This window comes from Rufibacter sp. DG15C (assembly GCF_001577755.1).
Classification (GTDB): domain Bacteria; phylum Bacteroidota; class Bacteroidia; order Cytophagales; family Hymenobacteraceae; genus Nibribacter.
Genome location: NZ_CP010776.1, coordinates 1,956,686 through 2,014,356, shown reverse-complemented (window position 1 = coordinate 2,014,356; position 57,671 = coordinate 1,956,686). Strand labels below are relative to the sequence as shown.

Annotated in this window: 39 protein-coding genes (1 of these 39 cut by a window edge); 20 read left to right on the top strand and 19 right to left on the bottom strand. The window is 47.7% G+C overall.

Annotation, left to right across the window (positions count from 1 at the left end):
* On the bottom strand, window positions 1–1,567 hold the 5' portion of the coding sequence (locus TH61_RS08530; RefSeq protein WP_066508284.1) for a type I restriction-modification system subunit M. 11 nt of this gene lie to the left of the window's left edge; 1,567 of the gene's 1,578 nt are visible here — the first part of the coding sequence; its start codon is at window positions 1,565–1,567; its stop codon lies off the left edge, out of view.
* A gap of 372 nt (window positions 1,568–1,939) precedes the next feature.
* Between TH61_RS08530 and TH61_RS18345 the strand changes: the two genes are divergently transcribed.
* The 3 genes from TH61_RS18345 (at window position 1,940) to TH61_RS08515 (ending at window position 7,056) form a co-directional block, all read left to right on the top strand.
* On the top strand, window positions 1,940–4,552 hold the full coding sequence (locus TH61_RS18345; RefSeq protein ID WP_066508282.1) for an McrB family protein: 2,613 nt from the start codon (window positions 1,940–1,942) through the stop codon (window positions 4,550–4,552).
* 2 nt (window positions 4,553–4,554) lie between these two features.
* Window positions 4,555–5,835: an McrC family protein gene (locus tag TH61_RS08520; protein WP_066508280.1), complete on the top strand. Its 1,281-nt coding sequence runs from the start codon at window positions 4,555–4,557 to the stop codon at window positions 5,833–5,835.
* A gap of 93 nt (window positions 5,836–5,928) precedes the next feature.
* Window positions 5,929–7,056, top strand: coding sequence for a hypothetical protein (locus TH61_RS08515; RefSeq protein WP_066508278.1), 1,128 nt, complete (start codon window positions 5,929–5,931; stop codon window positions 7,054–7,056).
* A gap of 126 nt (window positions 7,057–7,182) precedes the next feature.
* Here the strand turns inward: TH61_RS08515 and TH61_RS08510 are convergent, their stop codons facing one another.
* The 5 genes from TH61_RS08510 to TH61_RS08490 all read right to left on the bottom strand — a co-directional run bounded on the left by TH61_RS08510 (window position 7,183) and on the right by TH61_RS08490 (window position 11,434).
* Window positions 7,183–8,514, bottom strand: a complete 1,332-nt coding sequence (locus tag TH61_RS08510) for a hypothetical protein (RefSeq protein ID WP_066508276.1) — start codon at window positions 8,512–8,514, stop codon at window positions 7,183–7,185.
* A 4-nt stretch (window positions 8,515–8,518) separates the two neighbouring features.
* Window positions 8,519–8,863, bottom strand: coding sequence for a hypothetical protein (locus TH61_RS08505; protein WP_066508274.1), 345 nt, complete (start codon window positions 8,861–8,863; stop codon window positions 8,519–8,521).
* Window positions 8,863–9,216 carry a helix-turn-helix domain-containing protein gene (locus TH61_RS08500; protein ID WP_066508272.1) on the bottom strand — a complete coding sequence of 118 codons (354 nt, stop codon included), beginning with the start codon at window positions 9,214–9,216 and terminating at the stop codon, window positions 8,863–8,865. The genes TH61_RS08505 and TH61_RS08500 overlap by 1 nt, the downstream gene beginning before the upstream one ends.
* 72 nt (window positions 9,217–9,288) lie before the next feature.
* A complete protein-coding gene (locus TH61_RS08495; RefSeq protein WP_157600662.1) occupies window positions 9,289–10,197 on the bottom strand; it encodes a hypothetical protein in 909 nt (302 codons plus the stop codon).
* 28 nt (window positions 10,198–10,225) lie between these two features.
* Complete coding sequence (locus tag TH61_RS08490; protein WP_071887816.1) at window positions 10,226–11,434, bottom strand: site-specific integrase; 1,209 nt, start codon at window positions 11,432–11,434, stop codon at window positions 10,226–10,228.
* A gap of 431 nt (window positions 11,435–11,865) precedes the next feature.
* On the opposite strand from TH61_RS08490, the gene TH61_RS08485 reads away from it, so the two are divergent.
* A complete protein-coding gene (locus tag TH61_RS08485) occupies window positions 11,866–12,906 on the top strand; it encodes a low specificity L-threonine aldolase (protein ID WP_066508263.1) in 1,041 nt (346 codons plus the stop codon).
* A 177-nt stretch (window positions 12,907–13,083) separates the two neighbouring features.
* Window positions 13,084–13,332, top strand: a complete 249-nt coding sequence (locus tag TH61_RS08480) for a hypothetical protein (RefSeq protein WP_157600661.1) — start codon at window positions 13,084–13,086, stop codon at window positions 13,330–13,332.
* 252 nt (window positions 13,333–13,584) lie between these two features.
* On the opposite strand, the gene TH61_RS08475 is transcribed toward TH61_RS08480, so the two are convergent.
* Window positions 13,585–17,097 carry a DNA methyltransferase gene (locus TH61_RS08475; RefSeq protein ID WP_231862328.1) on the bottom strand — a complete coding sequence of 1,171 codons (3,513 nt, stop codon included), beginning with the start codon at window positions 17,095–17,097 and terminating at the stop codon, window positions 13,585–13,587.
* A 795-nt stretch (window positions 17,098–17,892) separates the two neighbouring features.
* Here TH61_RS08475 and TH61_RS08470 point away from each other — a divergent pair.
* The 4 genes from TH61_RS08470 (at window position 17,893) to TH61_RS08455 (ending at window position 27,950) form a co-directional block, all read left to right on the top strand.
* Window positions 17,893–23,652, top strand: a complete 5,760-nt coding sequence (locus TH61_RS08470; RefSeq protein ID WP_066508259.1) for an ice-binding family protein — start codon at window positions 17,893–17,895, stop codon at window positions 23,650–23,652.
* 25 nt (window positions 23,653–23,677) lie between these two features.
* Window positions 23,678–24,622: a type IX secretion system membrane protein PorP/SprF gene (locus tag TH61_RS08465; RefSeq protein ID WP_066508258.1), complete on the top strand. Its 945-nt coding sequence runs from the start codon at window positions 23,678–23,680 to the stop codon at window positions 24,620–24,622.
* An 89-nt stretch (window positions 24,623–24,711) separates the two neighbouring features.
* The gene (locus tag TH61_RS08460) at window positions 24,712–26,670 is read left to right on the top strand and encodes an OmpA family protein (RefSeq protein ID WP_071887939.1); all 1,959 of its coding nucleotides are present in this window, start codon (window positions 24,712–24,714) and stop codon (window positions 26,668–26,670) included.
* A gap of 587 nt (window positions 26,671–27,257) precedes the next feature.
* Complete coding sequence (locus tag TH61_RS08455) at window positions 27,258–27,950, top strand: LuxR family transcriptional regulator (protein ID WP_066508254.1); 693 nt, start codon at window positions 27,258–27,260, stop codon at window positions 27,948–27,950.
* 56 nt (window positions 27,951–28,006) lie between these two features.
* Here TH61_RS08455 and TH61_RS08450 read toward each other — a convergent pair whose 3' ends face one another.
* From TH61_RS08450 to TH61_RS08440, 3 genes are all read right to left on the bottom strand, one after another.
* Window positions 28,007–29,062 carry an aldose epimerase family protein gene (locus tag TH61_RS08450; RefSeq protein ID WP_066512699.1) on the bottom strand — a complete coding sequence of 352 codons (1,056 nt, stop codon included), beginning with the start codon at window positions 29,060–29,062 and terminating at the stop codon, window positions 28,007–28,009.
* 112 nt (window positions 29,063–29,174) lie between these two features.
* Window positions 29,175–31,778, bottom strand: a complete 2,604-nt coding sequence (locus TH61_RS08445; protein WP_197464122.1) for a membrane or secreted protein — start codon at window positions 31,776–31,778, stop codon at window positions 29,175–29,177.
* Window positions 31,779–31,894: 116 nt separating this feature from the next.
* Window positions 31,895–33,088 (bottom strand): glycosyl hydrolase 53 family protein, encoded by a 1,194-nt coding sequence (locus tag TH61_RS08440; protein WP_066508248.1) that lies wholly within the window; start codon window positions 33,086–33,088, stop codon window positions 31,895–31,897.
* Between the two features lie 405 nt (window positions 33,089–33,493).
* Here TH61_RS08440 and TH61_RS08435 point away from each other — a divergent pair, with 405 nt between their 5' ends.
* The 4 genes from TH61_RS08435 to TH61_RS08420 all read left to right on the top strand — a co-directional run bounded on the left by TH61_RS08435 (window position 33,494) and on the right by TH61_RS08420 (window position 38,615).
* Window positions 33,494–34,534 (top strand): LacI family DNA-binding transcriptional regulator, encoded by a 1,041-nt coding sequence (locus TH61_RS08435; protein ID WP_066508247.1) that lies wholly within the window; start codon window positions 33,494–33,496, stop codon window positions 34,532–34,534.
* A 54-nt stretch (window positions 34,535–34,588) separates the two neighbouring features.
* On the top strand, window positions 34,589–36,226 hold the full coding sequence (locus tag TH61_RS08430; RefSeq protein ID WP_066508246.1) for a sodium/sugar symporter: 1,638 nt from the start codon (window positions 34,589–34,591) through the stop codon (window positions 36,224–36,226).
* Window positions 36,227–36,364: 138 nt separating this feature from the next.
* Entirely contained in the window at window positions 36,365–37,525 is a 1,161-nt protein-coding gene (locus TH61_RS08425; RefSeq protein WP_066508245.1) for a galactokinase, read from the top strand.
* Window positions 37,526–37,589: 64 nt separating this feature from the next.
* The gene (locus tag TH61_RS08420) at window positions 37,590–38,615 is read left to right on the top strand and encodes a UDP-glucose--hexose-1-phosphate uridylyltransferase (protein ID WP_066508244.1); all 1,026 of its coding nucleotides are present in this window, start codon (window positions 37,590–37,592) and stop codon (window positions 38,613–38,615) included.
* Window positions 38,616–38,817: 202 nt separating this feature from the next.
* Here TH61_RS08420 and TH61_RS08415 read toward each other — a convergent pair whose 3' ends face one another.
* Entirely contained in the window at window positions 38,818–40,347 is a 1,530-nt protein-coding gene (locus tag TH61_RS08415; protein ID WP_066508243.1) for a SulP family inorganic anion transporter, read from the bottom strand.
* A gap of 401 nt (window positions 40,348–40,748) precedes the next feature.
* On the opposite strand from TH61_RS08415, the gene TH61_RS08410 reads away from it, so the two are divergent.
* The gene (locus TH61_RS08410; RefSeq protein WP_066508242.1) at window positions 40,749–42,119 is read left to right on the top strand and encodes an MBL fold metallo-hydrolase RNA specificity domain-containing protein; all 1,371 of its coding nucleotides are present in this window, start codon (window positions 40,749–40,751) and stop codon (window positions 42,117–42,119) included.
* A 96-nt stretch (window positions 42,120–42,215) separates the two neighbouring features.
* Here TH61_RS08410 and TH61_RS08405 read toward each other — a convergent pair whose 3' ends face one another.
* Complete coding sequence (locus TH61_RS08405) at window positions 42,216–42,626, bottom strand: hypothetical protein (RefSeq protein WP_066508240.1); 411 nt, start codon at window positions 42,624–42,626, stop codon at window positions 42,216–42,218.
* A gap of 254 nt (window positions 42,627–42,880) precedes the next feature.
* On the opposite strand from TH61_RS08405, the gene chrA reads away from it, so the two are divergent.
* On the top strand, window positions 42,881–44,227 hold the full coding sequence (gene chrA, locus TH61_RS08400) for a chromate efflux transporter (RefSeq protein WP_066508239.1): 1,347 nt from the start codon (window positions 42,881–42,883) through the stop codon (window positions 44,225–44,227).
* 4 nt (window positions 44,228–44,231) lie between these two features.
* On the opposite strand, the gene TH61_RS08395 is transcribed toward chrA, so the two are convergent.
* Window positions 44,232–44,627, bottom strand: a complete 396-nt coding sequence (locus TH61_RS08395) for a hypothetical protein (protein WP_066508238.1) — start codon at window positions 44,625–44,627, stop codon at window positions 44,232–44,234.
* 297 nt (window positions 44,628–44,924) lie between these two features.
* Between TH61_RS08395 and TH61_RS18235 the strand changes: the two genes are divergently transcribed.
* Complete coding sequence (locus TH61_RS18235) at window positions 44,925–45,095, top strand: hypothetical protein (protein WP_197464121.1); 171 nt, start codon at window positions 44,925–44,927, stop codon at window positions 45,093–45,095.
* Window positions 45,096–45,197: 102 nt separating this feature from the next.
* On the opposite strand, the gene TH61_RS08385 is transcribed toward TH61_RS18235, so the two are convergent.
* From TH61_RS08385 to TH61_RS08365, 5 genes are all read right to left on the bottom strand, one after another.
* On the bottom strand, window positions 45,198–48,533 hold the full coding sequence (locus TH61_RS08385; RefSeq protein ID WP_066508234.1) for a YDG domain-containing protein: 3,336 nt from the start codon (window positions 48,531–48,533) through the stop codon (window positions 45,198–45,200).
* A gap of 979 nt (window positions 48,534–49,512) precedes the next feature.
* A complete protein-coding gene (locus tag TH61_RS08380) occupies window positions 49,513–50,121 on the bottom strand; it encodes a sterol desaturase family protein (protein WP_066508232.1) in 609 nt (202 codons plus the stop codon).
* A 55-nt stretch (window positions 50,122–50,176) separates the two neighbouring features.
* Window positions 50,177–50,746, bottom strand: a complete 570-nt coding sequence (locus TH61_RS08375) for a shikimate kinase (RefSeq protein ID WP_066508230.1) — start codon at window positions 50,744–50,746, stop codon at window positions 50,177–50,179.
* Window positions 50,747–50,822: 76 nt separating this feature from the next.
* Complete coding sequence (locus TH61_RS08370; RefSeq protein ID WP_197464120.1) at window positions 50,823–51,935, bottom strand: BT_3928 family protein; 1,113 nt, start codon at window positions 51,933–51,935, stop codon at window positions 50,823–50,825.
* Window positions 51,913–52,482 carry a DUF1599 domain-containing protein gene (locus TH61_RS08365; RefSeq protein WP_066508228.1) on the bottom strand — a complete coding sequence of 190 codons (570 nt, stop codon included), beginning with the start codon at window positions 52,480–52,482 and terminating at the stop codon, window positions 51,913–51,915. The genes TH61_RS08370 and TH61_RS08365 overlap by 23 nt, the downstream gene beginning before the upstream one ends.
* A gap of 118 nt (window positions 52,483–52,600) precedes the next feature.
* On the opposite strand from TH61_RS08365, the gene folP reads away from it, so the two are divergent.
* From folP to TH61_RS08345, 4 genes are all read left to right on the top strand, one after another.
* Entirely contained in the window at window positions 52,601–53,380 is a 780-nt protein-coding gene (gene folP / locus TH61_RS08360; RefSeq protein WP_231862327.1) for a dihydropteroate synthase, read from the top strand.
* Window positions 53,377–54,207 carry a diadenylate cyclase CdaA gene (gene cdaA / locus TH61_RS08355; RefSeq protein ID WP_066508225.1) on the top strand — a complete coding sequence of 277 codons (831 nt, stop codon included), beginning with the start codon at window positions 53,377–53,379 and terminating at the stop codon, window positions 54,205–54,207. Before folP ends, cdaA begins: the two co-directional genes overlap by 4 nt.
* Before the next feature lie 223 nt (window positions 54,208–54,430).
* Window positions 54,431–55,345, top strand: coding sequence for a serine hydrolase (locus TH61_RS08350; protein WP_066508224.1), 915 nt, complete (start codon window positions 54,431–54,433; stop codon window positions 55,343–55,345).
* Between the two features lie 132 nt (window positions 55,346–55,477).
* The gene (locus TH61_RS08345) at window positions 55,478–56,152 is read left to right on the top strand and encodes a PolC-type DNA polymerase III (RefSeq protein WP_066508223.1); all 675 of its coding nucleotides are present in this window, start codon (window positions 55,478–55,480) and stop codon (window positions 56,150–56,152) included.
* Between the two features lie 170 nt (window positions 56,153–56,322).
* Here the strand turns inward: TH61_RS08345 and TH61_RS08340 are convergent, their stop codons facing one another.
* Window positions 56,323–57,222, bottom strand: coding sequence for an NYN domain-containing protein (locus TH61_RS08340; RefSeq protein WP_066508220.1), 900 nt, complete (start codon window positions 57,220–57,222; stop codon window positions 56,323–56,325).
* Between the last annotated feature and the right edge of the window lie 449 nt (window positions 57,223–57,671).

The following is a 57,671-nucleotide window of genomic DNA, read 5'->3' as shown; positions in this document are numbered from 1 at the left end:
TAGGTATCCCTAATTCATCACAAAAAGCATCTATGGTATTGTCTGCTTCCTGCATTTCTATTTCCAAAGCGGCTAGTGCAGTAGCTATTTCTTTCAAATCTATTGCCTTTACCTCGGCAAAGGTGTCCACGTAACGCGGGATGTTCAGGTTAAAATCATTCTCTTTCACCTCGCTTAAAGGAGCCAAATAGCTGTACTTATCTTCTGCGCAACGCTCACGGTACGTATAGGTAATCTTTTCAATATCCTCTATCCGTAAATAGTTTTGTGTTTTCTCCTTGCCATAATGCTGGCTGGCTTCAATGAAAAGAATATTATCCGCCTGCTCTCTGCATTTTTTAAATACCAGTATACAAGTAGGAATACCAGTGCCATAAAAGATACCTGCAGGCAAACCAATCACGGCATCTAAGTAGTTGCGGTCTGCAATGAGGTACTGGCGGATGTGCGCTTCGGCCCCGCCCCTGAACAGCACACCATGCGGTAGTACCACTGCCATAGTTCCGTTTTCGGCAAGGTGGTGCACCATGTGTTGCACAAAGGCAAAATCGGCTTTAGAAGAGGGAGCCAACTTGCCGTACTGGCTGAAGCGGTCGTCAGACATGTGCAAAGGGTTGGCACTCCACTGCGCCGAGAAAGGCGGGTTGGCCACAATGGCCTCAAACTCCTGCCCCAGGTGCTGCGGGTGCTCCAGCGTATCGTCCTGCCGGATGTCAAACTTTTGGAAGTGTACATCATGCAGAATCATGTTCATGCGGGCCAGGTTGTAGGTGGTGCGGTTCAGCTCCTGTCCGTAGAACTTGGAAACCTCCTGCACTTCTTTGGCCACGCGCAGCAAGAGCGAGCCCGAGCCGCAGGTAGGGTCATACACAGATTTTAGCTTGGTCTTGCCCGTAGTCACCAGCTTGGCCAGCACCTTAGACACTTCCTGCGGGGTGTAAAATTCCCCGGCCTTCTTGCCCGCCCCACTCGCGAACTGCCCAATTAGGTACTCATAGGCATCGCCCAGCACATCGGCCTCAGTGTCTTGCAGCTTGAAGTCAATCTTGTCCAGGTGGCCCAGCACTTTGGCAATAAGGTCGTTCTTAGCGGCTTCGGTCCGGCCCAGCTTGGTAGAGGTCAGGTCCAAATCCTCGAAAAGCTTATTAAAATCGTCCTCACTCTCGGTGCCCATTGTGCTCTGCTCAATGTGCTTAAGCACCTGCGTGAGTTCGTCCAGGATGAAGTTGCTGGCGCCTTCCTCTTTGTTTTCTGAGTTGCCTTTCTTCGCCATCTCACTGAACAGCTCAGACGGCTTCAGGAAGTAGCCCAGGCTATGCACCGCCTCTTCCTTGATGGCCTCCAGGTACTCCTGCCCTTCTTCGGTGGCCTCGTCTATGTCAAGGTAGGTAAGGCCGTCCTCGGTCAGAATTTTATTTGCGTACAGCTCCATCTTCTCAGACAGGTACTTGTAGAAGATAAAGCCTAATATATAATCCCGGAACTCATCGGCGTCCATTTTGCCGCGCAGGGTGTTGGCGATGTTCCAGAGTTGTTGTTCTAGTTGTTTCTTGTTGTTGTCAGACATGCGGGTGATGGGTAATGAAAGGTCCTGTAGTACTTGATACCAGATAAACCTTACAAGTTAGTGGAACTAGGTGAAATTTGCCCTCCTTCTTTCGGCTTTCGGCTTCTATAGAATCATAACAACTTGCACAGCCACTCATATTCAGGCTTTTACCAATTGCCTGGTTGTGCAAGGCTCTTATTCTTATAGGAGAAGCTCTGCACATTTCTTGTTTTTGCCTCAAATCCCTAAAAACAGGCCAAAAACGCCACTTATGAAATGATTGGGCTTATCAATAAAGGCATAAGGCAGTTTTGGTTTTATTTATTTAAGTTTAGTTGCATTAGCACTTATAGAATTCATTAGCCTCCTTTAAAATCAATCACCAATTTCATGTCAGATTCTATCAAATCATTAATAGCTAACTACAAAGAGTACCTTCAAGAAACCCAGTTATCTGAGGAGATTTATAAATGGCGATTAATCCAAGAATTTAAAGGAAGGCCCAATATTGATGCGCCCAACTTTACAGAGGAAATCAAGAGCATTAAATACTCTAACTTAATGTATGGCTTGGCTAATGGTGTAATGGTTCACTTGGCCAAGGACAGACCAGAGCCCTACCGGGATTGTTTCAGAACCTTTTTTGATGAAAGCCTACCCCTGGCAGACAGAATAAAGTTTTTCACCACTGAGACGCTTAAGCTCTATCGTGAACTAATCCCAAATGAGAAAATACCCCACCACCATGATGAGCGGACCATGGCCACCTTGCTTGCCTATCGTAACCCAGACAAGTATGCCTTATACAAGGATTCTGTCTATCAAAAGTATTGCAAACTACTAGGCATAAAACCTAAAGCAACAGGTGAGAAATACATCCATTATCTAGAGCTGGTAAACACATTTATAAATGAATACATTGAGCCAGATAGGGAACTGATTGAATCAGTAGAGGCTCTATTGCCTTCTGATGCATACCCAGACACGCAACATAAAATATTAGCTCAGGATATTTTATACAGAATGCTTGAAAAAAGCACTGAAGAAGCAGAAAGGGAGTTTAGCAGGCAACTAAAGAAGAATAGCCCGGCTGACCTAAATATCTATTTCCAGACGCTAGACAACCTAATAGAAGACCTGGCTATTGAAGACAATACAAATCTGGTATTTAGTGCAAAGTCTGGGCAATTGAGCTTTCATATAGGAAGAAGGTACTGCCTAAACCTAAGCAATGGCAAGTTTTCCTTTATAGCACCTGAAAATTACTCAGTGGCGGGGGAAGAGGTTTCCTCGTTTAACGGAGCTGGAAACCCTGCTTGGATAAAGTACACTTCTGCCACTGTTGTCCAACAGCATTACGAGGCTATCAAAGAAGCAGTCCAAAATGAGCTACAGCGCAACGACCACCTTCAGCCCAAAGAATATGACAATCCAATCTTCAGAAGGGTTGTGTTTGACAAGTCTTACAGAGCCAACTTCTTCAATGTAACTCCCGAAGAAACAACGATTATAGAAGAGAATCAGAAAGCAATTCTTACACATCAAACTTATCCGCTAAATCAGATTTTGTTTGGTCCACCCGGCACCGGTAAAACATACCACACAATCAATAAGGCGTTAGAAATTTGTGGTGTACCAGTGGAAGGAAAAACTAGAAGAGAACTTAAAGACGAATTTGATGAACGCGCATCTTCAGGTCAAATAGTTTTTACCACCTTTCACCAAAGCATGAGTTATGAAGACTTTATGGAAGGGATAAAGCCTGTCACGCCAGAGAAAGAAGGTGACCCGGTAATATATAAAGTGGAGGAGGGAATTTTTAAAAAGGTATGCACAGAAGCTACCTTCACTTTAGCCAGGGAAAACAAAACCATTGAAACAGAAAGCGTCCTTGACTTTTCATTGGCCTATGACAACTTCATTCAAAAGATTGAAGAAAGGTTAGCAACTGAAGAAGCTGTAGAGTTATCTATAAAGAATGGAGGAGAAGTTGTAGTTGAGAGTATATCCCCACAAGGGAACATAAGTATTAAGCACAAAGGAGGTACACGTAGCTATATAGTTTCAAAGGCTAGGTTATCTAAACTCCAACAATCAATAAGTAATCTAGATGAAGTAACTAACATTAATGTTCATTTCAGATCAATAATTGGAGGAAATAATGCCTCAGCTTATTGGGCAGTTCTTAATGCAATTAGGAAAGAAAAACAGCAACAGTATGTCAAGAAAGAGGAAAGAACATTTACCTGGGATGAGAAAAAAGAAGTAGTACAATCGCTTAAAAAGCAGGATTTTAATATTAATAACAGTAAGCCTCACATCCTTATTATTGATGAAATCAACCGCGGTAACGTTTCCCAAATATTTGGAGAGCTTATCACCCTCATTGAAGAAGACAAACGCCTTGGCCGGGAGGAGGCCTTAGAGGTAACCCTGCCTTACAGTAAGGAGAAATTTGGGGTGCCAGCAAACCTCTACATCCTTGGCACAATGAACACCGCAGATCGTAGCGTTGAAGCTTTAGACACTGCCTTACGCCGGCGGTTTAGCTTTGAGGAGATGCCCCCCCGTCCAGAACTTATTAAAACTGAAGGCAGGTTAAGTGCAGAAGGCGGCGTTTTAGCTGGCATTGACTTAGAAGTACTCCTCAGCACCATTAATAAGCGCATAGAAAAACTACTGAATAAAGACCATCTTATTGGGCACAGCTACTTTATGGGAGTGGCTGAAATAGCAGGTCTTAAAGCAGTTTTTCAGAATAAGATTAACCCTTTGCTACAGGAATACTTCTTCGGGGACTTTGGTAAAATTGGCCTAGTGCTGGGTAAAGAGTTCTTTGAGAAAGAAGGACTGCAGAATCAGAACACAGATACTCTATTCGCTGATTTTGAAGATTATGAAAGCAGCGATTTCAGTACCCGCCCAATCTACAGGCTGAACAATGTTTGCGGACTATCAGATGATGATTTCATTACAGCCATCAACACTTTACTAAGAAAGTAGGAATGGCTGTCATACCCCCTATCACTGTCTTTGAGTATGAAAGTTTGCGACTGGGTAAGGGTCGTACACCTTTGACTTCCTCTCAACTTAAGGCCCTTCAAATCTTCTATGGAGAGCAGGGAGTACCTTATTATTCGCTCATTCACCAAGGGGTTAAGTTCAATGAGTATGTAGGGGTGATTCAGGTTGGGGATACAACCATTGAAATCTTACCTAAAGCTGATAAGAAGCAGGGAGAAAGCCCTAGCACACAAGAGCTTTGGCGGAGTATGCTTTTAGACATGCTTAAGGCTGTGGGCATGTTTGAAGTATCTGCCCCTACTAGCTCCTCCCTGAATTTGAAAAGCAATTCCATTCTTGATCTCTATTTTGAGCTCTTCCTGAAGGAAACTGAATATCTCCTTCACCGAGGCTTGATTAAGAAATATAGGAAAGTAGAAGGCAACACCACCGCCCTGAAAGGCAATCTCAAATTTGGCAAACACCTACAGCAGAACCTTACACACCAAGAACGGTTTTATGTCCAGTACACCACCTATGATGTAGTACACCAGTGGCATTCTATTCTTTACAAGACAATAAAGTTACTAGAGCAGATTAACACCAATTCCAATCTGCACAGCAGAATTGGGGCATTGCTATTGAACTTTCCTGAGATGCCAGAGGCAAATGTAACGGAGGCCACGTTCAATAAATTAGTCTATAACCGTAAGACCGAGCCTTATCGAAAAGCCATAGAAATTGCCCGCCTGCTTTTACTGAACTACCACCCAGATGTGGCCAGAGGAAAAAACCACGTTCTGGCGCTCCTCTTTGACATGAACCTGCTTTGGGAGACCTTTATTTTTGTTACTCTTAAAAAGCATTTTTATAAAAATCAGCCTGCTTTTACAGCTACAGCCCAAACAACTAAATACTTCTGGAAGCCTCAAAAAGGAAACAGGTCTTCAATGAGGGCAGATATTCTAATTAAGCGAGACGGGAAGAGCTATGCAGTTTTGGATACCAAATGGAAAAACCTGAACGGCTACAACCCATCACCCGATGACCTTAGGCAGTTGTACGTGTACAATGAATACTATACTGCTAATAAGGTAGGTTTAGTGTACCCAGGAGAAAAGTCAAGCAGTTTAAACGGTTGGTATTTGCATCCAGAGGAAGGGAATGCAACTAACAAGGAGTGTTCTGTTATTACTTTATGCACGGCAAATTCCCTTAAAGAATGGCAGAGTGCAATAGGCCAGGAACTGACGAATTGGTTACTACGTCCACAAACCACATAACATTCTGCCTCATTCTTGTTTGAAAAAACGCGCCTTAAGTATACAAGGGCTCAAGACAAGACTGGTAACTTACTGTTTTGCTAAAGCTACGACATGGAAAATCAGCTATCTCACATACTTAGTAGAGAAGAACTCTATCACATGGTATGGCAAGAACCCGCCACGCAACTTGCCCTACGTTACGGAATCGCTTACCAAGATTTTAAGAAGATTTGTGATTCGTTAGCTATTCCCCTGCCTGGGTCTGGACATTGGTCAAAAGTACGCGCAGGCAAAGAAAGTCCTATGATAGCTTTACCAACTGACTACACCGGGCCCAGCGAGACCATAATACAACCTGTTCTTAAAAAACAAAAGGCATCCTTAATAAGCTCCATCCAAAAGGAAGCCGAGGCTGATCACAAGTCCGCGTTAAAAGTCCCGACTAGACTTACCGATCCAGACAAGCTAATAATAGCGGCAAAAGCGCAATTCGAAAAGAAGGATACTTATCTGCGTGACGGCCTATTGAGTATCTATGGTGAATATTTAAACATCAGAATATCACCTGCAAACGTAAATAGGGCCTTGCGCTTTATGGATGCCCTGGTGAAAAGCCTGAAACTTAGAGGCCATCAAATCAGAATCACACATTACTCTACGCTTGCAGTTGTTGAAGGAGAAGAGTTTGAGATTAGCCTGCGAGAAAAGCTTACTAGAATAGCAGAAAAAACAACTAGATGGGGCAGTCATAGTTATGTGCCAAGTGGCATATTAATCTTTAAAATAGGACCTAACTATAGGTCTAAAGAATGGAGAGATGGCAAACAACTGCTTGAGGATTATCTTTCTGAAATTATTGGGACCCTACAACTTAAGGGCCAAAAAGAGAAAGAAGCTAGAATACAAATGCAAATTGAAGAGAAGGAAAGGCAGGAGAGAGATAGGATTCAAAGAGAGCATGAACAGCTACAGGAAAGAGAACTAATCCGCTTCAAAAATCTTTTGCAACAGGCTCAACAATGGCACCAGGCTAAAATTTTAAGAGAGTTTATTGCTGACAGAGCCTCACTCGCCAGGATCAACGGAAATACTCTAGCAGACTTAACTGAATGGATTGAATGGGCAAATCAAAAGGCAGATTGGTATGACCCTACAACGCCCAACAGGGATGATCTCCTTAATGATATTGACAAGGCCACTCTTACTTTACAAAAGAAGTCTACTTATTATGGATGGTAATTCAATGTAAACTTGCCTTACTGGGTTTTGTTAGCGTTTCAAATAATCTACAAAAGCACCCAAACACAAACAAACCACTATATATGGCAATGTTCGTGTTTGGGTGCTTTTTCTTTAAGAATAAAATCAACCAGCTTCTCCAACTACTAACAATTCATAAGTGGTTGCAATACCTGGTCTACTGTTTATTCTTAAATAACATGGTAAACCCTCACAGCTGTAAATTACAAGATCCTTTTCAGCAATTTCTTTAAGTCTCGTTTTGACCGTGTTGGCATGAGTGGAATACTTTTCTGTCAGTTCTGAGATAAGATCTTGCTGTAGCTTTGGCTTCATTAGGTAATTACCAAGACAATCTGTAAGCAAACTTACATCAAGCTTTTTCCTTCTATCCTCTATCATTTCATTCACCATCTCTGGACTTGCAGGAGCTAATGCATGTGTAGTTGCGTCAAAATACAAGTAGGTTGGATCCGGCTTCTTACCATTCCTTAGCTTTAGTAACTTCACCGCAATGACATCGCTATCCCTGTTGTTCGCGCCCTTCTCAAACCCAATCTGCATAATCGTGGAGGCTTTATTAGCCGCCTCAGTGCCAATGTGCCCTCGCGCTTTATCTGTGCCAGGGTTCTCATGTATAATGAGCAAAAGCGTAATATCATGGTCGTTAATCAGCTGATTTAAGAAATCAAACAATTCCAACGACTCTGAGGAATTGTTAAAATCTTTAATACAATCAGTAACCACGTCTAACAACACAAATTTGTGGCGGTCACATTGAATCATCAGTTGCTCAATAAACTCCTTTATTGCCGGTAGTCTTTCATTCCTATTATAATGAATAAGGCTAAAGGGAATTAGGTAATCGTATGGTTGATACTGATCCCGTCCAGCCAAATTCCTAACCTGCTGAATGGCTAATGGAAATTGTTCGCTGGTGTTTCGTTCAGTGTCTACATAAGCAACTGAAAATTGCTTAAACTCATCTTTTGCAAGTCCGCAAAAGTCAGTATCACAATTGTTGCTTCTTATGAGCAGACTGCAAATCAATTCAGCAAGCCTGCTCTTGTGTGAGCCAAACTTACCTTGTATTATATTGATTGTCCTCTGCCAAATCAGCCCTTCTCCATTAAGCTTAACGATTGGAGGTGTTCTAACTATCCTTCTGGATGAGTTTAGGTTTATAAGGTCGATTAGAGGCTTAAACTTCTTAACCCAGATATCCCCAAGATTGGAATGTGATAAGTTATCTGAAGGTAAAAGGTGTTGACTCAGTGTTGACCTGTCTATGATCTCATGTTGATTTAACGTTGACTCGTCGTTGTCTTCCCGTTGCCCTTGTCGTTGACTAGGCGTTGACTTCGCGTTGACTTGACGTTGCTCTACCGTTGCAACAGCTTGTTGCGGGTATAGGTTAGGATTCTTGTTTGGATGTAAAACTGGTTTATAATCAAGCATATTACTAGAGATTAATATAGCCGTAATTGTCACCATTGAGGATTTCTAGCTTTATATGCACTCCATCAATGCTATTATCTGCTAATAATAGGTCAAGCTCTTTCTCAACTATTAACCATTTTTCTAAAAACCTCAGTCTTGCGACTGCCTGCATTTCTTGGTAAAGCAAGTTATATGAATCAGCAAGTGATTGAAGAAAGTCATTCCTTCTTTCTAGATGTATTTTGCTAGGATTTGCTCTGTTGGCATACTCTACAAGTACACCACGTTCTTTGTTGATGATCGTTGCAAGCCGTTGCAACGCAGGTGTTGTTGCTTTTGTACAGTTGCTATTGGATAGGAGTATCATTATTTTATTCCTCCCTTCTTTTTCTTAGTACTGTATACGTCAGCCTCTATTTCAGAAATAGTCTTCTTTTTGCTATCGGTTAACCATAGCTCCAGATCAGATTGTTTAAACACCAGCCGCTTGCCTCTCTTATAATGAGGAATAAGTCTACCGCTTGTATAGCTGTATAACGTTGACTTTGGAATTTTTAGGAATTTAGCTGCTTGGGAGACATCAAAGTAGTGCTCCTCTGTATTTGATGTAGGTGCTAATAAACCGGCATCTCCTAATACCTCTAGAAGCGACTGTTTTACTATGCCTCCTAAAGCAATATTTAGGAGGTCTGACAATGTTGGGTTATTCATTTGGATCATTTATAAAGTTCTGATCCAAATGTAGAGTAGTGATACACCGGAGGGCCCCCTACTAGGGGGCCCAACTTTTTTCTACTTATTATTCATTTTTTGTAATTGATTGATTTTCTGAGCAATAAACTCACTTATATTTCTTTGTTCTAAAGCTTCAAACAATGGCTCTATAGCTTGGTAATCAATTAAATTTTGCTTTGGTGTTTTGTGAGGTTCGTAATTACTATTTGTAATCTGGCTTACTTTCTTACCAGTCTCGCCTTCACTAGAATTTGTTAAAGCCCCGATAAACGCTGTCAGACTCTTTTTATCTTGACTTCTATTTATTTTAGTGAATTTATCAAGCAAGGATATGGCTAGTGCTTGTTGCATTGTTGTGTACTGTTTCTTGCTGTTTGGGCTAGAGAGGAGGTTGCCATTGCTCTCAATACCTTTAGTATTTTCAAGAATAGGGTTTTCAGATCCAGAATCCTTTTGAGCTAATATTTGATCTCCTAACCATTTTCTTGCTTCTATTAAGCACCCATGGTAGTACTTCCAGGTCCACACATTCATCATTAAAAGCTGGAGCTCCTCCGCATGTGCGTCAGCGCCCATACCAACTATAGTCTCCAGATGTTTAATACCTTGCTCCCTAGACATCCCAAGAAAAGTTTTATAAGCACTCAGGATTTTTAGCTTCTCTATTTCCTCAGATACATTTAAGTAATACTCTCTTAACTGCTGTAAATGCATCTCCGTGACTTCGTTTAAGCCAAACCGTATATACTCCTGTGAAAGAGGTAGCTCTATAATGGCCTTAGTAGCTATAAGCTCAGATTGCACCACTTCTAATTGCTCATAGAGACTTTCTTTGTCCTCCAACTTTGCCACAAGCTCCCTTCGCTTGATTTCAAAATTACTTAAGGCTATCTCTTTAAGGACATCCCTATTTCTCGCAGCCCTCTCTATTGCTTGAATATTTGATTCAATAAAAGTGTTACCCATATTTATATATAGCAGGAATCTTTTAGAATTACAGTAAAAACTTATCAGCTTCATCCAAAACAGTATTTTCAAAGCTGTCAAGGTACACCTGTGTAATTTTCTCGCTGCTGTGGCCCAATGCCTCACTGATTTGGGAAGTGGAGACGTTTTGTCTCTTGAGCACTGTAGCATAGCTGTGCCTAGCCACATAGGTGGTAATGTTGAAGTCTATCTTTACCGCTTGTGCTACAGTGCGCAAATTACTGTTCACTTCCTTCATAATCTTTTTAACCCGGTTCTTTATCTTCTGCTCCGTGTCATGGTAACTCCCAAGGATTGGAAAAATAAATCCTGACTTATCTTGCTTGGCCCTATAGTATTCCAATATCTCTAAGGCAGGTGGAAGCAAAGCAATATTAAATTGATGGCCAGTCTTTGCTCTGGTATAATGTACTCTGCCATTATCAATATTACTCCACTTAAGTTGTGCAACGTCTATAAAGTTGACACCTCTACAGTAGTAAGAGAAGAGGAAAATGCTTCTAGCTATCCAAAGCTTACTACCAAGCTCCAGTTTATGGTCTGAGATACTCTTTACCTGCTCTTTGGTTAGCGCTCTCTTTTTTGTCTTTGTGTTAAGTTTTGTCAGTTTATATGCTTTGAATGGGTAATCATTTTCCTTTGCATGTCCTTCTGCAATAGCTTTATTGTATATTGAGCGTAGAGTACGCATATAAACTGCTATGGAATTCTCGGTCACCTTCCGCTTTAGAAGATCATCCTCTAATCGGGTCAGGAAAATGTAGTCTAGTTCTTTAAAGCTGATGTCTTTCTCCTTTGTAAACCGGGACACAATGCGTTTACCATTTTGAAAAGCATCTGCAGTACCGACTTTCCCTACTTCCTTATGTCGCTGAACAAGCTCATCAGTGAATTGAAAGACGGTCCGCTTACCAATTACTTTTCTACTTAGCGCTTTAGCAATATCATCGACCGAGTAGTTCTGCTCATTGTTATCAAAATCTAGAATGATCTTATTAGCATCATTCATCATTTTTGTGATTTTAATGTTAAGCTCTACCTTATGCGGGTGTTTCTTTACTGGCCGTTGCTCATCCTCATCCCATAGCTCTTTAGAGCAAGAATAGTCTAGTGAAACATACTTGATTTTTCGATCTTTAATCAGACGAAGCATTATAGGATGTTCGCCGTTTTTGAGCACCTTAGAGGTGTAAAGTAGTACTTTTACAGAGGCCACGTTTATTGATTTATTGCTTGCTTAAACTAAGGATTGGTTTAAATATGGTTTAAACAAAAGTAAAAAACAATAGCAAAAATCCAACATCAACCACAAGTAAAATTTACTTAAACCCCTTATTTACAACAACTAACAAAATGAGAATTCTCAAGAAAGAGAAGAGGCTAATTGCTGTTAATCATGGGGTCCTTGGTTCGAGCCCAAGAGGGGGAGCAACAGAAAGCCATCAGCAATGATGGCTTTTCTTGTTTTCAGGGGTTTGCATAAAAGACTAACCATCTTTATCTACTTAACCCTCCTTCTCTTAAGGTTCCATCTCCCTTCGTTTCCACGTGCAACATCTCTTGAGAGTTCTGCGCTACCTCTGTTTGTAGAATCAGCTTCACCCGTATCTTTGGTAGATAGTATCACCACCTTTAGAAACCACTGCCATGCTCTATAGCTTCACCAATGATTACAGCGAGGGCTGCCACCCTAACATCTTACGCCGCTTAACCGAAACCAATCTGCAACAACAACCGGGCTACGGCAATGACGAAGCCACGCTGGAAAGCGTGGCCGCCATCAGGGCGCTTTGCCAGAACCCCGCGGTAGACGTGCACCTGGTGGCGGGTGGCACGCTGGCCAACCTCATTGTGCTGAGCGCTTTCTTAAAATCATATGAATCTGTGATTGCCGCCGAGACGGGGCACATCAACAACCATGAGGCGGGCGCCATTGAAGCCACGGGCCACAAGATTGAAACCGTGCCCACGCCAGACGGCAAGCTGTCCCCTGTCCTCATCCAGCCGTTGTTGAACAAGTTTCCCGAGTACCACACGGTCAAGCCCAGAATAGTCTACATCTCCAACTCCACTGAGATTGGCACCATTTACACCAAACAGGAACTCACAGATCTTTCCACGTTTTGCCGCCAGAACAACCTCTTGCTGTTCATGGACGGCGCGCGCTTGGGCATGGCTTTGTCGACGGGTAGCAATGATATGACCCTGCCAGACATTGCCCGGCTTACGGATATCTTTTACCTGGGCGCCACCAAGTGCGGCGGCCTCATTGGCGAGGCCATTGTGCTGGCCAACCCTGCCCTGCAGAAAGACTTCAAATACTACATTAAGCAGCGCGGCGCGCTTATGGCCAAGGGAAGGTTGTTTGGGGCGCAGTTCGCGGAGCTGTTGCGGGACAACCTGATGTTTGAACTGGGCAGACACGCCAACCAACTGGCCCAACAGCTGGCCACTACCCTGCAGGACCTGGGCTACACTTTTTTAACGCCCGCCCAAACCAACCAGATCTTTCCTATTCTGCCAGACGCACTCATTCTGGAACTGAACAAGAAATACGGCTTCTTTGTCTGGCGCAAAATGCCCGATGGCATGTCTGCTGTACGCTTGATCACGTCCTGGGCCACACCGCAAGAGCAGGTAGAGCAGTTCTTACAAGAGGTAAAGGAATTAATGGCTTCTTTGAAGTAAACCTCTTTGATAAAGCGAACTAGTCGTTTTTGGGTTGTTTTCTAAGAAAAGCACTAAATCTCCTTCGGCGGCGTTGCTTAAAATAAGACGTTTGGCAGAATACCTATCTATGGGATTTTGCAACCATTTGTCAAACCCAGGACGCTTTCCCCTACCTTCACCCTAAAACATAACAACGTGAAATATATAGCATGCATAGCCCTGCTGGGGTTTATAGTCTCCTCTTGCGAACAAGTGACAACGGCCGCTACTGATGCGGCTTCTAATGCGGCCAGAGACGTGGTCAATGCTGAGTTTGAGCGCCATACCGGTATTGACTCTGTGTCTACCAAAGTTGGTTCACTGGACACGCTAAACGTAGAAAGCACCATTAAACGGGAAGCAAGGCGCGAGGCGCGAAAGAGAGCCGAAGAGCTTCTGCGCTGATACTTAAGCCCACACCAATAGCCTGCTTGACGCCCTGCCTGAAGACGAAGGACTACTTCATTTTTGCCAGCTTTAGATAAAGATTCCTTGGCAGTGGCACAGCGTTTTATAGAGTACCATGATAAAGCAGAAACCATGGCGACGTGGTTGTGCGTTTTTGACCTGTTTTCTAAGAAATAGCCTAAAAACGACAAATCGGCCTCTGGTCCTTATATGGGAGCAGAGGCCGCTTTGCGTTGGGTGCCGCGGTGCTTATTTGACGTACTGCGCCTGCTCTGTTTTGCGCAGCAGGCCCAGGCCGTGCAGGGTTTGCAGCAGGTTGTCTATCTGTTGCAGGCGCTGCGGTTGCTGGGCTTTGGCCACGGGCTTGAACTGCTGGTACAGGTCTTGCGCAGTGGCGGGGCGCTCATGCAGTTGCAGGGCGCGCTGCACGGCCTGCGCCTGCTCGGCCAGGGTCTTGGGCCAGGCCAGCATTTCTTTGGCGGTGGCTTTTACGGCTTTGGCCGATGTCTCTATGCCCATGTCTGCCTGCTGGGTGCCCTGCGGGTTCTGGTACTCAGGGCGCAGCCACCGGATGAGGCCGCGGGCTTCTTCTGCGGCGCGCTCTTTGTTGAGGGCCACCAGGCGTTCCAGAATCTCCTCCTCGGGCAGGTGCGCGGGCCAGCCGTAGGCAGCGGCCACTGCGGCGTCCAGTTCCTTGTGCAGTTGCAGCAGAATGCTCACTAGCCCCTGCTCATGCGTTTTCTGCTCTTTGGCGGTGAGGGCATCGCCGGTTTTCAGCTTCTCCAGCACGTTGTACATGTCTGTGATGGTGAGCGTGGGGTGCAACGCCTGCCGATGCTTCCGGTGCGCATCCAGCTGTTCGGCGAGGTGGCGGATTTGGGCCTTCTGCGCCTCGGTGGCGGCTGGGAAAGGGAATGGGTCGAAGCAAGCAGAATTGTTATATCGAGGTGTATTACCTCCTAAATCTGAGCCGACAGCTAATGCCCAAACCTTGTGAAACTCAGATGAGAGTACACCTAAGAAATACGCATCTTCAGATGCTATAACTACAACTTCACTTTCAACTTGATTAGCTACTTCTATCAGTTGAAAAACTCTATGTTTAGCTGTTCTTGAAGTAGCAATAAATTTACTCAAACCTCTTAGCGATTGTCTTAATTGGGGACGAGTTTTACCAAACAGCCACCATTCTTTAGCATACTTTTCTGCGTCTTTTGAATTGGCTGCTTTAGCTAATCTGTCAGGTTTCACATAGATGGATAGGTGCTGAAAAAGTTCGGGATAATTAGACCGAACTTCCATTTCTCCTAAACCGAATAAATCAATAACGAACTTTTCCTTAACACCTTGAGCTAAGTCTCTACTTGTTAGATATGGTCTTATTATTAGTTGATTTTCAGGTAGTCCATTTATAAGCGAAGAAGCTACTTCTGGATTCAGTACAAACCCTAAACCATGTAGTTTTACTCCCATACTACTTAAGCCTTGATTTGATTCTAGAGGAACAGCCTGAGAAAGCTCAACTCCTGTAGTTAAATCAGAATAGATTTTTCCTTCTCTTTCTACAAAAGTGACTTGCACTTCTTGACTGTCGGTTTTTTGCTTAGATGATGGAATTAAAATCCTACCCGGTCTTTCGCCTTTTTCAGCCACACTCATAGCTATCTCTACAGCGGCACCTTCTGCACTATCTACCCAAGGGTGGTCTGGTATGGCAAGTGTGATTGACAACGGAGGATTTGCCTGCATCTGCGCTTCAATCACACGGCGGTTAAAAGTCTGCTTGATGCTATTCGTGGTAATAAATCCGAAGCGCTCTGCTTTTTCTGCGCGAACAATCTCAGCAGCCTTGTGCCACCAATACATCACAAAATCAGCACTGTCAGGCACAGAGCCTTTGTAGGTTTTCCGAAGAGCCTCGGTATAGCCATCGCCTAAGGCGTCACGCATGCGGGCGGGGCCAATAAAAGGCGGGTTGCCTACTATGAAATCGGCTTCGGGCCAGGTGGCGGGCTGGGGGTTGAGGTAGTCATAGACCACAGTGCGGGCGGTCTCGTCGGGCACTTCCTGGCCGGTGACCGGGTGCGGCTTGGTGCTGTGGCCGTCCCAGCGGGTGACGGGCTGGCCGTCTTTATCCAGCCGCGGCAGACGCTCAGAATAGCTGAGCACGGCGTCCTGCTGGCGTATGTTGCCGTACTCGCGCAGGATGGGGTTAGACAGGCGCTGGGCGTGGCCGTGCGCCCTGAAGTGCCACTGCAGATAGCCAATCCAGAGCACCACGTCTGCGATGGCGGCGGCGCGCGGGTTCACCTCCAGCCCCAGCAACTGCGCCGGAGTCACGGTGTAGCCGCCCGTCATGTCCAGGGTCTGCTGCCCCGGGAAGTGGGCCAGAAACTCAGTCACCTCGCCCTCCAGCCGCTTGAGGTGTTCTAGGGTCACGTACAAAAAGTTGCCGCTTCCGCAGGCCGGGTCCAGCACCCGCACCGAGCACAGCCGCCTATGAAAGGTCTCAATCTCTTTGCGCGCCCCGGCCTCATCCCCGTTGTCTTCTAAGATAGCCGATGCCGTGCGGGCCGCCTCCCACTCCTCACGGAGCGGTTCAATGACGGTGGGCATCACCAGGCGCTCTACGTAGGCGCGCGGCGTGTAGTGGGCGCCCAGCTTGTGTCGCTCCCGGGGTTGCAGGGCCCGCTCCAACAGCGTCCCGAAGATGGCGGGCTCCACGTCAGCCCAACCGGCCTCGGCGGCCTGAATGAGCAATTCCAACTGCGCCTCTGTGACCGGCAAGGCCTCTGGGTTCTTGAACAGATAGCCGTTAAACTGCGGGATGGTGGTACGCAGGGCCGGGTCAAAACCGCCCCGGTCCATGCTCTGCCACAGCGCCCTGAGCGCGTCTGGGAAATGCGCCAGATTCTGGCGGTAGTCTATGAGTAATTTGGTAAATGACTTATCCGGGAGCAGCTGCACATCCTCGGCAAACATGGTAAACAGACAGCGCATCAGAAAACCAGCCACCTGCTCAGGTGTGTGTCCGGCGCTTTCCAGGGACGCGGCCAGCTTGGCCAACCGCTCGGCTAATTGCCGGGTCACGCGGGCAGCGCGGCGGCTGGGGTCCAGTTCCAGAGGCTCGGTGAAGAGCATGCGGAGGCGTTCCTGCACCAGCGGGTTGTGCAGTTCTTCTAAGGTGATGCGGTAACTGACGGGGTCTGGGAACGGCACGTAGGTCTTGCCCTGCCGCGCAAAGTCGGCGTACAGGTCTATGCAGTAACCCACGTCCACCACCGCCAGAAACGGCGGCCAGCCCTCAGCCATGGGCAATGACCGTGCATAGCGCAGAGCCAGCTCCTTGGCCTTCTTCATCTCGCGGTCCCAGGTGCGGGTGTCTCTGGTGGCGGTCCCGGTCTTGGTCTTCGGTTTGTCAAATCCCAGCAGGTCGGCCTCAGAGGGGCCAGTGGCTTTGTCGCTGCCCTGCTTGGCCTCCAGCACAAAGCAGTCTTTCTTGTAGAGGTCTATGAAGTTGGTGCTGGTCCTGCCTTCGCCGTCATTGAAGATAACGGGTCGCTCAAAGGTATAGGTGGCCTCGTGCACCTTGTCAGACGCCGGTCTTGGTTTCTCCACGCCCAGCAGGTCGCAGAGTTCAGAGAGGAACAGCTGGTAGTTGGCCCGCTCAGAGGCGCCAGAGGCTTTCCAGCGTTGAATGAAGGCATCTATGGCAACAGCAGGTAGAGCGTGCATGGCGGGCATGTTTTCAGGAGTGGTCAAGGCAATTGGGTCTTATATAGACAGCATTCCTTTCTATGGACTGCCAGTTGCTAAGACCTTGCGCGAATAAGTTACAGCTATAATGTGTTTCTGCCAAAATCTGCCTGGCCCTGGCTTACCTAGTCCCTTTGGCGACCAACATCCTCAGAGACCGGTGTAGGGTTAAAGAAAAACTTAGCGCCACGGCCCCTATTTTATTGAGGGATAGCCTTTGCCGAAAAAAAAATTATATGAGTAGGCGGCTACTGTTCTGTCTCTTGGCAATCTGTATTGTTCCGGTTTTGGGGCTTGGTTGTTTTTAGCTTGTTTTCTGGAAAACACCCAAAAATCGCCTAAGTCAGACCTGTGAATTTTCCTTCTTTTGTTTCTGGTTTTGGCGCTAGTAAGTGAGCCTGCACAATATCATTTAAAACACATTTAAGGCAGAAAACCGTCAGAATCTAAGAGGCGCCGAGTTGGCGAAGGGTGTAACTTAAAATAGGTTTACTCCTATATTTACGCATAAATATATAGCTTTTCCTATCAATATATTTCCCATAATATAGAAATGCTCCTATTTCTTAAAAATATAACTTTAGCCATACCAAATCTAGATTTTTACTTTTCACACCTCCTCTAAGCCGAAGAATTTTGGTCTAATAAAATCTATTTTAGGTCAATTGAATAATTCAATTATTCTTTGTGGAATTTTTTTGCCAATTTTGTGTCTTAAGTGTAACCTTTTTTAAATTGCATTTATTAATACTTAACCACTTATAACGCAAGACACTGCTCCATTGTCAAACCGCTTACCGCATGAGAAAACTTCTACTCCTCGCTCTTCTCCTTTCTTATTTCACATTTACTGGCCAGGCCCAGACGGTTCCATCGTTGGGCAAAGCTTTTCCGTTTACAACACTTGCCAAGACAGGTGTTAATAGTTCTGGAGAGACTAAAATTTACGGAAACGCAGGCGTGGCTCCAGGAACTACCTTTATTGGGTTTCCGCCGGGTCAGGTTTATGGCAGCCAAGAGGTTAACACTCAAGCTGCCATTGACGCCCAAGCAGACCTGCTGGTAGCCTATAACCAGGCTGCTGCTTTTGTTCCTACCCAGAACTTGTCTGGCCAGAACTTAGGAGGGTTGACCTTGAAGCCAGGAGTATACAGGTTTGACAATGATGCCAATTTAGATGGCAACCTCATCTTAGATAATAATGGAGATGTGAATGCGGTCTTCATTTTTCAGGTGAGAGGGAAACTCAATGTGAGCACAGGTGGTCGTATCAACTATAAAGATGGTGCAGCGCCTCGTATCAAGAACATTTTCTGGCAAGTGGCCGGAACCACTACCCTAGGTAGCAATTCTCTATTTAGAGGCACTATTCTGGCCCAAGATATTATCTACGCCGCCTTAGACGCCACTGTATATGGGCGTCTACTCACTTATAATGGTAGTATTACGCTTAATAAAAACACTATCACCATCCCTACTGACTTAGAGGTTACTATTACTAAAAGTCCAGGTGATGCAAAAGGCAATTACTATGTTGGCAATACAGTTACGTACACAGTGGTGGCCAAAAACAACGGCCCTATTGATGAAACTGGTGTTCGCGTTACATTACTAAATGCAGGATTAACCTATGTAGGACACAATGCACCTCCAGGTACCACTTATATTTCGGGCATGTCCCAGTGGACGATCCCGGCGCTTGCTTCTGGTGCTTCCACTACTTTAACGGTTACCACCACTATCAACAATAATGCTGAAGCGAACCTAGCCAATACTGCCACTATTCTAGGTGACGGTTTAGATGAGGTAAGGGAGAACAATGACAATACTGTTACTATTTGCGTTTCGCCGGCAAATCCAAGTGATATTTCTGGCTTAGCAGCTGTCTGCGTAGGAAGTGAGCAAACCTACAGCGTTACAGATATCAAAGTAGCCACCCAATACAACTGGACCGTACCCACTGGATGGACCATTTTAGGAAATACGACTGGTTCTTCTATTAAAGTGATTGTAGGGCCTGCCGGTGGAGATATCACTGTTACGGCTTCCAACACATGTAGCATTAGTGAGGTTAAGAGAAAGTCTATTATTGTTGCCACGGCCCCTTCTCCGGCTCCAGGCGCTATTACAGCAAGCAATGGCACTAACAACCCTTGCTCAGGCACCCAGAACGTTACGTATAGCGTTGCCGCTATCCCTAATGCACAATCTTATATCTGGGTGGTACCAACAGGCTGGACTATAACCGCCGGCGCTACCACCAACTCTATCACGGTCACTGTAGGCACAGGCGCAGGAGAAATTTCTGTAAGAGCCGTGAATCCATGTGGACCTAGTGAGAAAAGTGTCTTAAACGTATTACCTTCTTCTGCAGCACCTACTGCGGCTACTTCTATTGCAGGTAGTGCGGCGCCTTGTACTGGTGAAACAGCAGACTATAGCGTTTCTGGTGAAACAGGCGCTACTTACTTTAACTGGGCATTGCCAACTGGATGGAGAATCATTTCAGGGGCAGGCACCAACTCCATCACAGTAGAGGTTGGGCCAACAGGCGGTTCTATCACAGTTTCTGGAATCAACGGTTGCGGCACTAGCAGCACTACTTCCTTAGCGGTATCACCTACCGTGAAGACTGCGCCTTCTATCATTGATGGCCCACTTACACCATGCGCTTCTCCAGAAGGTCTTGTGTACACCTATACGGTAGGCGCTGTACAAGGTGCTACCAGTTATTTCTGGCGTGTTACCGGCGGCCTTACCATTTCAGAAGGACAAGGATCTGCTTCGATTAAAATCAAAGTGACCAGCGCTGTGACCACCGGTACTATTTATGTAAGTGCTCTTAACACATGCGGTCAGAGTACAGAAAAGTCTATTACCATCACTCCTTTGAATAAACCAGCCAGGCCTGGTTCTATTACCGCAGCCAGCACAATGCCTTGTGCAGGAGATCAAAACTTGAGATTCTCCATTACTCCGGTAGCAGGTGCAACATCTTATGCCTGGACATTCCCAACAGGCTGGGTTATCTCTGGCGCTTCTGATGGAACGTTTGTAACTGTAAGAGCTGGCACTACCGCTGGTAATGTAAGCGTAGTAGCCATTAACTCTTGCGGCGCGGGTACAGAAAGGACGTTGGCCCTTAATCCAACCCTTAACAGCCCAGAAAAACCACTGTCTTTGACTGGCAGCACTAGTTTATGTTCAACTGACAGAGAAGTAGTTTATTCCGTTGCGGCTGGTGCAGATGCTACTGGTTATAGATGGGAAGTACCTGCCAACTGGACAATTGTATCTGGTCATGGCACAACCTCTATTAAAGTAAACCCTGGCAACACAGGTGGCATAGTGAGAGTAGTAGCCCTTAATAATTGCGGTGAAAGCGTTGCAGCTACCGTAAGTGTCATTGTCTCTACCACGCCTACACCTGCTCCTGGGTTCATTACTACAAGTCCAATTGCACCGTGTGTTAACCAGCAGAACGTTTCATTCTCTGTAGATGAGATTTTTGGTGCTACTGCCTACGAGTGGACAGTATCTGGCGACTGGGCCATTACCAGCGGACAGGGAACAAGCACTATTAAGGTAACCATTGGTTCTGGTTCTGGGACTGTCTCTGTAAAAGCAAGAAACGGTTGCGGACTAAGTGCAGCTAGCAGCACTACTGTTCAGCCAGCCACTGTTGCTCCTGTTACGCCTGTGACTGTAGTTGGCCGTACGGCTGTCTGTGAACTTGAAAGTAACGTGACCTATACTGTTACTGGAATGACAAATGTTACCGGTTACAACTGGACTATTACAGGCGGTAGTGACTGGAGCATTACTTCTGGTCAAGGCACAGCCTCTATCAAAGTAAAAGCAGGTGTTGCACCGGCTGAAATCTCTGTGGTAGCTATTAATAACTGTGGTCAGAGCTCTGCAAAAGTTATTCAAGTAGTAACAAGCAAAGTTGCCCCAGGAGCCCCAAGTAGTATAATAGGCAGAGTAAACATTTGCGCCGGCAATACCAACATTGAGTATTCTGTTGCCCCAGTAACTGGTGCTACTTCATATATTTGGACATTGCCTACGGGCTGGACATACACTCAAAATGCTGCCGGTAATACTATTTTAGCTACCATTGGTACCACAAGTGGTAAAATCAAAGTAAGAGCAGTAAATGGTTGCGGCGAGAGCACAGAAAGTGAACTATCTGTTGCCCCAACTTCTAACACACCTCCTAAACCAGGAAATATTCTAGCTGCCACTACCACAGTGTGCGAAGGTGAGCAAGGGATTTCTTATATAGTACCACCTGTGAATGGTGCCACTTCATATGCTTGGACAGTTCCAGCAGACTGGACAATCACTTCAGGACAAGGAAGCACTACTATTTCAGTAACAGTAGGTAAAACCGCAGGAAAAATTACAGTAGCTGCAGTAAATAACTGTGGCGCCAGCATTGTCAGCGAATACACTGTTACCCCGCGTATGGTTCCTCCTAAACCGGAGTTCATAGCCTCTCAGACTATTCCTTGTGCTAACAGCACTGGCAATACCTATTCTGTAAAAGTAATTCCAGGTGTTGATACCTATACATGGTCCGTTCCAGCTGGTTGGGATATCACTGCAGGTGCAGGAACTTCTAGCATCACTGTTGAGGCAGGCATAAACGCAGGTGAGATAACAGTAAAAGCTAGCAATGATTGTGGCGTTAGTGAGACGGCCACCTTACAAGTAACCACTACCACTACAGCTCCTACCACTCCGCTTGCCATTACGGGTAATCAAAAAGTATGTGCAGGAGAAACCGAAGTAGAATATAAAGTAGAGGCCATTGCCAATACTTCTACCTACACATGGACTGTTCCAACTGGATGGAATATAACCTCAGGCCAAGGCACTACCCGCATTATGGTGCAACCATCTACTACCCCAGGTAATATTTCTGTAGTAGCAGGTAATGGATGCGGTGTTAGCTCTGCCAGCAGATTGTCTGTAGAAATTATAGGTACTTTGCCAGCTACGCCAGCCTTGATTACAGGAACAGTTGATCCATGTAGCAATGCCACTGGACTTGTTTACTCAATAAGCGCCGTTTCTAACGCAACTAATTATGACTGGACAGTACCAGTAGGATGGACCATAACTGCCGGACAGGGAACAACTTCCATCACAGTTACTACAAATGGAGCAAATGGAGAGGTGGGCGTTTCTGCTAGAAATACTTGTGGCAGCAGTCCTGCCAGAAAAATTTCTGTTACTTCTAGAACAACACCAATTCAACCTACTGCTATTGTTGGCGATAATATAGTTTGCTCTGGCAATACTGTAGAATACAAGATTGATCCTGTTGACGGTGCTACTAGCTACACTTGGGGAGTTCCTTCAGGCTGGACTATCACCTCTGGACAAGGAACCACAACTTTAGTTGCAACAGTAGGAAGTGGATCAGGTAATGTACAAGTAAGTGCAGAAAACGCTTGTGGAAGAAGCACGATTGCCATATTACCTGTAGCTACCTCTGCTTCAAAACTATCTGCCCCAGGTAATATATCTGGTATTGCTTCCTTTATTTGCTCTGGACAAGAGAAATTGACTTACACGGTAACTCCTGTCAATGATGCTGCTTCCTATTTATGGTCAGTTCCAGAGCTAGATGGATGGAAAATTATATCAGGTCAGGGCACTAACTCCATTGTTGTAAATGCAGGTACAAAATCTGGCAACGTGACAGTAAGAGTACTAAATGGTTGCGGCGAAAGCAGCCCTAGCATCTTACCAGTGAGCATCAATGAAGGAAATACTCTGCCAATTGGAGCCATCAGCGGATTAACTGATATATGTGCTAATCAAACTGATATCAGATACTCTGTTGATCCTGTACCTAACGCCAGTACTTACAACTGGATTGTGCCTGCTGACTGGACAATTCAATCTGGCCAAGGAACCAATAGCATTCTTGTTACTTTAGGCAATACCAAAGGAGATGTTACAGTAGAGGCTTACAATGCATGTACTATTAAATCTAGCCAAAAGCTGTTTGTTGAACCTAAGTTTGCTCCTAAAACACCTGTTATCTCGGTAATAAATAGTGCTTGTACAGGTCTAGAATTAGAAATTGAGCCTATACCAGGTGCTCGCAACTATACATGGACACTACCTGATGGATGGGTTTTAGAAAGTGGACAAACCTCTACCAGAATTAGAGTTAGTGCACCTAAAGGAAGTGAGGAGGGTGCCATCACAGTTGTAGCCAACGGCCCACTATGTAACAGCGCTCCAGCATCTATTGAATTGAGTCCAGAGAACGTGAAGGGTGAAATAGAAATTGCCACCGCTCTCACACCTAATGGAGACAATATCAATGACACTTGGAAAATCAAGAACATTGAGAACTATCAGGAGAATGAGTTAATCATTATGAACCGTTGGGGATCTGAAGTATATCGCACCAAAGGTTACAAGAATGATTGGAAAGGCGGAGAGTTAAGTGAAGGCACCTACTTCTATTTGCTTAATGTGGTAACATGTGATGGCAAAAGAAAGTCTTACGACGGCTTTTTAATGATAATACGGTAATACAGGAAAGGAAAAATCAGCTTATATGAAAAAGATAATTTTACCGTTGCTACTCTTCTGGGCCTACACTGCTAGTGCCCAGCAGAGTGCATATTACACTCAGTACATATTTAATGGACTGGCTATTAATCCTGCTTATGCAGGAAGCAAGGGCATTATCAGCGTGAATGGTATATTCAGAAGCCAATGGACTGGTGTAGAAGGAGCCCCTAAGACGCAGACTTTGTCTGTTGATGGGGCCTACTCAGAAACAGTAGGGTTAGGCATTCAAGTAATGAATGATGAGATTGGGGCACAAGGCCAGAAAAGTATTATGGCTAGTGCTTCCGTCCGGATAAAGGTAGGCGAGAAGGCCCGCTTAGGATTTGGCTTATCAGCTGGTGCTGCACAACATTTCATAGATGGCACCAAACTCTATGGAATGGACCCAGAAGTAGACAACGCTATCCCAAGTAAAAAACAGACCTCTATCTTACCAGACGCCAAAGTGGGCTTGTTCTTTAACACAGAAAGATTCTTTGCTGGCTTATCAGCAGCCAACTTAGTGCCTACTTCTAAGGACTTCGCATTTTCACCAGAACGCCATTATTTTATCACCTCTGGCTATCTGTTTGACATCAACCACAAAATTAAGTTTAAGCCTAGTTTCTTGTTGAAAGAGGATTTCAAGAGCCCTACCAACATAGATCTTAACGCCTTTTTCTTGTTTGGGGATCGTCTTTGGTTAGGTGGTACATACCGCCGCTCTATGCAGATTCTTTCTTCTGAGAATGGTAAAGACGCACCTGCTTCTACAGAAAATGCGGTGGCTTGGATGACTGAGGTGTACCTTACTCCTAAAATCAAGATAGGTTATGCCAATGACATCTCTTTGAACAGCTTCAAAGGTCAGCCTACCCATGAGTTCTCTGTAGGATTTTTATTCTACAAAAAAGATGATACACCTTCTTTAACTATCCGTCACTTTTAGGCGAGGGGCAACCTTCGTAATCATCCATGAAGTACCGCATTTTATTCATCCTACTTGTGCTGCCCACTCTGTTTTTCTCACAGAGGGCTATGGCTCAAAAGAAAGAGCTAAAAAAAGCTGACACCCACTTCCAGAATCTGGAATATGCGATTGCGATCCAATCGTATAAAGAGGCCTTAAAGCAACAAGAACCTACGTTGCCCATTGTCTCTCGTATGGCAGATTCTTATCGTCACTTGAACAATTCTAAAGAGGCAGAATTTTGGTATTCTCAAATGCTAGCGTTTCCTGACTATAACCCACAGTATTTGATATATTATGGTGATGCAGCGCGCATGAATGGCAATTACGCTAAGGCCAAGCAGTTGTATATGGACTACGCAGAGCTAGTACCAGACTCTACTGCAAAGGCAATGAAACTGATTGCCATTACAGAGAATGCCCAGAACTGGGTAACCAGACCTAAGTCCTTTGCTTTATCAAACCTCTCAGGCTTGAACTCTACCAGCACTGAGTATAGCCCAACGCTATACAAAGGTGGTATCGTTTTTACTTCTGACAGACCAGATGGTAGGTTTAGCGTACTCTCTGGGTGGACAGGAAAACCTAATTCTGCCTTGTACCATGGCAAACGTGATACAGCAAGTTTTTTGACTCCTGAAGTTTTCCCTGCCCCTATTCTAAATGATTTCCAGAATGGTTCTGCGGTTTTCTCATCAGATTACCAGACTATCTACTTTACACGGGTAAATCAATTAAAAAGGAAGAGTAAGACAGTAAACCCAGATCCGTTCAGCTGGATCAACTATAAAGCGCCAACTGCTTACGTAAACCGTCTGGAGTTGTACATCTCTAAAAAAGAAGGCGAAGAATGGAGTAAACCAGAGCCATTCCCATTCAACAACCCAGGAGAGTACTCTATTGGGCACCCCGCCCTTTCTATAACTGGAGACACTCTTTACTTTGCCTCTGACATGCCAGGTACTTTAGGTGAAACTGATATTTTCTTCTCAGTAAAACAGTTGAACAGCGTAATTACAAGAAATAAAAAAGGAGAAGAAAGTGTAGAAGTATTTGCCTTCTGGACGAAGCCAGTTAATGCAGGAAACGCTGTCAATACCCCTGGTAAAGAAGTATTCCCAACCATTGACGCCATTACTGGCAAGCTATACTTTTCCTCTAATGGCCATAAAGGCATGGGCGGGCTGGATGTCTTCTCGGCTGAAGGTTCTGGAGATTCTTGGGTGAACGTGCAAAACTTAAAGTACCCGTTGAACTCAGCTGCCGATGATTTTGGTATTCTGTTTGAAAAGAAAGATCAAGGGTTTGTGTCTTCTAACCGCGAAAGTATGGACGGTTCTGACGACATCTACTCTTTCAGCTACTATCCGCAGCCATGTAAATTGTCTGGTAAGACGTTTGAGAAAGTACAGGAAACGCCTGGTGTCTTCAAAGAATTGCCAGTGGGCAACGTAAAGGTTTCTCTTTACAAAGTGGGTGACACCACTGCCGCAGTGACGTATTCAGATGCAGACGGTAACTTTACTTTTGAGATCTTTGATGGCATGCAGTACAACATCAAAGCCACCAAAGTAAACTACTTAACTCGTTCTGCTATCATCACACCAGAGTGTGAGTCTATTGTGGACATGGTACGTTTGGGCTTAGTCTTGAACCGCAACACCATCAACAAACCTATCTTGGTAGAGAACATCTACTATGACTTGGACAAGGACGAGATTAGACCAGATGCCGCCCTTGAACTAGATAAGTTGGTGCAGACCTTGATAGACAACCCAAATATCAAAATTGAGTTGAGTTCGCATACTGATAGCCGCCAGACAGAGGCCTACAACAACCTATTGTCGCAGAGACGTGCTCAAGCTGCCGTGAACTACATTGTTTCTAAAGGCATTGCCGCTGACCGTTTAGTGGCCAAAGGCTACGGCGAAACCCGTCTATTGAACCGCTGCAAAGACGGAACAACCTGTACCGAAGAAGAACATCAGTTGAACCGCAGAACAGAGTTTAAAATCTTGAAAAAGTAAGCTCCTGTTGTACTAGATCATATAGAAAGCCCGCCTCACTCACAGAGGCGGGCTTTCTTTTTACCCACTAAATTGGGTTAGGTCAAGCTAGAGGCATACTTAAAGAAACCCCGAATCCCATTGTCTAATCCAGGTAACGTTCCTAGAGCAAAGGGGCCGTCTCTCTTCCTTGTGCGTTTTTAAGCTATTTTCTGGAAAACAGGCTAAAAACAGCCCTGTGTAAAGTCATTACAGGATGGCCATGAAGTTGAGTTAAAAATCAAGAAACCTACTGTGGCGAATTGCAAAAAGGCATATGCGCTAATCATAAAACTGACCCCTATTGTTAGGTATAGTTTGTGCTACCCGCATTTTATGTAAATTGGCCTATCCTTAAAAATGCACCCATGGAAAGCGAAAGGTCTTTAAAGAGCATCTCAGGGAAACAGAAACTAGGTTGACCACTTACTATGTATCCTGAAGAAGATAACCTTTCGACTTTCTTTTACCTAATGACGCTTGCTAGAAATATTTGATGGCAAGCGCTTACCATTTGGAGTTTGATGCTATAAAGTTTCAAGATTCCTTTATCTAACCCCTATTTACCAATGGACAAGCACCCAGAATCAGAATTAGACCGCAGAATAGCGGCCAAGGTTGCTGAGATTGCGGCTGTGGCAGATCACCTACCCGGCGTGGTAGTCATCCATAATATACAGAAGGGCCTGAGTGTAGAATACATGTGCCCGCGGGGCCTTAGGCTCCTGGGGGTCACGTTACAGGAGATTCGGGAGTTGGGGCCTAACTACTTACAAGAGTTCTTCAACCCCGAAGAGGTAGACGACTACGCCCCCAAACTTATTGGCGGCCTGCTAGAGCGCAACGATGACCAGGAAATTGTCTCTTTCTTTCAGCAGGTAAAACTGAAGGGCGAAGAAGCGTTGGTCTGGCATTTGAGCACGCTCAAAATCTTGATGCGCGATGACCTGGGCGCTCCCCTGCTCACCATCACCATTGCCATTAAAGTGGAGCCAGACACGCACATCACACCCAAAGTAAACCGCATGCTAGACGAGAGCAAATTCCTGCGCGAGAACGTGCAGGCCTTCGCGCAACTGGGCAAGCGGGAGCAGGAGATTCTACGGATGGTGGTCTTGGGCAAAAGCTCCACAGAAATTGCCGAGGAGCTGTTTATCTCAGAGAAAACCGTAAACACCCACCGCCGAAACCTAAAAGTGAAGCTGCGCGTGCATTCTCATTATGAGCTGTCGCAGTTTGCCCGCGCTTTTGACTTGATCTAACCCATTAGGGTTACCGTTTTTGGCCTGATTCTGTGAAAACAGGCCAAAAAAGGAGTTTACTCATCTTGGCATACATAAAACCGGTACACCGTTTTCTGGTGGTACTTTTGGTCTGGCTCTAGAATGGTATTAGGGAAAGCGGGCTGGTTGGGTGAGTCTGGGAAATGCTGGGTCTCCAAGCAAAAGCCATAATGCTGCTTATAAGGGGTGCCACCATGTCCCTGCAAACTGCCATCCAGAAAATTACCCGAGTAAAACTGAATGCCCGGCTCTGTGGTGCAGACTTCTAAACACCGCCCAGAAACAGGGTCTTCTACCGTGGCGGCATGTTTTAAGTGCTTGCCGGTCTCTTTCAAGACATAGGTATGGTCATAACCACCGGGTACCTGCCCAATTCTGGCACCAATGGCCACGGGCGTCTGAAAATCCATGGGGGTGCCTGCCACCTTGGGCAGCTCACCAGTAGGAATCAGCGATTTTGACACCGTTACAAAGCGGTCTGCGGCTATGGATAGCACATGCCCTAACGCATCCTGCGCTTTCCCCCCAGAAAGATTGAAATAACTGTGGTTGGTAAGATTCACTGGAGTAGCCAAGTCAGTGGTGGCCTGGTATTCTATGACCAGCTCATTGTCTGGCGTCAAGATATACAGCACCGCCACCTGCACGGTACCTGGGTAGCCTTCCTCGCCGTCTGGACTGGTGTAGGTGAGCCGTAACGCATTCTGGGCGGCCAGTTCTTCTACCTCCCAAAACACCTTGTCAAAGCCTTTCACGCCCCCGTGCAAATGATTCTCTCCGTTGTTGGTGGCCAGGGAATATTCGCGTCCGTTAAGGGTAAACTTGCCTTTGGCGATTCGGTTGCCATATCGGCCAATGATTGCGCCAAAATACGGCTGGTTTGCCAGATACGCTTCTGAGGTATAGTCGGTCACGTCCTTAAATCCCAAGACCACCTCGCCCAATTCCCCATTTTTGTCTGGCGTAAGAATAGAGGTGATGGTACCACCGTAATTGGTCACGGTTACCTGCATGCCGTGTTTATTATGCAGCGTGTAGGAACGGACGTGGGTGGTAGGGGCTTGCTGGGTGGAGGTGTTGAGGTTTTCCATAATCATTAAGTAAAAGCATAGCAACGCTGCACCTATCTTTACGAAAGAGCTCCCGTTTTTGGTCTGCTTTCTGGAAAACAGGCCAAAAACGGGAGCCGCTTAAGGTTCCAGCTTACTTCTTCTCTAGCCAGACAGACTCAATCTCAAAGCCCTTAGGACCGGTGGTAGCCTTGTCCATTTGCCCCAGGTAGATTTGCAACTTCTCCACGTCTTTCAACTGAAAGCCCAGGGCGCCTTTGCCTGTGAACCAGAATGGATGGAAGCCCGGATACGGCCTCGGTAACAGCATGAACGCATCGGGCTGCAACGTACTCAATGGGATTTCTATGTTCTGGAACGTAGTGCCGGCAGATACTTGCGCCACAAAGCCAGTGGCCTGATGGGTGACCAGGTTCACTTTCAAGGGCAGAGCCGCGCCAGTGGTGGACCTTACCCGTATCACCAGTTTCCCAAAGCTACCCAACTCCGCCTGTCTGCCCTTCAGTTTATCACCAATGTAGTGCTGCAGGCCCATGGTCTGTTCTTCGGGGAGTTGCTGGGCGGTAAGTTTCAAGATAAGCTGACCTGGTTTTTCAGAGGCTATCAATTGGCGTTCCTCGCTTTTCCAGAGGTTGGGGAACACAAACAGACTCCGGTCATTGGTGGCGTTGAACAGTTCCAATTGCCCGTTAGGCGCGGCCACGAAGGTTTGGTAGGTCTCGGCCATGGTCGCGTCCCAAGCCCAGGGATTGCCCGCATGGTCTCCCGGGAACGTCACTTGCTTTTCCCCGTCCTGCGCCAAGATTCTGTAAGAGATTTGGCCGGGAGTTAAAACATCTGCCGGAACCTGAGCCGAGAACTGACCGTCACCCACCGCTTGCATGGGAATGGTCTTGTAGGCGGCCGCCTGGTTGTTCAATTGCAGAGTCACCTTGGCTTCTGAAGAAATACCCACCACCTGCGCTGTAATGGTAAACGGCTGTCCGCTGCTTACTTCTTTCAGGGGCTCATGGGTCACGTAGATGCCCGAAGCATACGGTTGCGGGGCCACAAACTCGTTCACGCGTAGGTTGCCGTACTTCTTGTTCCCAGCCCAACTGGTTTTCTGCTTCTTGCTCAAAATATACGCGCCGGGGCTCACCTGAAAACTTCCGTCCTTGGCTTTGCCGGCGTAGGTGTTGCCCTCGTTCACGGCTCTCACCTCAAAGCTCTCCCCTAGCTCGGCTAAGAGAATCTTCATGTTTTGGGCCTGCCATTGTATGCGACTCACTTCTCTGTTAGGCGATGCCTTGCCCAGCGGGTCTCGGATGAAATACGCATCCGGCATCACCTCTAAGCGCCAGACGCCCTTCTCTAGCTTGTCCAGGAAATACACCCCAGTGCCAGAGTACTTGACTACGGGCGAACTGCCCACGCCTGCCACATGCTCCAGCTTGCTCTTGAGGAGCGGCTGGGTCTGGGTGGAACCCGAGTAATAGAACTCCTGGGCGGTGTTCATCTCACTCATAGACTGCTTGTAGCTCACCCTGAACTCCCCAAACACGCTGTCTGCCGGGTACACGCCAAAGTTCTTGCGCAAGGGCAACCGATGAAAGGCTTTGCCCGCAATCATCAAACTGATGGCCTTGGCTGGCGTAAAGGCCAGGTTCAAATAATGCGTCTGGTACTCGGTGTTGCCGTAGGCGGTGGCCATGGGGTCATACGCGAACTGCGTGGCCCACTGGAAACCGGCGGTCCTGAAGCTCTTGGCCATGGCTGGGTACATGTAAGAACCCAGAATATCAGCGGCGTCAAACTCATATACCATCAGGGCTTTGTTCTTGAAGGCGGCCAGGGTGTCAAATGGGATATGGTAGCGGTCTACATGTGACAGGTAATTGCCCTGCAAGGAATGGTTGGCCATCAAATTGGTAGGGTACCACTGAAAACTGTAGCCGTCCACCCCTACTCCCTGCACGATGGCGTCAGCGTACTTAGGCGACTCGCTGATGTTGTAGAAGACGGGCTTTTTCCAGCCGGTGCCGCGCACGGCGGCCACCATACGGGTCACGTATTCGGTAGTGCGCGCCTTGGGCCCCGAGTGCTGGGGCTCGTTGTTGATTTCGGTGGCAATCACGTTGCCGTCCTGCTCATAGGTCTGTTGGGTATAGGGATTGACGTGGTTCAGGAACTGCTTCAGGTAATTCTCCTGCGCCAGAAACGCCGTCTCCTCTACCAATCCTTTTTGCTTGCCATACTTATAAGAGAAACCGGGGGTTTTCTCGTCTTTTTCGGGCCAGCCGTTTCCCCAGAACGCAATGGGCGTGATCAACACCCGGATGTTGCGTTCCTTCAGCTTATACACCAGGTAGTCAAACAGGCGCAGGTGCTCATTCTCCAGCAGGTTGCCCAAGGAGTCTGAAATCTCAGTGTCCCAGACGTGCACCCTAAACGCGTCAAACCCCAGGCGCGCCAAGTGGTAGACATCCTCGTCAATGGCTTTCTCTGGGTTGACGCCGCGGGCCTTCACAGACCGGTAGCCATACGCGAAGGGCACCGTGTAATTCACCCCAAAAAACGCCGCCTCTTGCTTGGTCTTGGTCCAGCGTAGAATGCCCTGCTGGTCTACATACACCAACTCTGGCTCTTTGCCTTTTTGGGACTGCGCCCACACGGGGGCTTGGCTTAACAGGCAGAAGGCCATCAAGCAGAAAAGCGTCCTTATAGGATTCATGGCGTGTAAAGAGGGAAAAGACATGTTCACTAATTTATGGGTGGCAGGCCGAAACACTGGAATCCAGCCTTGTAAAACGAGTATGTAAAATGCTTCGTTTTTAGCCTGATTTCTGAAAAACAAGCCAAAAACGACGGTGATTATTTATAAGCGGCGGTCATGTACTCCATGCCTATCACAGGATTCCCCATGAAGTCAAACAATGCCACATTCTCCCAGGAAGAGCCCGTGCCCCAGAGGTCTTTCATATTAGAACTGATCCAGGCGGGCTCCCAGTAAACAACACCTTTGCCGCCACCGTCTTTTACTTCCTGCGTCAAGGCTTTCAGGAAATTTAGTTGGCCTGTTGGAGTGTACGGGTAACCGGGAAGCGCTGTCTGCCCTCCTAACTGGTTGTTGTAGGTATCATTCCAGTTGGTGGTCCAGGGGTAGGCCGTCTCTAGTAAGATGACGTCTTTGTTAAATTTCTTCTTCCAGGCGGCTACGTTTTCTGAGATTTGGGAAAGTGGCACGGTGGTGTGCCACAACGGGTAATAGGAAAACCCGATCATGTCAAAATCTGAGACGCCGCCCGCTCCCGTCACCTGAGAGAACCAATAGTCTACATGTTTGGGATCTGCAACGTGCAGAACCACTTTAGATTTAACTGTTGAGCCGGCAGACACGTCACGCACGGCCTTAATGCCACTGTTGAGCACTTGCCGCAGATTGCCCAAATAACTCATTGACGCCACCGGAAAGCCTGTCGGCGCCGAGGTGTACAGCATACCGCCGTTGGTTTCATTGCCAATCTGCACCAGTTCTGGCATGAGGCCTTTGCCGTTCAAATAGGCTAGCGTCTTCTTGGTATAGTTGTACACCGAGTCTTGCAACACTTGAGGGTCTGTGATGGCTGCCCAGGCGGCTGGCACGGCCTGCTTGCCCGGGTCTGCCCAGGTATCTGAGTAGTGAAAATCTAGCAGCACCGCCATGCCTTGCGCTTTGGCCAACCGGATCCCCTTCTCTACGTCTGCCAAGTCACTGTACTGTTGCGTTCCTTCTGCCCCATACACCTCCTTGGTCCAAGTGGGCGTATGCCACAGCCTGAAACGCACCAAATTGGCCCCATGATCTTTAAAAATCTTGTACGGGCTCTGCGCCTGGCTTTGGTCTTTGTACACGCCGCCCTTGTCCAAGATCTGGTTTACGTAAGATAAATCAGCCCCAAAGTAAAAGTCAGGAAAAGGTGCGGTCACGGGAGCAGGATCAGGAATATCCTCCTTGCCGCAACCGGTCAAGCTGATAGCTCCCAGCACTAAAACTGTTATTGCCTTAAAATACGTTCTCACGTTCATTGTCTTTATGCTGGGCATTTGGGACCATGCGTAGTGTCAGCGGGTGGTTCCGTTTTTAGCCTAGTTTCTGAAAATCAGGCCAAAAACGACTTTCATCTTTGCCAACCGAATACTTTTGCTTGTCTTTCCTTTTTTCGCGAGTCAAAAAGGGGGTGAAGCTTCCATTTACGCAATCGATTACGTTGCATATCTAAGAAGATGTTATTGCATTTCCAAATTTGCTTGCTCTTGCAAACCTCAAGCACTCATTGATTAAGTCATTATTTCATAGACTAAATCTACGGCTACGTTAACAAAACCACAGTTTTAAAGGCATTTGATAAAATTTCATCAACTAAATTTTATCAAATGGGTTTTGCTAGTCTCATTTCCTTTCGCATATATTTACGTAATCGATTACGCACTATGCCCAGAACCACCATCCATGACATTGCCAAAGCCCTCAACACCACGGCCGCTACCGTGTCCAGGGCCTTGAATGATCATCCCTCCATCAGCGAGGCGACCAAGGTGATGGTGCGGGAAACGGCCAAGCAACTGAACTACCAGCAGAACCGCATGGCCAGCTCCCTGCGCTCAGGCAAGACCAGGGTCATTGGCGTGATTATTCCAAGCGCCGAGATCAGTTTCTTCGGATCTGTGATTCATGGCATTGAGGAGATTGCCAAAGGCAGGGGCTACAACGTACTTCTGTTCCAATCCAATGAGAGTTACCAGCAAGAGGTGCAGGGCATTCAGACGCTGCTGCAGTCTAACGTAGACGGCATTATTGCCTCTATTGCCAAGGAAACCACCAGCTACGCCCACTTCCTGGAGGCCAAAAAACGCAACACGCCATTGATTCTGTTTGATCGCGCCATTGAAGACCTGGGCGTTTCTACGGTAGTCATTGATGACTACAAGGGCGGGTACCTGGCCACCGAGCACTTAATACAGCAGGGGTACAAACGCATTGCACATATTGCCGGTCCTTCGCACATCAAGATTTTTCATGAGCGGCTGCGCGGCTACGTAGATGCCTTGACTGCTCACCATTTGCCCGTAGACGAGGACCTGATTGTCTACGGCAAGGTTTCCATTGACTCTGGGCGGGCGGGTATGAACCAGCTTTTGCAGTTAGAACAGATACCAGACGCGGTGTTTGCGGTGGAGGACTTCACGGCGCTGGGTGCCTTGCAGGCCATCAAGGAAACAGAGTTTAACCAGCCGGGGCAGATTGGTTTGGTGGGGTTTGCCAACGAGGCCTTCAGTGCCTACATCACGCCCAGCCTCACCACCGTGGACCAGCAGACCACGTTGATGGGGAAAGAGGCCGCCCAACTGCTGCTCACCGCCATTACCGAGGCCACGCCCACGGACCAACTCCCCAAGAAGATAGTATTGGAGCCTAGGCTGGTGGTGCGTGACTCTTCCAAGCCACCGGCCTTGAAGAAACCCAATTCTTAGCTTCTTAATCACCCTATACATACCCAACCTAACAAACAAAAGCTTTACTAACTCATGGGATTACATACCATTGATTACCTCATCTTCCTGCTGTACTTCGTGATTGTGTCGGGGTACGGGTACTGGATTTACAAACGCAAGCAAAGCAAGACACTAGACTCTAAGGAGTTCTTCCTGGCCGAGGGGTCTTTGACCTGGTGGGCCATTGGTGCGTCTTTGATTGCCTCTAACATTTCTGCCGAGCAGTTCATCGGCATGTCGGGCTCTGGTTTTGCCATGGGTCTGGCCATTTCTACCTATGAGTGGATGGCGGCGGCTACCTTGATTGTGGTGGCTATCTTCTTCATTCCCATTTACCTTAAGAACAAGATTTACACCATGCCGCAGTTCCTGTCACAGCGGTACAACAACGGCGTGGCCACCATCATGGCGGTGTTCTGGCTGTTGGTGTATGTGTTTGTGAACCTGTCGTCTATCCTGTACCTGGGCGCTTTGGCCATCCAGACCATTACGGGGTTAGACTTCTACTACTGCATGTACGGCATGGCCATCTTTGCCATTTTCATTACGCTGGGCGGCATGAAGGTGATTGGCTACACAGACGTAATCCAAGTGTTTGTATTGGTATTGGGCGGTTTGGCGACTACGTATCTGGCGCTGGATTTAGTGTCTGACCAATTGGGCGGAGGTGGCATCTTTGACGGGCTTTCTATCCTGCACAAAGAGGCGGCAGACCATTTCTCCATGATTCTATCTGAAGGCGAGTTGATGATCCCGAACGGCGAAGGCGGAACCCGCGATGCCTACATGGACTTGCCCGGCTTATCTGTGGTGATTGGCTCCATGTGGATTATCAACCTGAGCTACTGGGGCTGTAACCAGTACATCACCCAACGTGCCCTAGGCGCCGATCTGAACACCGCCCGCAGTGGTTTGCTCTTCGCGGCGTTCTTGAAATTGTTGATGCCGGTGATTGTGGTATTGCCGGGTATTGCCGCCTACGTGCTGTTCAAGAACGGCGCGTTCCAACAGGAAATGACCAATGAACTGGGGCACATCAAACCAGACCACGCCTACCCGGTGTTGCTGGAGTTGTTGCCTATTGGCTTAAGAGGACTTTCGTTTGCTGCACTTACTGCCGCCATAGTGGCTTCATTGGCCGGTAAAGCCAACAGTATCTCCACCATTTTCACGTTGGATATCTACCAGAAGTTTTTCAACAAAGGCGCCTCTGAGAAACGCCTGGTGGGCATTGGTAGAATCGCCGTGTTGGTGTCCTTTATCATCGCGGTTTTGGTAGCGCCGTTATTACGTAATTTGGACCAGGCTTTCCAGTACATTCAGGAGTACACGGGCTTTATCTCGCCGGGCGTGTTTGCCATCTTTGCGCTGGGCTTCTTCTGGAAACGCACTACTTCGGCGGCGGCCTTGACGGCGGCTTTGCTCACCATTCCATTGTCTACGTTCCTAAAGTTCCAGTTCGCGGAGATTCCGTTTATTGACCGCATGGGGATTGTGTTTGTGGTGCTGGCGGTGATTATGATCATCATCAGCTTGCTGGATCCTAAAAGCAAGAACAACCCGAAAGGTCTGGAGATAGACGCCAGTATGTTTAAGACCTCTACCTCGTTTAACATTGGCGCCGTGATTATCTGCGGGATTCTAGCGGCCTTGTACACCATGTTTTGGTAAGAGAGAGGCAACCTATTTCAATTGTTACATAGAAATAGAGACGTGAAGTAATTAGCTTATCAAAATCTGGGCAGATGCGTTAGTATAGAACGGCGCGTTTGCCCAGATTCTATTTACACCTAGCAAAACACCTTTCTTATGGTTCAAGACATTGTCGCTAAATACAAAGAACTATACCGCCTGGACCCTGTGGTGGTACGCTCTCCGGGTCGCGTCAACCTCATTGGTGAACATACTGACTATAACAACGGCTTTGTGCTGCCGGCCGCTATTAACAAGGAGATTTACTTCGCCTTGGCCCCCAACGGCACCAACATGTTCAATGTCTACTCTTATGACTTGGAGGAGACCTCTTCATTTGACCTGAGTAACGTCCAGAAAAGTGACATTAGGTGGGCCAATTATCTGCTGGGCGTGATAGCCCAGTTACAGAAGGCCGGCCATACCATCAAAGGCTTTAACCTGGTGTTTGGAGGCGATATTCCCATTGGGGCGGGACTGTCCTCCTCCGCGGCGGTGGAGTGCGGACTGGCCTACGGCTTGAACTACCTGTATGCCCTCAACATTGAGAAGTTTGACCTGGTGAAGATGGCGCAGAAGGCCGAGCACGAATATGCCGGCGTGATGTGCGGCATCATGGACCAGTTTGCCAGCATGTTCGGTAAGTATGACCGCGTAGTGAAGTTGGACTGCCGCTCCTTGGAGTACCACTACTATGACCTGGACATGCACGATTACCGCATTGTGCTTTTGGACACCCAAGTCAAACACTCCCTAGCTTCTTCTGAGTACAACACCCGTCGCCAGGAGTGTGAAACAGGCGTGGCCATCCTGCACCAGCATTACCCAGAGGTGCATAGCCTGCGCGATGCTACATTAAAGATGCTGGCCCAGCACCAGGCTGAGTTTGACCCCGTGGTCTACAAGCGCTGCAAGTATGTGGTAGAAGAAAACCTGCGCGTAGAAGCCGCTTGCCAAGATTTGGAACGCAAAGACATGGCTGCGTTCGGGCAAAAGATGTTTGCCTCGCACCAAGGTCTGCAACATGACTATGAGGTTAGCTGTCCCGAGCTGGATTTCCTGGCAAACCTTGCCAAGAAAAACGAGGCCGTTCTGGGCGCACGCATGATGGGCGGCGGCTTTGGCGGCTGTACTATTAATTTGGTCAAGTTGGACCAGGTAGGCCCTTTCATCCAGCAGATGGAAGACGCCTATGAACAAAAGTTCGGGATTAAAATGAAAGCCTACATAGCCGAAATTGTGAACGGTAGCAGCCTCGTTTCTAGCCCAGTTTCCTGAAAACAGGCCAAAAACGACAAACCCATTCACTAAATCATTCCATCAATCCATCACTCATTGCCTCATGGAGTCTTTTGATTTAAACGACCATTCGCATAGAAGATATAATGCCCTCACCGGCGACTGGGTGTTGGTATCTCCGCATAGATCCAAGCGCCCGTGGCAGGGACAGCAGGAAACGGTTGCCAAAGAGGAAAGGCCGGCCTATGACCCCACCTGCTACCTATGCCCGGGCAACCTGCGCGCCAACGGCGAAACCAACCCAGACTACCTGTCCACGTTTGTGTTCACCAATGACTTTGCCGCCCTGCAGTCAGAGACGCCCGCCGGTTCCTTCACCAAAGGTAGCCTTATCAAAGCCGAAAGCGAGCGGGGCATCTGCCGGGTCATCTGCTTCTCGCCGCGCCATGACCTGACCTTGTCCGAGATTTCGGTGCCGGAAATCAGGAAAGTGGTGGATTTATGGGAGGTGGAATACCTGGAGCTGGGCGCGCTGGACTACATCAACTACGTGCAGATTTTTGAGAACAAGGGCACGGTGATGGGCAGCAGTAACCCGCACCCGCACGGCCAGATTTGGGCGCAGAGCTCGGTGCCAGTAGAGCCGGCCAAAGAAACCGTGCAACAGACCCAGTACTATCAGGAAAACGGCCGAAGCCTGCTGGCAGATTACCTGGAATTGGAGCTGGAGGAGAAGACCCGCATTGTGCTGGAGAACGAGCATTTTGTCGCGCTTATTCCGTTTTGGGCGGTGTGGCCGTTTGAGACCATGATTATCTCTAAGCGCCATTTCCAGCATTTAGGACAAATGACCGATGCCGAAAAGGACGCCTTTGCCGCCATCATGAAACAGCTCTCTGAAGTCTACGACCGCCTGTTCCAGACCTCCTTCCCCTACTCGGCTGGCTTGCACCAAAGCCCCACCGACGGACACGACCATCCAGAATGGCACTTCCATATGCACTTCTACCCACCGTTGCTGCGCTCCGCCACCGTCAAGAAATTCATGGTGGGTTATGAGCTCATGGGCAATCCTCAACGGGACATCACCCCAGAAAGCGCCGCTGAACGGTTAAGAGGATTGGTATAACGTTTTTGGCTTGTTTTCTGGAAATCAGGTCAAAAACGAAAGAACACAAAGGGCTCATAGTTGCAGACACTATGAGCCGTTTCTTATTGAAACGAAGCTCTCTAAAGTTACAAATCTCCCTTGATGAGAGAATCTGCTACTAGGAGTAGAATCCCGTTTTCAGCCTCTTTTCACTAAAACAAGCCAAAAACGCTCCTCTCTACTACACCCGTTCATCCGTCACTACCGCGTAATGCGGGTCTTCCAGAATATTCACCTCAATCACGGCTTCAGCATTTTTCAGCAGGACTAGGCAGTCAGGGCTTAGGTGACGAAGATGTAGTTTCTTGCCGGCCTTCTGGTAGCGCTCGGTGAGTTTATGAAGGGCGTCAATACCCGACATGTCGGCTACGCGGCTGTCCTTGAAATCAATGATGACTTCCTGCGGGTCATCGGCTACATCAAACTTCTCATTAAACGCGGCCACAGACCCGAAGAACAATGGGCCGTACAGTTCATAGTGCTTGGTGCCATTGGTGTCTAGGTACTTTCTGGCCCGTATGCGCTTGGCGCTTTCCCACGCGAAGACTAGTGCGGAAATAATCACCCCGATCAAGACGGCCAGTGCCAGGTTGTGCAACCAGACGGTGATGGCCGCCACCAAGATACCCACAAAGACGTCGTGCCTGGGCATTTTGTTGATGATCCTGAAGCTAATCCACTCAAACGTGCCAATAGACACCATCACCATCACGCCTACCAAGGCGGCCATGGGTACTCGCTCAATGAAAGGTGCGCCCACCAGAATGATGACCAGAATGGTGAAGGCCGCTACAATGCCGGCCAGACGCGCTCTTGCTCCGGCAGAAAGGTTTACCAAGGTTTGGGCAATCATGGCGCAGCCGCCCATGCCGTAGAAGAAACCGTTCAGTACATTGGCTGTGCCCAAGGCCAGGCTTTCGCGGTTGCCGTTGCCGCGCGTACCCGTGATTTCATCCACCAGATTGAGCGTCAAGAGGCTTTCGGTGAGGCCCACGCCGGCCATGATCAAGGCGTACGGGAAAATAATCTGCAGCGTCTCCAACGTGAAAGGTATCTGCGGAACATGGAAAGGTGGCAGGCTGCCAGAGACGGAGGCAATGTCACGCACCAGTTTGGTGTCAATGTCAAAGCCCGTCACCACGCCAAATACTACCAGAATGGCCACCAGCGACGGGGGCACGGCCTTGGTAATCTTGGGCCACAGCAATACAATGGCAATGGTCAAAGCCACTAGTCCAGCCATGATGTAGAGCGCATCCCCAGACAACCAGCCTGTCTGGGTCTTGAATTGCTCCACCTGAGACATGAAGATGATAACCGCCAACCCGTTCACAAACCCAAACATGACCGGCTGCGGCACCAGCCTAATGAACTTGCCCAGTTTGAACACGCCCACCAGAATCTGCAGCCCTCCCGCCAAAGCCACCGCGGCAAACACATACTCCAGCCCGTGACTCTGACCCAAGGCAATGAGCACCACGGCTGTAGCCCCCGCGCCGCCAGAGACCATGCCCGGTCTTCCGCCCAAGACTGCCGTCACCAAGCCCATGATAAAAGCCGCATACAAGCCCACCAACGGCGGAAATCCCGCCACAATGGCAAAAGACAGCGACTCGGGAATCATGGTCATCGCCACAGTGAGACCAGCCAGAATCTCTTTCTTATACTCTACTTTCTGACTGAAATCAAACAAGCGTACAATGGGCTTCATTCTTAAGATTCAAGAAGGTACTAGAATGTTCAAATCTGACGCTACGCTACAAACTTAAATTACTTTTTAAGGCGTAAACCGTTAGCGGGCTATTGTACAGTGGTAAAAGACACCTGGTTTTAAGTCAAAGTGTTTTACAGTCAAAGCACTCACGGCGGCGTAAGCGCAAGAAACAAAGCAGAAAGATTTGCCCTGAAGGGCTCAAAAATACCGCTTTTCTCACGCCCTTTCAAACTCACTCGGCAGCCATAAATTATATCAGACTGGTTGTCAAGCAAATGACATCACTTTCGGGCTATTTTCTAGAAAAGAAGCAAAAAACGAGGCCGCCTGCTGCCATAATCCACAACAACCCAAATGCCTGCGCGTACACGATTGCCTAGCCTTTAGAATCTCCTTCTATGACCATATCTTTTTACGGCGCGGCCCAGACCGTGACGGGCAGTAAACACCTTGTTACCCTAGAAAACGGCAAACGCATTCTGCTGGACTGCGGCCTTTCACAGGGACAAGGCAACCGCTCAGATGACCTCAACCGCACCTTTGAGTTTGAGCCCGAAAACATTACCTACCTCATTCTGTCGCACGCGCACATTGACCACTCGGGCCTCATCCCCAAACTGGTGCAGGACGGCTACAACGGTCCAATCTTCTGCACGCCGCCCACGCTAGAGCTCTGTGAATTGCTCCTCAGGGACAGTGCTCGCATTCAAGGGAATAGTGGCGAGAGTGAAGGTGAGAAACCTCTGTACACAGAAGAGGACGTAGAAAAAGCTTTGGACTTGTTCCAAACCGTGCCCTACAATGAGACTTACCAGATAGACGAGGACATTGAACTGCTCTTCACCGACACGGGGCACGTGCTGGGCAGCGCTGCCATTAACTTAAGACTACAAGACGAAGGCCGCATCCGAACGCTCACTTTCTCTGGCGACATAGGCCGTTTCTCCAACCGCATCTTAAACAAGCCGCAGGAATTTCCGCAGGCCGAAATCATCATCTGCGAATCTACCTACGGCAACCGCGTACATGACAGCTTGGACAACACCGAAGACCGACTGGAGAAGATTGTGCGCGAGGTGTGCGTAGAAAGACAGGGCAAACTCTTGATTCCGGCATTTAGCATTGGCCGCACGCAGGAATTGATTTACTCCTTGAATTACCTGGCGGAGGAAGGCCGCCTACCCAACGTAAAAGTGTTTGTGGACAGTCCACTCTCAGTGTATGCCACAGACATTATGCGCGACCATACCAACTGTTTCAATGAGACTATGCTGGAATATATCAAGGAAGACCCAGACCCGTTCGGTTTCCCGCAGCTGAACTACATTACTGAGGTGGAGGATTCAAAAGAGCTGATTAAAATGGATGAGCCCTGCGTGATTATTTCGTCTTCGGGGATGATGAACGCAGGCCGCATCCAGCACCACCTCAAGAATAACCTGTCAGACGTTAACAGTGCGGTACTGGTGACGGGCTACTGCGAGCCTTCTACCCTGGGCGGCAAACTCACCAACGGCGCCGAGAGGGTGTTCATTCACGGTGAAGAAATAGAGGTACGCGCCCAGATGATTGAGATGAAAGAATACAGCGCCCACGGCGATTACGGCGACATCGCCAAGTTTCTGCATTGCCAGGACAAAGACCAAATTCAGAAAATCTTTTTAGTGCACGGCGAAGTACCGGTTATGAAACAACTCCAATCAGATCTGGAGGAAATTGGCTACCGGAACATTGAGATTCCGGAGTTCAGGTTGTCTTACGTAGTGTAGGTGACCCCAAAAAAGAAAGAGTCGTTTTCGGCCTGATTTCTGGAAACCAGGCCGAAAACGACTCTTTTTATGAAAAGCTGCTACAGAGCGGCTGAATTACTTGGGCAAAGGAGCGCCCACGGCTACGGCACAGCTATGGCCTGGCTGTCCATGGGGTGGGTTCATGCCCGGGGCGGTGGCTACCGGTTGCGGCGACACTTGCACAGGCTGAGGGGTTACTGGCACTGGTGTTGGAGTTGGATTGACCGTGGTGGTGGTTGGCAAAGAAGCCTTCGGGGCCGAGTTAAGCGGCGCGCCTACCTCAATGTCGCAACGGTGTCCCATCTGTCCGTGTGGCGGATTAAGGCCGGCTACGGCTTTACCAGAGTCTCCTGGCGCAGGCGTAGAGGCGAAGTTGATGGGCTGCGGCGTGAAACCGTCTTTGCCATTCGTGCTTTTCTTATCTGCTGAACAAGCCATGCCCAACACAGCTACTGCCACTACCAAGATTTGATTGGTTATTTTCATGATTGCTTATTTGTATGATGCGCCTGACGGGTGCTTTTGGTATGGCAACAGAACAGGAATTCCTTAAAGAAAGTTTGCAGCCCCAATAATTGGTTTAACGGCTCAAAGATAAGGCTTTGCCAGCAAGATATCTTATGTGATTTGGGGCTGTTCTCTAATTGTAATTATCCGAAAGTAAACATCCCAAACTTATCTCCAAGAACTGAGTACTTTTAGCCAAACCTTTGTGCCACTCACTCATATATAGTGTCCCTATGGAAAACCAGAATCTAGGCCAAACGCTTCCGCCGGCAAAGCCTTCCTTTAAAGAGGCATTTTTGTTCTGGCTCAAGTTGGGGTTCATCAGTTTTGGCGGTCCGGCGGGGCAGATTGGCATCATGCACCAGTATGTGGTGGAGCAGAAGCGGTGGGTGTCTGAGTCTAGGTTTCTGCACGCGCTTAACTACTGCATGCTCCTGCCAGGCCCCGAAGCCCAACAACTGGCCGCCTACCTGGGCTGGCTGCTGCATGGGGTGAGAGGCGCTTTGACGGCGGGTATTCTGTTTGTCCTGCCATCGGTGTTCATCTTGTTGGCCTTGAGTTCTGTGTACGTGACCTATGGGACCATTCCGTGGGTGGCGGCGCTGTTCTACGGCCTTAAACCGGCGGTGGTGGCCATTGTCTTGGTGGCGCTGTTCAAAGTAGGCAGCAAATCTTTAAAGAGCTGGTTTCATTACCTGGTGGCTGCCCTCAGCTTTACCTGTATTTTCTTTTATCAAGTGCCTTTCCCCTTGATTATTCTCTGTACCATCCTGGTGGCGTTTCTTCTGATGAAGGTGCACCCCAGTTTGCTGGAAAGCAAAGCCACTCCCGCCGAAGCTCTGGCCAATGAACAAGGCTATTATCTCAACGCGCAAAGTCAGGTGCACCAGGCAGACTCGGGGCTCAGAATTCCAATTGTTCGCTTAGTCATTACCCTTGTATTATGGAGCATTCCCCTTGGCTTGTTCTATCTGCTCACCTCAAAATTTGCTTTCTGGCAGACGCTCATCATCTTCTTCAGTAAGGCGGCCTTGGTAACGTTTGGCGGAGCCTACGCCGTGCTGCCGTATGTGGCGCAGGTAACGGTGGAGCAGCTAGGCTGGCTCACCAAGTATGAAATGATTGACGGACTGGCCCTAGGCGAGACCACGCCCGGGCCGCTGATCATGGTCCTGGCGTTTGTGGGCTTCATGGCGGGCTATCATGAGTATGGGGGCTCGCTGGCCATGGGCGCCTTGGGTCTGCTCACTACTACGTTCTACACGTTCCTGCCCTGCTTCCTGTTTATTCTGGCCGGCGCGCCCTTGATTGAAAGAACTAGAGACAATGCCCATGTAAAGGGAGTTCTAGGCGTGGTGACGGCTGCAGTAGTTGGGGTTATCTTGAACCTGACGGTGTATTTTGGGAAAGCGGTCTGGTTCCCGAAGGAAACCTCCTTAGCCGGCCTTGACTATTTTACCTTGGCGTGGACGTTGATTTCCTTTATAGCCATGTTTCGGTTTAAGGTAGGCATGATGCTGTGGATATCCATCAGTGCGTTGGCGGGGCTGGGATATTATCTAGTGACGGGTGGCGCCTGACAGATTACTGCTGACTAGGAGATTTTAGCGGATGCGTCAGCATCACCCAGGCAAACAAAGCCGCGAAGAGCAAATACCCGCCGGTCAGCACCCACCCTTCCACAGATCCGTTGCCATGCAGTTGGGCCTTGAACAGTGCTACCCCCCCCACCAGAAAATGGGTGAGGTTGCCAATGGCCACAGGCCGCGCGTAAATCCCGCCAATTAAGATACTCTTGGCCATCCAGTTAAGCATCGCGAAGCCAATGTACAAGGCCCCAGCCAACTGCAGCATCAACCCCATCTCGGGGTCAACCGTCTTCCCGAAATACGCCAGAATCTCCACCGGCAGAAAGGAAAAGGCCACGCCCAGAATGGCCATGCTCAATGCACTTGCCGTCATGATTAGTTTAGTAGACATAGCCGTTCCGTTGGTAAGAAGTTAAGAATTTCCAGTATGCGCGGTGGTCAACGCTCTTTTATTAAAGATACGCATCTTTCACTGAATAGCCCGATGCGTTTTCAGGCTACTTTCTAGAAATCAGGCTAAAAACGCAGAGTAGCAATGTTGCTCACTTATAACTAGTGACAAGTGCTGCTACACTTACTTCCCTACAATCAAGAGTCAATTTTAACCTTTTGCCCAAAAAAGAGTATTCAGATAATACAATAGTCTCTGATGAACAAAGGCTACACGACCAGACCAAACACTAAAACTATGAAAACGCTAAAGGCATATTTATTCTCATTACTCCTAGTAATGTCGCTTACTCTTTCCAGCTGCGAAGTGATAGGTGACATCTTTGAAGCCGGCATGTGGACCGCCGTCATTATCATTGTCCTAATTGTGCTTTTGATTGGCTGGCTCTTCCGGAAACTCAGAAGATAGTCAACCCAATCATTTACAGGCTGCTTTTCTGGAAGTAGCCCTAAAACAGAAGAAGGCCACCTTTGCAGGTGGCCTTCTTCTGTTTATGCATTCATGTGGTACTTATTGCTTTGCAATTCTGCAAGTGCTACGGCCAGCGCCGTTCTCCACCTGCAGGTAGTACATACCCGCCTTTTGTTGAGTCAAATCCAGTTCTAACGGCTGTCCCTCTACTAGCACAGTCTCTTGTTTTGAGATGATTTGGCCGTTTCCGTTCAACAAGGTGATAACTGCCGTGCCGCCTTGGCCTCTGCCCGCCTCTAAAGACACCTTGCCTGTAAACGTTGGGTTTGGATATGCTTTTACAATGCCTACCGCTAAAGAACCGCCCTGTGCATTTACCGCAATTACTTTAGAAAGCTCAAACTTGCCGTCTACGTCCACTTGTCTCAAGCGGTAATACACCGTTCCAGACAGTGACTGACCGTCTACAAACTGGTATTTGATTAAGGTGCTGCTGTTGCCATTCCCTTTCACTTTCCCAACGCCAACAAACGTCTTGCCATCTAAGCTTCTCTCTACCTGGAAGTACGCATTGTCTTTCTCAGTAGCCGTTGACCAATTCAGCGTTACGCCAACAGCAGTAGATTTGCCAGTGAAAGATACAAGGGTAACAGGAAGTGGATCAAGGCCCATGGCCTGCGTTGTTTGCAGAGCATAATTTCCTGCATCAGTACCACTTATTGCAATACCTGTCACGTCAATAGTCTTGGCACCACTAGTTTGATCTATTACATATTTAGCTGTGGCATATGAATAAATTATAACATCATTTCCCTGTTTATCTGTTGAGAACAAGCTAACAATTGGATCTCCATTAGACGTTGTCTTATTCTCGCTTAGAACGGTTACCGCAAGATTTCTTGGAGTAACGTCTGCTTTAGGGGAAAACAACTCAAGCGTATAATTGTCTAAATCTGCTGCGGCACCTGACAATGTGTAGCCAGACACAGTTGCAATTTTGCCAATGCCTACGTTCTTATCTAAGAAAGCGGCCGTAGCAGTAGTGGTTCCAGCTAAGGATATTTTACCTACATCTGTACCAATCAAGCCTTCTAATACCGCTGTACCTGTAAGGGCACAAGTTGTGGTGGCATCATATGTTCTGCTAACTCCACTAACTCCAGAAATGGTGAGCGTCTTACGCGTGATATTTGCTGTAAGCGATGTAACGGGCTGAGAAATGGAATAGTTATTCGCTGCTGTACCTGTAATTGAATATAATCCTGAAAGACTAACAGACTTGCCTGTCCCAACATTCGCATTATTGAAAGCGGCAGTTACTTCAGAAACTACAAGCGTTACATCATCATTGGTTACTGTATTTAGCAAAGTAGCACCTGACAATTCACATGAGGTAAGGCCATCGTATTCTTTTGAAGCAGCCAATATACCCGTAATGGTTAGTGGCCTTTGTGTGATGTTTGCGGTCTGACCCGTAGGTTGCGTTAAAGTATAGTTACCAGCATCTGTACTGCCTAGGCTATAGCCTGTTACAGTCAGTGGCTTACTAGTTCCAATGTTTTTATCAGCAAAAGCAGTAGACGCTGAAGAGGCAACTACAGTTACAACGTCGCTTCCCACTATTCCAACTAATGTTGGGGTACCAGAAAGTGAACCAGTGGTGGTCCCATCATATATTTTATTAACTCCTGTAAGACCAGAAATAGTTAATGATTTGCCTGTAATAGCTCCTGTTATGCCAGTTGGCTGGGTCAAGGTGTAATTGCCAATACCTGCGCCAGTGATGGTATAACCCGCCACTGTGATGGTTTTGCCAGTTCCAACATTCTTATCAGAGTAAGCGGCAGTGGCACCAGCGGCACTAAGAGTAACAGCATCTGGAGAAATTACTCCTACTAAACTTGCAGCTGGAAGCGTGGCAGAGGTAGTACCATCATACACTTTTGTGATACCTGCCAAGCCAGAGATGGTAAGTTCTTTGGCAGTGATGTTAGCTGAGAGACCGGTTGGTTGAGTCAAGGTATAGTTACCTGCATCAGTACCTGAAATAGTATAACCTGATACAGTAATGGCTTTACCTGTCCCAATGTTTTTGTTTACGAAAGAAGCTGTAATGCTTGCACCACCAAGAGTAACCGCGTCTGGAGTGATTATCCCCACTAAGGTTGCAACACCTGAAAGCATAGCAGATGTCGTACCATCATACATTCTGGAAACACCAGAAACACCAGAAATAGTTAAAGCCTTAGTTGTAATGTTAGCTGTGAGCGTAGGCTGGGTAAGGGTATAATTACTTGCCCCCGTACCTGAAATCGTATAGCCTGTTGCAGTTACGGTTTTACCTGTGCCAACATTTTTGTTTGCAAATATGCCTGTTGCGCCTACAGCTGATAAAGCAACAACATCACTGTTTATAACACCTACCAAAGTTGGAGTGCCAGATAAAGTACCTGTTGTACCACCATCGTACACTTTATTTACTGCTGTAGCACCAGTAATGGTTAAAACTTTGGGGTTAATCACAAAACTGGAGCTTACTGCAGAAGTGTAGTTGGTAGCGGCGGCTGACAACACCTTAGTGCCTGCCGCAGAAGATAAAAGGTTAGAAAACGTAGCCGTACCATTACCACCTGCAGTGCCAATATTAACTACGTTGTTAGTTAGAGTACCATTACCTGATGAAAAAGTTAAGGTAACGTTTAAGGAAGAAGCCAAGCCTATTATACTAGGATTGCCATATTGATCTTGAGTTTGAATCACAGGCACACCAGAAATGGCAGTGCCATACGTAGAAGTTGCCGGCTGGGTAGTAAATCCTAGTTTTGTCACCGTTCCTACTCCTTGTGAAAGTGTCCCTAAGGAAGTAGTACCTGTTATACTTGAGGTTATGTTACCAGTACTAGGTACAATGGCACCATCCGTTGCCTTTACCTGCAAGCCCGCGATATTAATTCCGTCTATTTTGTTTACACCGTTATTATTTCCCTGAAGATTGTAAGCAAAGCTTACAGTAATAGTAGATGCTGTGATACTTAAATTAGTAACGTAAAAGTCACCAGACTGACCGTTAGTAGGAATAACTGTTACAGTCCCCACACCAGGATTAAACGTCCAGTTAGATGGAGCGCTTATTACTAATGAAGTAAACGTAGAAGGAGTAAAATAAGCGGCTTGAGGCTCTTGAAGAATGATAGTTGATAGCGAAGTGAACGTTCCTCCGACAGGAGTGGTTGAATTAGCAGCCTTATCCACTGATAGACCTGTACCACCAGTTGCAGGAGTGACTGTAACTTGTGCATCTACTTCTAAGGAAACCCCTAAAAAAAGAACTAAAGCAAAAAAGATCAGAAAAAATTTAGCTGAGATAAACCTACTTAATAATTCCTTTCCCTGCTTTTTCTGAACTAATGAGTTTGACGTGTAAAAATGTTGCATAAAAATGATCTAAATGTGTCAATTCAAAAAGGTTTAGTACATAGCGAGGGACTTTTTGTACTTCCGATGCAATTTCCACAATCATTTTTATCAATTCATCCTATAATTTTATTGAACTTTTTCATGACATAACTTATCCACTCATTCTAACTACTAAACAGTATTAATTTTATTTAATATATTATAAATTTAGCAATAAGTATTAAGGAAATATTTCTACATATAGCTTCCACATATTTAAATAGCTTAAAATCATATATTTGGATTAGACTATATTAAAAATCATGAATTGCATTATTTAATTTAAAAAAAACAAAAAGTTCTTTATTAAATACATAACCTTTTTTGCAGCTATTATTTTCATCATATATTTAATGATATCGTTTTATTAGAAATATTATAAAATAAGAGGTTTTAAAGGCATTCAATTGAACGAAAATCCGTTATTTCTGGATAAATCAGGAGCATTTATCATAAAACTATGTCCCGACATTGAGTTTGCAACTACCAGAAAAGCAAGTATTTAAAAGACCTAATATATTTTGGATGGCATGTCGTGCATACTTTTGCTTCAAAACACCTAAATGCAACAGTTCATCTGAATAAAATCCAAAACCAACTATTTCATAATATTGATAACCAACAAGTTATACTTCATAAAATCATAGATTTAGATAATAAGTAGGAACATTATCAGATGGCTACTTTCGTAACTTCAGAATATGAGTGAGTGAGGCTAAACTTGTGAATTTAGAATTGGCAGAAAGAGTGTTTTGCTGCCTAATAAGGTGTTGGTATCACTACTAAGCGTGAATTGAGAAGGACTCTTATTTTAGAGTTAGGGAGAAGTTAGATGCGGCCTTCTAGCAAAGGCACAGACAGCAACCCAAACCAATGCAATCCTAATAAGACTATAAACAAGAAAGGCTCCCTAATGAGGAGCCTTTCTTGTTTATAGAGGAATGTGTAAGTAGAGATATTAATTCTTACGCTCTGGCATGGTGCCTAAGATGTAATCCCAGAGCGGCGAAGAGACGCCATAGGCTCTCTCTGAATCTTTGTAATGATGAATGCTGTGATGAATCCAGAGGGTCTTTAAGAAGTTCTTAGGCGGAGCGTAGGCGTGCACCGCGTAATGCACAAACAGGTACAAGGCATAGCCAAACAAGAAGCCTGCCACCAAACCAAACACCAACGTGCCAAAGATCAACTTAAAGACAAAGAAGAAAAACGAGGCGATGAACAAGCTCACAATGGGAGGCATGGCCAGACGCGTCTTGTCCTTGGGGTAGTCATGGTGGTTGCCATGAAACGTGTACTGGATGTTCTTCTTCAGCTCAGTGTCTGTCTCCATATGGAAGATGAAGCGGTGCGCCAAATATTCTACCAAAGAGAACATCAACCAACCGGCCAAAAACAAACCAACCGCCGATAACACATCAATAAACCCGTACTGGAAGCCGTAGATGAGCAAGCCAGTAGCAATCACCAGGAAAATAGTGATGGGGATGGCAATGTGCGTATGCGTGAGACGCTCCAACGCAGGATTCTTAAAAATGGTAGCAGATCCTTTATGATTCGGTTTCATGGGTAAAAGGTTAATGAAACGATTCTGTCAATTGAACAGACAAAAATAGCTAAAATTATGAGACGCTCCGGCGCTTCTGCTGGGAGAGATACGGCAGAATCCGCTTCTCAAGAGCGGCCACTGTGGTTTCCAATGGGATACTTCCGGTTTCTATCACCTCTTGGGCTTTCTTGTAAAACTGTTCGCGGTGGGCTAAAGTTTCGGTTAAATACGTCAAAAGCTCCACATCAGACTTGTTTTGAAGCAACGGCCTGATGCTCAGTTCCTCCTCAGTGAATCTTTCCAGCAATTTATTTACTGAAACCTGCAGGTAAACGGTAAGGCCCTGCTTTTGCATGTAGACCATGTTATCCAAAAAGCAAGGCGTTCCGCCGCCAGTGGCCACCACCAATCCAGTGGCAATGGACTCAAGGCTGCGTAACGCGGCAGCCTCAGCGGCTCTAAAATACTCCTGTCCGTGCCTTTCAAAAACCGCTGCAATGGTCTGGCCTTCCCGCTCCACAATCACTTCGTCTAAATCCAGAAACGGATAACCCAACTTGTCAGCCAGCTTCTTCCCTATGGTAGACTTTCCGCTGCCGGGCATGCCAATTAAGAAGATGTGCATGCCGCTGTTAGTCTCCATGGATCTTTACTAAGCAATATGTATGAACTCCGTTTTTGGCCTGATTCCTAGAAATAAGGCCAAAAACGACGATCTTTTATAAGAGTGACTGCACTTGCTCTTGCGTGGGCACGTCATTGTGATGCCATTTGCCTACCACCACGCCGTTTTTAAGAAGCAACAGACCCGGGTTGGACCTGATAATGGTTTTAAGAACTGTGGCATCTGCAAAATAGTAAGGCGCAGACAGGTTCACCTCATGCCTAAAAACGTCAAACTCCTGGCCGCTGCTAGAGGTCAATACCACCGGCGACACCTTTTTAGACGAGTCCTTCTCTAGGCTAGTCAACAACCCATTGATTTCTTTAAAGCTCTCTGCGTTTGTCTTCGGGATGTCATGCACCACCAGCAACAAGCGGTTGCCTATGAACAACTCCTTGGTGAAGTCGCCCTGGTCGTTCCAGACGTTGAAGTCGGTGATTTTGGGACCGTCCTGTGGGTTAAGCGGCACCATCTTCTTGAATTTGTAGCTAGGGTCTGTTGGGTACTCCGTAAAGCGCTCCTCCTTTCCGCCCTTCTCCATGATGTACTCATAGCGCAAAGGAGCAGATGGTTTCATCAAGGCCGGAATGTTCGCGCCTACTTTATACGCCCTGAAGTCCAGGTATGGCTCATGCTGAAATGCATACACGCCCATGCCCACCGATAGCAGGGTGACAATTAGCACTACAAAGCCTGCCGATTTTTGCCCTCTTTTGGTGGAAACAGGCAAAAAACGCTGGGTAGCCAACAGAATCAACAGCAACACTAAGAGAATGACATCTTTGCTAAACGACTCCCAGGGCGTGAGTTTGATGGCATCCCCAAAGCAGCCGCAGTCGGTTACCTTATTAAAGTACGCCGAGTAAAAGGTCAGGAACGTAAAGAAGACGGTCAAGGCCAGCAAAACCCAGAGCACCAGCCTTTCGCGCCAGCGCACTAACAGCGCCACGCCTAGTATTACTTCCAATGAGCTCAGGAAAATAGAGAAGTAGAGTGCGTAGGGCACAAACACCAGAAAGACGCTGGAGAAATCCTTAGAGAAAACCTCAAAGTATTCCTCCAACTTGATGGCCGTGCCTACGGGATCATTGAGCTTGATGAGGCCCGAGAAGATGAAGAGCGCCCCAACTACCAGCCAGGCAAACCTATTGAGCAGACGCAGTACCATGGGGGTATCCTAGTTTAATGAGACAGAAGACCGCGTAGTTGAGCATGTCGCGGTAATTGGCTTCTACGCCTTCAGACACCAGGGTCTGTCCGTCGTTGTCCTCAATCTGCTTGGTGCGGTATATTTTCATCAAAATCAAGTCGGTCATGGACTCTACGCGCATGCTGCGCCAGGCCTCGCCGTAGTCATGGTTCTTATCCTGCTGCAAGCTGTGCGTCTTGCGGATCTCGTCTTCGTAGAGTTCGCGCACGCGGTCCACGGGCAGGGCCTGCTCTTCTTCGCCGGCAGCCATCAGTTGCTCTTGGATGAGGGCAATGACGCAGTAGTTGACAATGGCCACAAACTCAGAGGTGATGTCATCTTGTATCTTCTGCGTGCCCTTCTCCTGGATGGACCGTATGCGCTGCGCCTTGATAAAGATCTGATCTGTAATGGACGGCAAACGCAAAATGCGCCAGGCCGTCCCGTAATCCTGGGTTTTCTGGAGGAACAGACGTTGGCACGCCTCTACTACACGCTGGTATTCCTGGGCCGTTTGGTGAATCAAGTTTTTCGTTTTACTTTTAAGGTAAATGAGCCTATTTAAAGCGAAAGATACACTTTTTTGCAAAAAATCCACCCTTAACTGTGGTGGCAGACTGGTCTCATTAGAGCACCCCACGGTGATGGGCATCCTGAACGCCACGCCAGATTCCTTCTTCGCCAACAGCCGTGTCTCTAACCTAGACATGACCGTGGCCAAAGCCGGACAGATGCTGGCAGACGGCGCCACCTTCCTGGACATTGGCGGCTATTCTACCCGACCGGGCGCCCCTGAGGTGACAGAGCAGGAAGAGTTGAACAGAGTGCTACCAGTGATTGAAGCCGTGGCGCAGGCATACCCAGAGGCACTTATCTCTGTAGATACGTTCAGGGCCAAGGTAGCCGAGGAAGCCGTTAAGCGAGGCGCTCATATTATCAATGACGTGTCTGGCGGAACCTTAGACGAGGCCATGTTTGAGACCGTTGGCAAGTTGGGAGTACCCTATATTTTGATGCACATGCGCGGCACCCCGCAGACTATGGCCTCAATGACGGAGTATCCCAACGGTTTGGTAGAGGAGCTTATCTCCTATTTCGTAGAAAAAATTGCGCAGTTGCGGGCCCTGGGCGTGAAGGACATTCTGCTGGACCCAGGGTTTGGGTTTGCCAAGACAATAGACCAGAACTATTTCCTGCTGAGCCATTTGCGCCACCTGGAGATGCTGGAACTGCCTTTGCTGATCGGCCTTTCCCGGAAGGGCATGATCTACAAACCGCTTCAGATAAAACCAGAAGATGCGCTGGCCGGCACAATTGTAGCCAACACCCTGGCGTTACTGAACGGGGCCGACGTCTTGCGGGTGCATGACGTACAGGAGGCTGCGCAGGCCATACAATTAGTACATAAAACCATAACCGCGTGATGCAGTTGTTTACCATAGGGTTTTTAGAAGTAGAGTGGCTGGACATCATTGATGTGCTGCTGGTCACCGTCCTGCTATATCAACTCTATAAACTGCTCACCGGCAGCGTGGCCCTCAAGATTTTCATGGGCCTGCTGTCCATCTACCTGCTCTACCTGGTGGTGAAGGCCGCGGGCATGGAACTGCTCACCATCATCTTGGGGCAGTTCATGGGCGTGGGCGTGTTGGCGGCCATCATTGTCTTCCAGCCCGAGATACGCCGCTTCCTGTTGATGATTGGCAAGACTACCGCCTTCAACAATGACAGCATCTTCAAGAGCTTCCCCTGGCGGAAAACCCAAAGCCCCGACAAACTAAGCATCACCCCGTTCATTGAGGCCGCCAAGTCCCTGGCCGGTAAAAACACAGGGGCCTTGATTGTCTTCGCGAGGAGCTCAGAGTTGAGATATTACGCCGAGTCCGGGGACGCCATTGATGCCGTGGTGAGCAAACGGTTGTTGCTTTCCATTTTCAACAAGACCAGCCCGCTGCATGACGGCGCGGTCATCATTCAAGGCAACCGTATCAAGGCCGCCCGTTGCATTTTGCCTGTAACGGAGAGCAATGACGTGCCCGCCTCTATGGGCCTGCGGCACCGCGCCGCCATTGGCCTCACCGAAGTCACCGACAGCATTGTCTTGGTAGTCTCTGAGGAGACCGGCCAGATTGCCATTGTGCGCAACGGCGAAGTGTACCGCAACCTCTCTGCCGCCGACCTCCGGTCCAAGCTCAACCAGTACCTCTTTGACATTGAGCCGAAGGTGATTGAAAAGGCTTCTGCGGCGTAAGTTGATTGCTGGTTGTTAATTATTGATTGTCACTCAAGTCCTTTCCTAAAACTATAGGCCGTTCTTTCTACAGATTCCCCTTTAAAGGGGACGAAGGGGGATGTTTACAACAACAAGAGCTAACAACTCTTTTCATTTTTGCCCTATTTCCCAGAAAACAAGCCAAAAACGCTTCCCTCCTTTCGTATAGATTCTCTATCTTTTGCAGATAAAACCGAACGCTATGCGCCTCCTCCATCTCCTTCTTTTCTGCTTTATAAGTTTCTCCGTTTCCGCGCAAACCGCCAAAGAAAAGATAGAAAAGAAATTAACGCAAAAGCTAGAAGCCTTAACCAAAGGATTCCAAGGCGAGGTGGGGATTTACGTGAAGCACTTGAAGACAGGCAAAACGGTGGCCATCAACGCAGACACGCTCTTCCCAACGGCCAGCATGATCAAGGTGCCCATTATGGTGGGCGTGTTCAACAAAATAGAACGCGGCGAGTTGGACCCCAAGGCCATCCTTCAGTACCGGGACTCTTTGTTATATGCCGGCGAAGACATTGTGGGCAATTTCAAAGACAGCAGCCTGGTAGCCTTGAGCAAGGTGCAAATGTTGAGCATCACCACCTCAGACAACACGGGCAGTCTGTGGCTGCAGCACCTGGCAGGCACCGGCACGGCCATCAACCAGTGGCTGGAGAGCAACGGTTTTCAGGACACCCGCATGAACTCCCGAACGCCTGGCCGCAGACCCAATTGGGAAAAATACGGCTGGGGACAGACCACACCGCGGGAGATGGCCACGCTCCTGACCATGATTAGAGAAGGACGCGCCGTGAGCCCCGCGGCCAGTGAGCGTATGTACCGCAACCTGGGCCGCATATACTATGACGCCGAAGCACTATCCCAAATACCGCCCTACGTACATACCGCGTCCAAATCTGGCGCCGTAAATCAGTCCCGGTCTGAGGTGGTCTTGGTCAACGCCCCGCACGGCGACTACGTGTTCTGCATCATCACCAAAAACCAAAAGGACGAAACCTGGGAGCGCTCCAACGCCGGGTTCACGCTCATCAGGGAAGTGTCCAAAGTCCTGTGGCAGCACTTTGAACCCAAGTCAAAATGGAAACCGGCGCCCGGTGTGGAGAGGTATTGAGCTGCATGGCTTTCGGCTGCGTTTTTGGCCTGATTTCTAGAAAAGAGGCTAAAAACGATTATTCCCAAAGTCACTCCAACGCAGACTTTCGTATAGAGACCTGCTTTTTGACTTACTTCCCCTGCGCGCCTTATGCTTAACAACTTGCTTTCATTGTTTCCGCAAACCAGGCCGGTACTGGAGAATGTGACCGTGCTGGACTTTGAGACTACGGGCTTAAGCGCCAGCAAGGGCCGCGTGATTGAGATAGCCGCCTTGCGCGGGGCTAATGGCAAAGTGGTGTCACAGTTCCAGACCATGGTGAAGGTGACTACCCCGCTCCCGCGAAAAATCACGGAGATAACTGGCATTAGGGACGAGGACCTGGTCCACGGCATGGAGGAGCAGGCCGCGTTCACCGTTCTAAGGGAGTTTATTGGCGACAGCGTGGTGGTGGCGCACAACGCCCCTTATGACCTAAGCTTTTTGTACGCCGCCTATCGCCGCTTTAAGATGCCCGCCACCCAGCATCCGTTTCTGGACACGCTGTCGGTGTGCCGCATGCGCCAGCCTTCGCCCAGGAGCCTAGCCGACATGTGCCGGGTGTACAATGTGCCGCTGCCCAGGTGGCACCGCGCCCTGCCAGACACCACCGCCACCTGGCACCTGTTGCACAGACTGCATGAGGAAAGCCCTGTGGACCAGCTCCTCAACAAGATAGTCATCAACCCTAAATACGGTTCGCCGCGCTGGTTGCCGCCATATGCAGAGTTGGTGCCCGGTCCCTCCTTCTTTAAACCAGAGGACGAGGCGCCAACCAACTTATAACAATCCTTGTGCAGAGCACCTAACTACAAGCGTGTTTCGCCATTTCGTTTTACCGCCGCAATCTCATGATAGAACTGTTTTTGGCCTATTTCCTGCAAAACAGGCCAAAAACAGAAAAGGGAACAGACTTATCATCTGTTCCCTTTTCTGTAAGCTATAAGTTGAAAGCGTTAAATCATCTTCACGTTCTTGGCCACGTCATTGCCTTCTTCGTCCTTGGTAATTTCAAACTCCACAAAGTCGCCTACGCGCAGTTCGGTAAAGTCTGTGTCTAGCACGTTGGTGAAGTGGAAGAACAAGTTGTTGGGCGGATATTTGATGAAACCGTACCCGTTCTTGAGGCTCATAATCTCGCCTTCGCCGTGCGTTTCTGTGATAGCGTCTGCGCTGTCTGTGATAGTGGTGACGCGCTTCTGGTCTGGCTGCACAAACAGGCGGCTCATGGCCGGGTCATTCTGGGCGATGCGTTGGTCTATGATGGTGTGCATGGCCAGTGGGTAGTTCACTTCGGCTACCAGGTCCTGCGACGGGCGCGTAGTCATGCGCTGGCCGTTGTCTGTGGTGTACTCAAACTCCCACGTCAAAGCCATAACGCGTGTACCCAAGGTGTTGATCTTGCGTACCAACGGCACATAATCTCCGTCAGAAGAAATCAAGACCATGACGTCAAAGCGCTTGTAAAAAGCCTGTTCAAAGGCTTCCAGGGCCAGCCAAACGTCTATGCCGCGTTCTTGTTTAAAGCCTTCGGGGGTGGTGCGTACGGGTAGGTAGTGGGTGGTGACGCCTTCAGACATGAGAATGTCATCAAAGACGCGGTCCCAGTACAGAGTGTCGCCGCGCTGGCTGGCGTCATAGGCGTTGAGCCTGCCCCTGAAGTAGTGGGCATCCACAATCTTGCAAAGGCGCGGGTCCATGCCCTCTTCTTCGGCCACCTGGTCTCTGATGAACTCATGCAAGCCTGATATGCTGATGCGGCGCTTGCGGTTGTGCCCGTAGGCGTAGTAGTTACTTACCTGGAGAAAGTAGTTGCCGTCATAGAAGACGCCAATCCTCACTAGTTTTTCTTGCATGTCTGTCTGTTGTTTTTGGTCTGTCAATCTGATCCGGGCAAGGGAAAACAAAACCAAGCCATGAACTGTGACGTGAAAGTGGGCAACGGACTTACAGGTTCTTCTCTGGGGGAGGAAACGGAGACAGAAACGTAGAATGGGGTGGGTTTCTGTAGATTAAATCTAATCTTCGATAAAATTAAGAATCCTATGAAATGCTATACCTTGCGTTCACACGCAGTTCAATCAATCTCTTGCTAATAGTCAGTTAACAAGGAAAGCCAATAGTTGTTTTTGTTGTCTCCAGATGCTTAGTCAGGGCATCTGGCAATGCCTTTGTCTTTATTATATACGGACTGCTTTCACAGCAGGCCGGTCACAAAAGTAAGTAACGGATTTGGGTATGACAACAAAAATATAAAAAGCCTATGTACAAGGGGTTAAGAGGTTCTCTCTAGTAGTTTCTGTTG

What these genes read in the sequence shown, in the direction of transcription:
- TH61_RS08375 (WP_066508230.1), bottom strand. Translation starts at nt 50,746, where the DNA reads ATGGAGACTAACAGCGGCATGCACATCTTCTTAATTGGCATGCCCGGC.
- TH61_RS08415 (WP_066508243.1), bottom strand. Translation starts at nt 40,347, where the DNA reads ATGAAGCCCATTGTACGCTTGTTTGATTTCAGTCAGAAAGTAGAGTAT.
- TH61_RS08370 (WP_197464120.1), bottom strand. Translation starts at nt 51,935, where the DNA reads ATGGTACTGCGTCTGCTCAATAGGTTTGCCTGGCTGGTAGTTGGGGCG.
- TH61_RS08405 (WP_066508240.1), bottom strand. Translation starts at nt 42,626, where the DNA reads ATGAAAATAACCAATCAAATCTTGGTAGTGGCAGTAGCTGTGTTGGGC.
- TH61_RS08455 (WP_066508254.1), top strand. Translation starts at nt 27,258, where the DNA reads ATGGACAAGCACCCAGAATCAGAATTAGACCGCAGAATAGCGGCCAAG.
- TH61_RS08425 (WP_066508245.1), top strand. Translation starts at nt 36,365, where the DNA reads ATGGTTCAAGACATTGTCGCTAAATACAAAGAACTATACCGCCTGGAC.
- folP (WP_231862327.1), top strand. Translation starts at nt 52,601, where the DNA reads ATGGGCATCCTGAACGCCACGCCAGATTCCTTCTTCGCCAACAGCCGT.
- TH61_RS08495 (WP_157600662.1), bottom strand. Translation starts at nt 10,197, where the DNA reads ATGGGTAACACTTTTATTGAATCAAATATTCAAGCAATAGAGAGGGCT.
- TH61_RS08465 (WP_066508258.1), top strand. Translation starts at nt 23,678, where the DNA reads ATGAAAAAGATAATTTTACCGTTGCTACTCTTCTGGGCCTACACTGCT.
- TH61_RS08435 (WP_066508247.1), top strand. Translation starts at nt 33,494, where the DNA reads ATGCCCAGAACCACCATCCATGACATTGCCAAAGCCCTCAACACCACG.
- TH61_RS08510 (WP_066508276.1), bottom strand. Translation starts at nt 8,514, where the DNA reads ATGCTTGATTATAAACCAGTTTTACATCCAAACAAGAATCCTAACCTA.
- TH61_RS08445 (WP_197464122.1), bottom strand. Translation starts at nt 31,778, where the DNA reads ATGTCTTTTCCCTCTTTACACGCCATGAATCCTATAAGGACGCTTTTC.
- TH61_RS08505 (WP_066508274.1), bottom strand. Translation starts at nt 8,863, where the DNA reads ATGATACTCCTATCCAATAGCAACTGTACAAAAGCAACAACACCTGCG.
- TH61_RS08340 (WP_066508220.1), bottom strand. Translation starts at nt 57,222, where the DNA reads ATGCAAGAAAAACTAGTGAGGATTGGCGTCTTCTATGACGGCAACTAC.
- TH61_RS08520 (WP_066508280.1), top strand. Translation starts at nt 4,555, where the DNA reads ATGGCTGTCATACCCCCTATCACTGTCTTTGAGTATGAAAGTTTGCGA.
- TH61_RS08450 (WP_066512699.1), bottom strand. Translation starts at nt 29,062, where the DNA reads ATGGAAAACCTCAACACCTCCACCCAGCAAGCCCCTACCACCCACGTC.
- chrA (WP_066508239.1), top strand. Translation starts at nt 42,881, where the DNA reads ATGGAAAACCAGAATCTAGGCCAAACGCTTCCGCCGGCAAAGCCTTCC.
- TH61_RS08430 (WP_066508246.1), top strand. Translation starts at nt 34,589, where the DNA reads ATGGGATTACATACCATTGATTACCTCATCTTCCTGCTGTACTTCGTG.
- TH61_RS08515 (WP_066508278.1), top strand. Translation starts at nt 5,929, where the DNA reads ATGGAAAATCAGCTATCTCACATACTTAGTAGAGAAGAACTCTATCAC.
- TH61_RS08420 (WP_066508244.1), top strand. Translation starts at nt 37,590, where the DNA reads ATGGAGTCTTTTGATTTAAACGACCATTCGCATAGAAGATATAATGCC.
- TH61_RS08410 (WP_066508242.1), top strand. Translation starts at nt 40,749, where the DNA reads ATGACCATATCTTTTTACGGCGCGGCCCAGACCGTGACGGGCAGTAAA.
- TH61_RS08380 (WP_066508232.1), bottom strand. Translation starts at nt 50,121, where the DNA reads ATGAAACCGAATCATAAAGGATCTGCTACCATTTTTAAGAATCCTGCG.
- TH61_RS08385 (WP_066508234.1), bottom strand. Translation starts at nt 48,533, where the DNA reads ATGCAACATTTTTACACGTCAAACTCATTAGTTCAGAAAAAGCAGGGA.
- TH61_RS08460 (WP_071887939.1), top strand. Translation starts at nt 24,712, where the DNA reads ATGGCTCAAAAGAAAGAGCTAAAAAAAGCTGACACCCACTTCCAGAAT.
- TH61_RS08395 (WP_066508238.1), bottom strand. Translation starts at nt 44,627, where the DNA reads ATGTCTACTAAACTAATCATGACGGCAAGTGCATTGAGCATGGCCATT.
- TH61_RS18345 (WP_066508282.1), top strand. Translation starts at nt 1,940, where the DNA reads ATGTCAGATTCTATCAAATCATTAATAGCTAACTACAAAGAGTACCTT.
- TH61_RS08500 (WP_066508272.1), bottom strand. Translation starts at nt 9,216, where the DNA reads ATGATCCAAATGAATAACCCAACATTGTCAGACCTCCTAAATATTGCT.
- TH61_RS08470 (WP_066508259.1), top strand. Translation starts at nt 17,893, where the DNA reads ATGAGAAAACTTCTACTCCTCGCTCTTCTCCTTTCTTATTTCACATTT.
- TH61_RS08345 (WP_066508223.1), top strand. Translation starts at nt 55,478, where the DNA reads ATGCTTAACAACTTGCTTTCATTGTTTCCGCAAACCAGGCCGGTACTG.
- TH61_RS08440 (WP_066508248.1), bottom strand. Translation starts at nt 33,088, where the DNA reads ATGAACGTGAGAACGTATTTTAAGGCAATAACAGTTTTAGTGCTGGGA.
- TH61_RS08485 (WP_066508263.1), top strand. Translation starts at nt 11,866, where the DNA reads ATGCTCTATAGCTTCACCAATGATTACAGCGAGGGCTGCCACCCTAAC.
- TH61_RS18235 (WP_197464121.1), top strand. Translation starts at nt 44,925, where the DNA reads ATGAAAACGCTAAAGGCATATTTATTCTCATTACTCCTAGTAATGTCG.
- TH61_RS08350 (WP_066508224.1), top strand. Translation starts at nt 54,431, where the DNA reads ATGCGCCTCCTCCATCTCCTTCTTTTCTGCTTTATAAGTTTCTCCGTT.